Genomic DNA, 57,671 nt, shown 5'->3' with positions numbered 1-57,671 from the left:
GCACGCGAACCTCGCGTGCGTTCAGGCTCAACGCAACGGTGAGCTTGAGCTATCCGCCTGTGGACGTTGCCACCCTGACATCCGCTATTGACCAAGTGCGCGAAGCTCGCACTCAGGCAGAGGTCTTGAAAACCCAACTGGGTTACCTGCCCGATCTGTTCGACCGCTTCAAGCGAATCGTGATTGGCATGGGACAATGCGAAAGCCAATTGCAGGATTCGGCACAGTCGGGTGTGAATGATCTGCAAACCAGCCAGCGACGTCTCGCCCGCAACGAGAAGGACCGGTTGAACGAAACTGATCCTGAGGTCATTGAAGAGATCGATAATGAGCGCAAGGAAATTTTGCGTTCGATTTCCTCTGCCATGACCAGGCAGGCATCTCTGGTGGGTAACGCCTTAAGCAACATTGATGCACGGTTTGATGTGCGCCTGACGCAGGCTTACATCGCCGATTTCCAGCGCGACGCGCTTTTGGCCAATGCTGAAATTGCCCAACTGGAGGGCAAACTGGTAGAGCTTGCGGCTGAACGCGAGATCATCAATGACGGGGTCACTCTTCTGGAAAAAAGTGGCATCGAGAAACTCGGCAAGGATGTTGAACTGACCATCGCCAAGATTACCGAGTTGGGTCTGGCTCCGCCGGAAATCAAACTGGTGATGGCGGCCATCGACCAACTGAAGCGAACCCTCATTGGCATTGGTGAGTCTGTGCGCTTTCTGGACATGGTCCGCGAAAGCGCAAAGCTGAAGCTGAAAATCGATGGCGTGCAGGCTGACATTGACCGCGAGAGCGCGGGTGTCCGTGATTCGCACGGCAAGGTCAATTACCTGAAGGCCATTCATACCATGGAAAACTGTCGCGCCGAATATGCTGCCAGCTTCCGTCCCGTCGTGAATGCTTTTGAGCAGATACGCTATGCGCTTGATGTCGAGCGGTTGGACGATGATGCACTCAGTGCTGCGTTGAAACAGCACGCGCCGCTGTTCATCGCTTTCCTTGGTCCGCTGTCAGTACCGCGGCGCTGATTCTTCCCGCAGGAACGCTATGCGTTTGTGAGTGAAATCAAAGTCAGAAGCGTAATTGCCGGTGGACTCGGGTCCATCGGCAATCAACTTTTGATCAGACCAAGGAGAGGCTGATGCTTGAATATCTACTGGCAGATAAGAACTTCGCTGCATTGAAGCAGTACGTGAAGTTTCTGCAGGATCTACCCCCGGCTTTGCAGGAAATGACAGATTTTAGTAAAAGTTTTGAACGACAAGGGCACACCATGCTGTCCCCACCGAATATTCAAAGCCTGAGGCAGGCGGCACAAGCCAATGAAGCGTGTTGGCTGGCGATACAGGTAGCAACACCGTTGCTTGGCAGCAATTCCGTGCGGTTGTTACGTGACGTATTTGGCTTTCTCGAAGAGTTTCAGGTCATTGTTTCAAATGCCGACAATCGTCGAGAGGCGATTGTCTCTATCGATCCACGGCAATTTTCATTGGTACGGTCGCCTGGCTGGGGCAATGCACCTGCCGGAAGCATCATCGATGTGCTGCGAGAAATAGATCGACGACTGGAGCAATATCGGGGCACGGTGTTGAATTTCAAAAACCTGGTGACCGGCCTGGCTGAATCGATCCACAGTATCTTCGTGCGTTTCATCGAGTGTTTGACGATGCCGATATGTGCCTGCGATGAACCCGTTGCCAAGATCGAAGTCTATTACGGCCTGGGTAAAATAGGATTGCCCGGTACAACTTATGTGCCGGGCCGACCGTATTCGCAGGAGGAGCGAATCGCGCTGTCCAAAGAGCATGTCGACTTTCTGTTCAGTCTGCGCCGACGCGCCGCCAGTGCGGCGAACAACCTCAGCGATTTCTGCTTTCGGATGACCTGGATGCTGGATGAAGCGAAACAGATGCTTAGAAGCCATTACCCGACGATGACGATGGCGCGGGCGAGATCTACGCTGCCGATGCTCAAGGGGCCGTTGAACGATGTGCAAAGCATGTCGGACCAACTGGTCAAAATGACCCGGCTGTAAAGCATAAAAAAGCCCATGACATGTCATGGGCTTTTCACGTTACCGGGAAGGTGCTTACACGTAGAACGACTTCAACGGCGGAAACCCATTGAACTCAACCGCGCTGTAACTGGTGGTGTAAGCACCGGTCGACAACCAGTACAGACGATCACCAATCGCCAGGTTCAGCGGCAGGCCGTACTTGTAGTTCTCGTACATGATGTCTGCGCTGTCACAGGTCGGGCCGGCGATCACAACTTCTTCCATCTCGCCTTTCTTCTCGGTCCAGATCGGGAACTTGATGGCTTCGTCCATGGTTTCGATCAGGCCGGAGAACTTGCCCACATCGGTGTACACCCAGCGCTCGACCGCAGTGCGGGATTTGCGCGCAACCAGCACCACTTCGCTGACCAGAATGCCGGCGTTGGCGATCAACGAACGGCCTGGTTCCAGAATGATTTCCGGCAGGTCATCACCGAAGTCTTCTTTAAGGAAGCGGATGATTTCTTCAGCGTAGGTTTCCAGGCTGTTGGTGCGGGTGATGTAGTTGGCCGGGAAGCCGCCGCCCATGTTGATCAGCTTGAGGTGGATGCCGTCTTCTTCTTTCAGACGCTCGAAGATCACTTTGACCTTGGCGATCGCCGCGTCCCAGACGCTGATGTCGCGCTGTTGCGAACCGACGTGGAACGAGATGCCGTAAGGCACCAGGCCGAGGTCACGGGCGAGGATCAGCAGGTCCATGGCCATGTCGGTCTGGCAGCCGAATTTACGCGACAACGGCCAGTCAGCGGTGGTCGAGCCTTCGGTGAGAATGCGCACATAGACTTTCGAGCCCGGCGCGGCCTTGGCGATGTTGCGCAGGTCGGCTTCGGAGTCGGTGGAGAACAGGCGCACGCCCTTCTCGTAGAAATAGCGGATGTCCCTGGACTTTTTGATGGTGTTGCCGTAGCTGATACGGTCGGCGCTGACGCCGCGGTCCATCACCTTGTCCAGTTCGTAGATCGAAGCGATGTCGAAGCTCGAACCTTTGTCTTTGAGCAGGTCGATGATCTCGACCGCCGGGTTGGCCTTGACCGCGTAGTAGACCTTGGCGAATTCGAAACCGGCGCGCAGGTCATCGTAGGCCTGGGCGATCATCGCGGTGTCGATCACCACGAACGGGGTTTCCTGTTTGTCGGCGAACGCCTTCATTTTGTCAAAAGTGGCGCGCGCGAAATAATCTTCGACCTTGATCGACATGCTGGAGAGCTCCTATCGGCAAACTTCATTAAACAATGGGTGCATGAACGTCCTCCGTATCCCCACTTTGGTTCGCCTACTTCCCAAGGCATGTCGCCGAAAGCAAAAAGGCCCAGGGATGTGCAGCTATCCCTTGGCCTTGCTGTCTCGTCGTCAGTACTTGAGCCGGATGGATCGTTTCCAGCATGGACGTTCGGCGCGAACTTTAGGGCGTGAGGGGGTTGAGATCAACTAAAAATGTCGCGTTTTTGCACGCTTCTGACGTGCGACGCGTTCATCACTCCTTGTAGCCGACCGAGATGACGGAAAGATGTTCCCGGCGATTTTTCGAGTGTTAAACATACCTGCACGTTCGCGGATTATGTCGGCGAAGTCGTGGGTAAGTGTGATAGCGGCAACATCGGCGACGTTGGCGGCGAGAGGAGGGGGTGAGGTGGATTTTGGCTGTTTCGCAGGTCGTTTTAGACAGGCTGCGCGGTTATGCAGTGTTGAGATTAATTTCCGCATGACGAATGAAGAAAAAAATCACCCGGATCCTGTGGGAGCGAGCTTGCTCGCGAAGGCTTTTTCACAGTCGACATCGTTGTTGACTGATCTTGCGCTTTCGCGAGCAAGCTCGCTCCCACAGGGTTTTGTGTATTTACCGATTCATCAGGCGACTACGGTCTCAGCCGGCGAGACGATGTTGGTCTTCATCCCGCGCGAACGGCCCGAACTCAGGTACGCCGCAATCGACTCCTGCGTAACCTCGCCAAGGAATACCCGCTCGGCATCCATCACCGGCAGCCAGGCGCGGTTGAACTCGTACATGCGCGACAACAGGATGCGCAGGTGCTCGTCGTATGCCGCGGTGGCGTTGAACTCACGCAAAAATTGCGCGCAGGTGCCGGTCTGGCGATGCAGGTCGCGACGGCGTACATAGCCCAGCGCCTTGTTCTCGGCGCAAGTGACGACGACGTAGCGACGGTCGTGTTCGTCCATCAATTCCAGCGCGTCGGCCACTGGCGTTTCCGGGCTCACCGAGGGGGCGTTGTCCGCCGCGTCTTCGGCTTTCACCAACAACAGGCGCTTGAGCGTGCTGTCCTGTCCGACGAAGTTGCTGACGAAATCATCCGCCGGGTGCGCGAGCAGGGTGTCCGGGTGATCGATTTGCAGGAGCTTGCCGGCGCGGAAGATTGCGATCTTGTCGCCCAGTTTGATCGCTTCGTCGATGTCATGGCTGACCATGATCACGGTCTTGTTCAGCGCGCGCTGCATCTCGAAAAACTCGTTCTGGATCATCTCGCGGTTGATCGGGTCGACCGCACCGAATGGTTCGTCCATCAGCAACAGCGGGGCATCGGCGGCCAACGCGCGGATCACACCGATACGCTGCTGCTGACCACCGGACAATTCACGCGGATAGCGATGCAGATACTGCTTGGGCTCGAGCTTGATCATGCTCATCAGTTCGCGGGCACGGTCGTGGCATTTCTGTTTGTCCCAGCCGAGCAGCTTGGGTACCACAACAATGTTCTCTTCGATGGTCATATTGGGGAACAGACCGATCTGCTGGATCACGTAGCCGATGTTGCGGCGCAGGGTCACTTCGTCGAGGTCGGTGGTGTCTTCGCCGTTGATCAGGATTTTGCCCGAGGTCGGTTTGGTCAGGCGGTTGATCATCTTCAGCGTGGTGCTTTTGCCGCAACCCGATGGCCCGAGGAACACGCAGATCTCGCCTTCATTGACGGTCAGGCTCACCGAGTCCACGGCTTTGACGTCTTTGCCGTTGCTTTGGAAAGTTTTGCTGAGGTTTTGAAGTTCGATCATTTGAGGAGTCCTTTTGGAGTCAGCGAGCGTTGCAGCCACTGCAAAACGAGGTCGGCGAAAATCGCCAGAAGACTGACCAGCAGCGCGCCAACAATCAGCATCGACATGTCGCTGCGGCTGATGGAGGCGAGGATCAACACACCGAGGCCGCCGGCGCCGATGGTCGCGGCGATAGTCATCACGCCGATGTTCATCACCACGGCGGTGCGCACGCCGGCGAGGATCACTGGCACGGCAATCGGCAATTCGACCATGCGCAGGCGCTGGCCGAAGGTCATGCCGATGCCGCGCGCAGCTTCGCGAATACCCGGCTCGACGCCAGTAAGGGCGAGGTAGGTGTTGCGCATGATCGGCAGCAGTGAGTACAGGAACACTGCGGTGATCGCCGGCAGCGGGCCGAGGCCTTGGCCGAACTTGGAATAGAACGGCAGCAACAGGCCGAACAGGGCAATCGACGGCACGGTCAGCAGCACCGTGGCGCTGGCCTGCAGCGGGCCGGCGAGGGCCGGAAAGCGCGTCATCAAAATGCCCAGCGGCACGCCGATCACGATCGCCAGGGTCACGGCGATGCCGACCAGGGTGATGTGCTGCCAGGTCAGGTGCATCACCTGTTGCCAGTCGAGATGGGAAAAGGCGTTCAGAAATTCCATGACTTCTCCTCTCTTAATTCAGTGGGTGCAGGCGCAGGAAATCGGCGGCAACGGACGATGGGCTTTCATGGTCGACGTCGACCCGCGCGTTGAGTTGGCGCATGGTTTCGTCGTCGAACAGTTCGGCCAGCGGCTTGAGTTGTTCGGCCAGTTTCGGATTGGCATCCAGCGTGGCCTGACGCACTACGGGCGCGGCGGTGTAGTCCGGGAAGTAATGCTTGTCGTCTGCCAGCAACTTCAGGCCGAAGGCATTGAGGCGGCCGTCGGTGGTGTAGACCAGACCGGCAAATACCTGGCCGTTGCGCAGCGCGGTATAAACCAGGCCGGCGTCCATCTGGCGGATGTTCTTGCGGGTCAGGTTCATGTCGTAGAGCTTGACCATGCCATCGAGGCCGTCGGAACGGTTGGCGAACTCGGTGTCCAGCGCCACCAGATGATTGCTCTTTGCTTCGGCGCGCAGCGCGTCGTTGAGCTGGCTGATGTTGCCGATCTGCGGATATTGCTCAGCGATTTTTTTCGGCAGGGCGAGGGCGTAGGTATTGCTGAACTTCGACGGCGTCAGCCAGATCAGGCCTTTTTTCGCATCGAGTTCTTTGACCCGGGCGTAGGACTGCGCGCTGTCGAGTTTTTCGGTGACATGGTTGTAGGCCACCAGCGACACGCCGGTGTATTCCCAGAGCAGGTCCAGCTGCCCGCTTTCGTGGGCACTGCGGGCGAGGTTGCTGCCCAGACCGCCGGTGATCTGCGCGTCGTAGCCTTTGCTGCGCAGGTACTGCGCGGTGATTTCGGCGAGCAGGGTCTGCTCGGTGAAGACCCGGGCGCCGAGGCGAATCACCGGTTTTTCAGCGGCTTGTGCGATTCCTGCAAGCAGCAGGAAGCAGCCTAGGATCAAGCTGAGTCGTTTCATAAATATTCCTTGCAAAGCCTTAAGACGGGCGCAAACCGCGTTCCAGCCAGAGGCGGCTGGCAAGGGTGACCACGCCATCGAGCAGCAGCGCCAACAGCGCGGTGCACGCGGCGCCGAGCAGCAGTTGCGGCTGATTGTTCAGGGCGATGCCGGGGAAGATCAGGCTGCCGAGGCTGTTGGCGCCGATCAGGAAAGCCAGCGGCGCGGTGCCGACGTTGATTGCCAGTGCGACACGCACACCACCGACAATGATTGGCACGGCGTTGGGCAATTCGACTTTCCACAGCACCTGGCGCGGCGTCATGCCGATGCCGACGGCGGCTTCTTTCAGCGAGCCCTGGACATTTTTCAGGCCTTCGTAGGTGTTGCGCACGATCGGCAACAGGGAGGCGAGGAACAACGCGAAGATTGCCGGGCCGCTGCCGATGCCGAGGATGCCCAGCGCAATCGCGAGCACGGCCAGCGGCGGCACGGTGTTGCCGATATTGAAGATCTGCATGAAGCGTTCGGCGCGGCCGACCATGCTCGGGCGGCTGAGGAAGATACCGGCGGGGATGCCCACGACAAGGGCGGCCAGCATGGAAGCGAGGACGAGAATCAGATGAGCTTGCAGGTAAAACAACAAATCGTCGCGGTAGTGTTCGATCGTGTTGATGCCGATCCAGTGGACCAGCAGGGCCAGGAGCGCGATCACCACCGCACCTCCCATCAGCCCTTTGCCATAGCGGATAGCCACAGGCGGACTCCTTTTTTTGTAGTCGGCGAGCGCTGCTCCACGTGGCAAGCCATTCCTGGCTGCCGAAGTCAGCGTTCGCGAAAAGTAGCCGTTTTCCAGCACCGGTAAAACGGCGTGAAAGCGAGCCATGAGCGCAGCCTCGTCAGGCTAACTTGCTGATTTTTCAGCCCCTGACGAAGATTCGTAACAGGGGATGGACGTCTCCTTGCTTTAAAAGGTTCCCATCTGAGGCAGCATTTGGCCACCCTTAATGTGCTCAACGGTTCGGTTATTGTCCTGAGTTGGGCTATAATCGCGGCCCTTTTTTGAATCACCGCCAGGCGATTTCCCATGACCCAACAGGCCGCCGAAGTCGCGAAACGCCGCACTTTCGCCATTATTTCCCACCCCGATGCCGGTAAAACCACGATCACCGAAAAGCTCCTGTTGATGGGCAAGGCGATTGCGGTGGCCGGTACGGTGAAATCCCGTAAATCCGATCGCCATGCGACATCCGACTGGATGGAGATGGAGAAGCAGCGGGGTATTTCCATTACCACGTCGGTCATGCAGTTCCCGTATCGCGAACACATGATCAACCTGCTCGACACACCGGGCCACGAAGACTTCTCCGAAGACACCTACCGCACCCTGACCGCGGTGGATTCGGCCCTGATGGTTCTCGACGGCGGTAAAGGTGTCGAGCCACGGACCATTGCGCTGATGGACGTCTGCCGTCTGCGTGACACGCCGATCGTCAGCTTCATCAACAAACTCGACCGCGACATCCGCGACCCGATCGAATTGCTCGACGAGATCGAAGCTGTTCTGAAGATCAAGGCGGCGCCGATCACCTGGCCGATCGGCTGCTACCGCGACTTCAAGGGCGTGTACCACCTGGCCGATGACTACATCATTGTTTACACCCCAGGCCACGGTCACGAACGCACCGAAACCAAGATCATCCAGAAGCTCGACTCCGACGAGGCGCGCGCGCATTTGGGCGATGAGTACGAGCGTTTTATCGAGCAACTGGAGCTGGTGCAGGGCGCTTGCCACGAATTCAACCAGCAGGAGTTCCTCGACGGTCAACTGACCCCGGTATTCTTCGGTACCGCGCTGGGCAACTTCGGTGTTGATCACGTGCTTGATGCGGTTGTTGACTGGGCGCCGCGTCCGCTGGCCCGTGTCGCCAACGAGCGCACTGTCGAGCCGGTTGAAGAGAAGTTCTCGGGCTTCATCTTCAAGATCCAGGCAAACATGGACCCGAAACACCGCGACCGCATCGCCTTCATGCGTATCTGCTCCGGCAAATACGAAAAAGGCATGAAGATGCGCCATGTGCGCACCGGCAAGGACGTGCGCATCGGCGACGCACTGACGTTCTTCTCCTCTGAGCGTGAACAGCTGGAAGAAGCCTACGCTGGCGACATCATCGGTCTGCACAACCACGGCACGATCCAGATCGGCGATACCTTCAGCGAAGGCGAAGTTTTGGGTTTCACCGGTATTCCGCACTTCGCCCCGGAACTGTTCCGTCGTGTGCGTCTGCGTGATCCGCTGAAATCCAAGCAGCTGCGTCAGGGCCTGCAGCAGTTGGCGGAAGAGGGCGCGACGCAGGTGTTTTTCCCGGAGCGCAGCAACGACATCATTCTTGGCGCCGTCGGTGTGCTGCAGTTCGATGTGGTCGCGAGCCGGTTGAAGGAGGAATACAAGGTTGAGTGCTCTTACGAGCCGATCACGGTGTATTCGGCGCGCTGGATCGAGTGCAGCGACAAGAAGAAGCTTGAGGAGTTTTCCAACAAGGCGGTGGAGAACCTGGCACTGGATGGCGGTGGGCATCTGACCTATCTGGCGCCGACGCGGGTGAATCTGGCGTTGATGGAAGAGCGTTGGCCGGATGTGAAATTCCGCGCGACGCGAGAGCATCATTAAGGTTTGAGTTGTTGTTCGGAAGCCCCTGAGGTGTAGACCTTGGGGGCTTTTTTTGCTTTGGTATTGGCGGCCTCTGGGCCGACCATGTTCTGGTTGTTTTGGGGCATATCCGTTTTTTGGGGGGGTGCGGCTGGCGGTTTCGCCCTTACGGCGAGTCCCTTTTTCAGACGCCAAAAAGGAACCAAAAGGCTTTGCTCCTACGTACGGCCCTCGCAGGCTCGGGTCCCTTCGCTCCGGGATCGATCCGGGCGCAGCGGCTACGGTTTGCTGCGCTGCACCTACGTCCGCTGTGTCTGGCTGCGCCAGACGGTCGCTGCGCTCCCACGCCCGGATCAATCCCTCCACTCAGCCTTCCGATGTCGCTGGTTAGGCAAGATCAAGAGCACGCGAGCTAACGCTCATTGTTGAGTGGTTAGAAGCGCCGCACGGCTTGAGATTTTCGGTGGATTCGCCCCTCACCCCAGCCCTCTCCCGAGGGAGAGGGAGCCGATTTTGGTTGGATTTGGCATTTGAGATCGGCACGGCATTTCAGGTCGGCGTAGCTCTCGCATTCACCTCGGTCAGTCCCCTCTCCCTCCGGGAGAGGGCTAGGGTGAGGGTGCTTTTGATCTTCATCAAAACTCGAGTTCGACTCGGTATCGCATGTCGGCGTATCTCTCGCATTCACCTCGGTCAGTCCCCTCTCCCTTGGGAGAGGGCTAGGGTGAGGGTGCTTTTTGCTGCTGCTTGAAAATGAGGTACTGTCAGGCATGCCGAACTTTCTGTAAGCAATTTGCTTCAGCAGCGTAGCCCGACTCTGCTTTTACATCGTCAGCCCTTCGCCTCGCGACATTCCCCTTGATCCGGTTTAGTGTTCAAGGATCTTTCGCCTTCAGCGGACGTTTCATGTTCAAAGGACTGACCCATCTCCTGCGCCCCAACGGCTATTTCACTCCAATGGCCTGGGTCCTCGCAGCGCTGTTGTTCATCAATCGCCTCAGCGCCATGGTCAAGCTGTTCATGGCGTTGTACCTGCGTCAGGAGTTGGGTTTTGCGATTGAAACCGTTGGCTGGTTGCTCTCGGCCTATGGCGCGGGATTGCTGGTCGGTTCGATGCTTGGCGGTTGGCTCAGTGATCATGTGCGCACGGCGCGGCTGACGGCGGCGCTGTTTTTTGTTTCGGTGTGGGTGCTGATGCTGCTGGGGCTGGTGACGCAGGTGGTGTGGCTGGCCGGTTTGTTGTTACTCAGTGGTGTGATTGACGGAGCGATTCGTACGCTGCATCAGCGGCTGATCATGGAGTACTGCGAAGTTGCGCAGCGTTCGCGGGCGCAGGCGTTGAGTCGGGTGGCGCGCAATTTGGGCATGGCGGCTGCCGGGGTGGCGGGCGGGGTGTTGGCGCAGGCGGATTTTCGCTGGGTGTTTTTTGTCAGCGCGGCGATGACAATGCTGGCGTTGTTGTGGTTTGTGCGCACGACGTGGCGGCGGCCAATCGTTAAGCAGGACAGAGCGCTGGAGACCGCTTCAGGCTCGCCGTATCATGACAAACCGTTCCTCTGGCTGCTGGCGGCGACCGCCGTGCTCGGCATTGCCTTCGATACCGTTTACAGCACGCTGGGCAATTATCTGCGTGATCACTACCAATTCAGCACCGAGGCCATCGGCTGGCAGTTCGGCCTCAATGCGTTGCTGGTGATTGCGCTGCAGATTCCGCTGTCGCACTCGGTCGAACGCTGGGGTGCGCGCTGGCAGATGCTTGCGGGCAGTGTGCTGCTGGCTTGTGGGCTGGGGATGTTGCCGTTCGGTTCCGGGCTGTTTTATGTGTGCCTGTCGACGGTCATCTGGACGCTCGGCGAGGCGTTGTTCATGCCGCCGCTGAATGTACTGGCGATGCAGTTTGCCCAGAGCGGCAAAAGCGGTCAGTACTTCGGTCTGTTCTTCATGAGCTGGAGCGCTAGCGCATTAGTGTCGCCGGTGCTCAGCGGGCAGCTCTATGGTGAGTATGGAGGGCACAGTGTCTGGCTGATGAGTGCGCTGCTGGTGCTGATCTCGATTCCGCTGACCTGGCAGGCGACGCGCGCCGCTTAGCTGTTTCGGTTATTGCAGTTATTCGAAAGCAATCTGTCCGTCGATGGCATTTATGCCTGCGCGGCTGCGTCCTAAGTGGTGAGCCGGACGGTTCGCAACTAGATTTCATTCGGAGCCAGTCCGGCAAGCATGTCTTAGCGCAACAGGATGGAGTCGGCCATGAAAAGCAGATTGCTACGGGTTTTGATGTTGTTGAAAGTAATGGTGATGCTGTCCCTCGGCACCGCAACGGCGTGGGCCGAGTGCGAGGATCATGATTCGCAGGCCTTTAATGGGCAGGTCGGGCACAGCGGGCTGATGATTGCCAAGTCCGAGTCGGAGCCGGGGGATATGAATCAGGGCGGCAGCGCCGATGATGACGACTCGACCACCGATGAACCGGACAGCGATGATCCGGATGATGAGGGCGACAGCCAGACGTAAATCGCCGACCAAAGAAAACCCCTTCGGCCTCGACTGATGCGCAATCGAGGTGGAAGGGGTTTGGTTAACACGTCACTCTGTTTTAAATGCGGACCCACAGTGTTTTATATCGCTCTGCGGATTTGCTTACGCCGCGCCGTCGAGGAATTGCTCGGCGTAGTGGCAAGCCACCTGCCGGTTATCCAGTTCACGCAACGCCGGTTCTTCCGTGCTGCAACGTTCGGTCGCATACGGGCAGCGCTTGTGGAAAGCGCAGCCCGGTGGCGGGTTCAGCGGGTTGGGCAGTTCGCCGACGATCTTGATTTTCGGCTTGTTCGGGTCCGGGTGAATGGTCGGGGTCGCCGACAGCAGCGCCTGGGTGTAAGGGTGCAGCGGGCGCTCGTAGATGTCGTTTTTCGGGCCCAGTTCCACCGGGCGGCCGAGGTACATCACCATTACGTCATCGGCCACGTGCTGCACCACCGCGAGGTTGTGCGAGATGAACACGTAGGCAGTGTTGAACTCCTGCTGCAGGTCCATGAACAGGTTCAGCACCTGAGCCTGAATCGATACGTCCAGCGCCGAAGTCGGTTCGTCCGCCACCAGCACTTTTGGTTGCAGCATCATCGCCCGGGCGAGCGCGATACGCTGGCGCTGACCGCCGGAGAACATGTGCGGATAGCGCTGGTAGTGCTCGGGACGCAAACCGACCTGCTTCATCATCGCCTGGACTTTCTCGCGACGTTCAGCAGCGGAAAGATTGGTGTTGATCAGCAGCGGTTCGCCGAGCTGGTCACCGACTTTCTGCCGTGGGTTCAGCGACGCGTAAGGGCTTTGGAAAACCATTTGCACGTCTTTGCGCAGTTGTTTGCGTTGCGCCTTGTCGGCGCCTGCAACTTCCTGGCCGGCGATTTTCAACGAGCCGGACGATGGCTCCTCAATCAGCGTCAGCGCGCGGGCGAGGGTGGACTTGCCGCAGCCCGATTCGCCCACCACGGCGAGAGTCTTGCCGGCTTCCAGTTCGAACGATACGCCGTTGAGTGCGCGCACGGTCGCATGGCCCTTGAACAGGCCACGGGAGACTTCGTAGTGACGGGTCAGGTCGCGGGCGGTAAGTACGACGGCCATTACGCCACCTCCTGGTTCAACGGGTAGAAGCAGCGGGCGAGGCTGTTGCTTTTCGGGTCAAGGCCGGGACGCTGTGCGCGGCAGTTGTCCTGCACATACGGGCAGCGCGGCGACAGCAGGCAACCTTGCGGACGGTCGTAACGACCCGGGACGATGCCCGGCAGGGTCGACAGGCGTGAGGCACCGAGGCTGTGCTCGGGAATCGCCTTGAGCAGCGCTTCGCTGTACGGGTGCGCCGGAATGTCAAACAGTTGCGGCACCTGACCGACTTCCACGGCTTGGCCTGCGTACATCACGCACACCCGCTGAGCGGTTTCGGCGACGACGGCGAGGTCGTGAGTGATCAGCACCAGGCCCATGTTTTGTTCTTTCTGCAACGCCAGCAGCAGATCCATGATCTGCGCCTGAATCGTCACGTCGAGCGCCGTGGTCGGTTCGTCGGCGATCAGCAGTTTCGGCTCGCCGGCAATCGCCATGGCGATCGCGACGCGCTGGCTCATGCCACCGGACAGTTGATGCGGGTAGGCGTCCATACGGCTGGCGGCGCCCGGAATTTCAACTTTTTCCAGCAGTTCGATGGCACGTTTGCGCGCTTGCTTGCCGGACATTTTCAGGTGCAGGCGCAACACTTCTTCGATCTGGAAACCGACGGTGTAGCTCGGGTTCAGCGCGGTCATCGGGTCCTGGAAAACCATCGACAGGTCTTTGCCAACGATTTGCCGACGCTGACGGTTGCTCAGCTTGAGCATGTCCTTGCCGTCGAAGCTGAGCGAATCGGCGGTGACGATGCCGGGATGCTCGATCAGGCCCATCAGCGCCATCATGGTTACGGATTTACCCGAACCCGACTCGCCAACGATGGCCAGCACTTCGCCCTTGTCGACCTTGAGGTCGAGGCCGTCGACCACTGGGGTCGCGGTCTTGTCGCCGAAGCGGACGTTGAGATTCTTGATTTCTAGCAGTGACATTTGAATCTCCTCAGGCGGCGTTCTTGAGTTTCGGGTCCAGCGCATCGCGCAGGCCGTCGCCCATCAAGTTGATTGCCAGCACGCTGAGCAAAATGGTCAAACCAGGCAGACTTACCACCCACCAGGCGCGTTCGATGTAATCGCGGGCCGAGGCCAGCATGGTGCCCCACTCAGGGGTTGGCGGTTGCACGCCGAGGCCGAGGAAGCCCAGTGCGGCGGCATCGAGGATCGCCGAAGAAAAGCTCAGGGTCGCCTGCACGATCAGCGGCGCCATGCAGTTAGGCAGCACGGTGATGAACATCAGACGCGGCAGACCGGCACCGGCCAGACGCGCAGCGGTGACGTAGTCGCGGTTCAGTTCGCCCATTACCGCGGCACGGGTCAGACGCACGTAGGACGGCAGCGAAACCACAGCAATCGCGATCACGGTGTTGATCAGGCCAGGGCCGAGGATGGCGACGATCGCCACGGCCAGCAGCAGCGACGGCAGGGCGAGCATGATGTCCATCAGACGCATGATGGTCGGGCCGATCATCTTCGGGAAGAAACCGGCGAACAGCCCGAGCAGGATCCCCGGAATCAGCGACATCACCACTGACGACAAGCCGATCAGCAGCGACAGGCGCGAGCCCTGGATCAGGCGCGAGAGCAGGTCACGGCCGAGTTCATCGGTGCCGAGCAGGAACTGCAACTGCCCGCCTTCGAGCCACGCCGGTGGCGTCAGCAGGAAGTCGCGGTATTGCTCGCTCGGGTCATGCGGTGCGACCCACGGCGCGAAGATCGCGCAGAAAATGATCAGCAGCATGAACAGCAGGCCGGCAACTGCGCCCTTGTTTTTCGCGAAGGCTTGCCAGAATTCTTTGTACGGCGACGGGTACAGCAGGCTTTGATCCACGGCGGACGTGGCGGTGGCTACTGAGGATGTTGGAGTGCTCATGGTATTGACCTCAGCGCTGATGACGGATGCGTGGGTTGGCAAAGCCGTAGAGGATGTCCACTACGAAGTTGACCAGAATCACCAGGCAGGCGATTAACAGGATGCCGTTTTGCACCACCGGATAGTCCCGGGCGCCGATGGCTTCGATCAGCCATTTGCCAATGCCGGGCCAGGAGAAGATGGTTTCGGTCAGAACCGCACCGGCCAGCAGCGTGCCGACCTGCAGGCCGACCACGGTGAGTACCGGAATCAGCGCGTTGCGCAGACCGTGCACGAACACCACGCGCGACGGCGACAGGCCTTTGGCCTTGGCGGTGCGGATGTAGTCTTCACGCAGCACTTCGAGCATCGACGAACGGGTCATCCGCGCGATCACCGCCAGCGGAATGGTGCCAAGGACGATGGCCGGCAGAATCAGGTGATGCAGCGCATCGAAGAACGCGCCGACATCATCGGCCAGCAGCGTGTCGATCAGCATGAAGCCGGTTTTCGGTTCGATGTCATACAGCAGGTCGATCCGCCCGGAGACCGGCGTCCAGCCCAGGCTCACCGAGAAGAACATGATCAGGATCAGGCCCCACCAGAAGATCGGCATCGAATAGCCCGCGAGGGAGATGCCCATCACCCCGTGGTCGAACAGCGATCCTCGTTTGAGTGCCGCAATCACCCCGGCCAGAAGCCCGAGGATGCCGGCGAACAGCAGGGCGGCCATGGACAGTTCCAGGGTCGCCGGGAAGAGGGAGGTGAATTCGGTCCAGACGCTCTCACGCGTACGCAGGGATTCGCCGAGATCGCCTTGAGCCAGTTTGCCGATGTAGTCCAGGTATTGGGCGTACAGCGGTTTGTTCAGACCTAGGCGTTCCATTGCCTGAGCGTGCATTTCGGGGTCGACCCGACGTTCGCCCATCATAACTTCCACGGGGTCGCCCGGAATCATGCGAATCAACGCGAAAGTCAGCAAGGTGATGCCGAAAAACGTGGGGATCAACAACCCCAGTCGGCGGGCAATAAAACTAAACATCTTGTGTGGTACCTCATCAGCCGGTTAGGCGTGTCCGGCGTCCCTCAGGTCAGGGACGCCGGGCGTTTCTTATCTACTTCACCTGGGTGGTGGCAAAGTTATTAGTGGTGAGAGGGCTGATGTGGTAGCCCTCTACATTCTTGCGCATTGCAGTGAACATCCGAGTATGGGCCATGCTGATCCATGGCTGGTCCTGATTAAACAGCACTTGCGCCTGTTCGTAGAGCGCGGCGCGTTCGGCCGGGTCAACTTTAGCCCGTGCTTCATCCAGCAGTGCCTGGAATTTGTCGTTGCACCAGCGTGCGTAGTTTTCGCCGTTCTTGGCCGCCTCGCAACTGAGCATAGGCGTCAGGAAGTTATCCGGGTCGCCGTTGTCGCCCGCCCATCCGGCCGACACCATGTCGTGCTCGCCGGCCTTGGCGCGCTTGAGCATTTCGCCCCATTCCATCACGCGGATGTCGATCTTGATCCCGACTTTCGCAAGGTCAGCCTGCATCATCTGCGCGCCGAGCATCGGGTTGGGGTTGGTCGGGCCGCCGCCGTTACGGGTGAACAGGGTGAACGTGGTGCCTTCCGGTACGCCGGCTTCCTTGAGCAGCTTGCGCGCGGCGTCGAGGTCGCGTGGCGGGTTCTTCAGGTCGTGGTTGTAACCGAGCAGGGTTGGCGGGTACGGGTTGACCGCCACCGAGGCGTTGCCTTTACCGAACAGCGCATTGACGTAGGCTTCCTTGTCGAAAGCGATATCGATGGCTTTACGTACCCGCACGTCGCTCATGTATTTGTGCTGGGTGTTCATGGCGATGTACGAAACGGTCATCGCGTCCAGCTCGTCGACTTTCAGGTTGCTGTCTTTCTTGATGCTCGGAATGTCGTCCGGTTTCGGATACAGGGCGATCTGGCACTCGTTGGCCTTGAGCTTCTGCAGGCGCACGTTGTTGTCGGTGGCGATGGCCAGGATTAACGCATCGGCCGGTGGCTTGCCGCGGAAGTAGTCCGGGTTGGCCTTGAAGCGCACCTGCGCATCCTTGGCGTAACGCTGGAAGATGAACGGGCCGGTGCCGATTGGCTTGTTGTTCAGATCGCCGGTCTTGTTGGCCTTGAGCAACTGATCGGCGTATTCGGCCGGGTAGATCGACGAGAACGCCATCGCGATGTCGGCGAGGAACGGCGCTTCGCGGCGGGTCAGGGTGAACTTGACCGTGTTGTCGTCGACTTTTTCGACGCTTTTCAGCAGTTCCTTGAAGCCCATGCTTTCAAAGTACGGGAAGCCCACGCTCGACAGTTTGTGCCACGGGTGATTCGGGTCCAGCTGACGCTGGAAGCTCCAGACCACGTCGTCGGCGTTCATGTCGCGAGTCGGCTTGAAGTATTCGGTGGTGTGAAACTTGACGCCTTTGCGCAGGTGGAACGTGTAGGTCAGGCCGTCTTCGCTGATGTCCCATGAGTCGGCGAGTGCCGGGATCACTTCGGTGGTGCCGGGTTTGAAGTCGGCCAAGCGGTTGAAGATGGTTTCGGCCACAGCATCCGCCGTGACTGCAGTCGTGTACTGGACCATATCGAAGCCTTCCGGGCTGGCTTCGGTGCAGACCACCAAGGGTTTGGCCGAGACGCCGACAGCGACACTCAGCAACGCAGCCGCAATGGCCGCACGTAGGGGAAGCATTTTCATCGATAACCCTCTGCAATCGGTTGAAGACAAAAAACCGAACGGCCGACTCATCATGAGTCAGCCGTCGGTCGGCGTTTTTACAGAATGTTGAATGGAATCGTGGTCACGAGGCGGAACTCGTTGATGCTGCCGTCCGCCTGGTTTTCGCTGGCGCGGTGCGCGGTGTAAGTGCCGCGAATCGTCGTCGCTTTCAGCGGGCCGCTCTGTACCGCGTAGGTTGCACCGACGCCGTATTCATAGTGGTGCTCGCCGTCCATCGCCTGCACGCCGTCATAGCCGCCACCCTTGTAGTGGGTGCCGTCGATGCCCCAGCCACGCGCCTGGTAAATGTTGAATTTCAGACCCGGCACGCCGTATTCGGCCATGTTGATGCCGTAGGAAACCTGGAAGGACTTCTCGTTCGGGCCGTTGAAGTCCGAGAGCAGGGAGTTGGCCAGGTAGATACCGTTGGTTTCGTGCAGGTAGTCGAAGTACTCGTTACCGTTCACTTCCTGATACGAGAAGGTCAGGGTATGCGCCAAGTGGGTCAGGCCGAACGACAGCGAATAGGTGTCGTTGTCGATGTCGCCCAGCAGCTTTTTACCTTCGTCGACGGTCTTGTAGTAGTTCAGGCCGGTGGTCAGGCTGAGGATCGAGCTGTCACCCAATACGTGGGTGGCGCCGAAGTAGTACTGGTTCCACAGATCTTCGGCCTGGGTGCCCCAGAGGCTGGTGGTCAGGCTGGCGAACGGCTGATACGAGATACCAGCAGTGTTGACGTGGTCGGCTTCGGCGTTGATGTCGCCGTATTCGGAGCGGAACTTGCTCAGGCTTTCTTCGGTACGCGGCGAGACGCGGTCGAAGGTGGCCAGGTCGAACGCGAGGTTGTTCAGCTCTTCGCTGTGGATCGCGATACCTTCGAAGCTCGATGGCAGCGGACGGTTGCCGATCACATCGACCTGCGGGCTGCTGAAGTTCATGCGGCCGGCGGTCAGGGTGGTGTTGGAGATGCGTGCCTTGACGTTGGCCAGGCCCAGCTTGCTCCACTGGCCGACAGCGTCGCCGCCTTCGCGGGTCAGGGTACGGTTGTTGCCGGCGCCTGGACGGGTGCCCGGTGCGCCACCATTGTTGGCAGCGAGGTTTTCGCGGTCACGCTCCAGCGCGATGGCGTTGTATGCGGCCACTTCGGTGCTGAAACCGACCGTACCTTCGGTGAAGCCCGAGTTGTACTTGATGATCGTGCCTTGCACCCAGTTGATGCGACGGTCGGTTTCGTTGGATTGACCGTTCTTGCGGTAAGCGAACTTGCCGCCGCGCTTGAGTTGTTCGTTGGCGTACCAGTTACGGGTCGAACCGCTGATCGATTGCCCTTCGAGGAAACCGGTGGCTTCGGCCTGGGCGCTCTTTTCGTTGACGGTCACTGGCGTGAACGCCTGGCTTTGGGTTTTCGCATAAGCCGTGGCGGTGATGCTGCTGATGGCCAGGGCCAGTATCGCGGTGCTGCTCAGTTTCATGGGTGAAGCTCCTTTACTTTCTTTTTATCCCGGCTTTTTTTGGTAGACCGGTTATTGGTTTAGAACTCGTTCACACATCGCAAACGTTTGCAAAAGGCCAGATTGGCGAATTTCGGCAAAGCGCTTGCGTGAAGGGAGTACACGGCTCCCCTCAGCGTTGCGGCTAATCGGTGGGTTTAATCGATACTGACGCCCGAAAATACGTTGCGACCGAACGGGCTGACTTTGAAGCCCTCGACCTTGGCGCTTAACGGCTGGTTGACCGTCGAGTGGGCGACTGGCGTGATCGGCACTTGCTGTTTAAGCAATTGCTGGGCCTGTTTATAAAGCACGGTGCGCTGCTCACGGTCGGTAACGACCTTGGCTTGTTTAATCAGCTTGTCGTACGCAGGATCGCACCACATGGAGTAGTTGTTGCCGCCAATCGCGTCGCAGCTGTACAGGGTGCCGAGCCAGTTGTCCGGGTCCCCATTGTCGCCGGTCCAGCCGATCAGGCTGACGTCGTGTTCGCCATTCTTGGTGCGCTTGATGTACTCGCCCCATTCATAGCTGACGATCTTCACTTTCAGGCCGATCTTGGCCCAGTCGGCCTGAAGCATCTCGGCCATCAGTTTGGCGTTCGGGTTGTACGGGCGCTGCACCGGCATGGCCCACAGGGTGATCTCGGTGCCTTCTTTCACGCCGGCAGCCTTGAGCAGTTCCTTGGCTTTTTCCGGGTTGTAGGCGGCGTCCTTGACGGTGTCGTCGTAGGACCATTGGGTCGGTGGCATGGCGTTGACGGCCAGTTGACCGGCGCCTTGATAAACAGCGTTGAGAATCCCTTGTTTATTCACCGCCATGTCCAGCGCCTGGCGCACTTCGAGCTGGTCGAAAGGCTTGTGGCGGACGTTGTAGGCGATGTAGCCGAGGTTGAAGCCTGGCTTGGAGATCAGTTGCAGTTTCGGGTCGGCTTTCAGCGCTTCGACATCGGCGGGGCGCGGATGCAAAGTGATCTGGCATTCGCCGGCCTTGAGCTTCTGTACTCGCACCGAGGCGTCGGTATTGATCGCGAAGATCAGGTTGTCGAGCTTGACCCGGCTCGGGTCCCAATACTGTTTATTGCCCGTGTAACGGATGTTCGAATCTCTCTGATAACTCTTGAACACGAACGGCCCGGTGCCGATCGGTTTCTGGTTGATGTCGCTCGGCTTGCCTTCGGCCAGCAGCTTGTCGGCGTATTCGGCGGACAGGATTGCGGCGAAGCTCATGGCGATGTTCTGGATGAACGCGGCGTCAACGCTGTTCAGCGTGAACTCCACGGTCAGCGGCCCGGTCTTCTCGACCTTGGCGATGTTCTTGTTCAGGCTCATCCCGTTGAAATATGGAAACTCGGTCGGGTAAGCCTTACGGAACGGCTGCTGCGCATCGAGCATGCGATTGAACGTGAATAGCACGTCGTCGGCGTTGAAGTCGCGGGTTGGCTTGAAGTAAGGGGTCGTATGAAATTTCACGCCTTCACGCAGGTGAAAGGTGTACTTCAGACCATCCTCGGAAATATCCCACGTGGTTGCCAGGCCGGGTACGACATTGGTCGCGCCCTTTTCAAACTCGACCAGGCGGTTGTACAGCGGTTCGGCGGCGTCGTTATCGGTGGCCGTCGTGTATTGCGCGGTATCGAAACCCGCCGGGCTGCCCTCGGAGCAGAACACCAGACTTTTCGGTGCGGCGAAACTGGCGGACGACGCAGCCAACAGACCGGCGCCCAGCAATGCGGAAAATTTCAAGGTATGGCGCATGACGCTCCCTCTTTTTTAGTGGTGTTCAATGTGCCGTCGTCTCATCCACAGACGTTTTGGCGACATTGAGCTCAAACCCGTACGTACGGCAAACCGGTGGCCCACGCAGAAACTGGTCAGTACGCGACGGTAGGCACCGTGCTTCTGGCAGTAAATACGTAAGTGCCTTAATGCTCGTAGGAAAAGTCGACGCGCCTATACCGAAGCAATCATCTACTACGGATTTTGGTGTAGGCCTTTTCCTGTTTACCCGGTAGAAAAAGCAACGGCGACGTCAGAAACGCCGCCGTTGCAATGCCTTATTTGCTGACGCTGACGCCGTAGAAAGAATTCAAGCCGAATGGGCTGATCTTGAAATCCTGCACGTTGGCGCGCATGGGTTGGTACACCGTCGAGTGAGCGATAGGTGTCATCGGGACTGCATCTTTAAGGACGTGTTGCGCCTGTTTGTACAGTTCAGTGCGCTTGCCCTGATCGGTCGTGCGTTTGGCTTCTTTCACCAGACCGTCGAACTTCTTGTCGCACCACTTGGAGAAGTTGTTGCCGCTGAGCGAGTCGCAGCCGAACAGCACGTTCAGCCAGTTGTCCGGGTCACCATTGTCACCGCTCCAGCCAATGATCATGGCCTGGTTCTCGCCACCTTTGGAACGCTTGATGTACTCGCCCCATTCGTAGCTGGTGATCTTCACTTTCAAGCCGATCTTGGCCCAGTCGGACTGGAGCATTTCGGCCATCAGCTTGGCGTTCGGGTTGTAAGGACGTTGTACCGGCATCGCCCACAGCACGATCTCGGTACCTTCCTTGACGCCGGCTTCCTTGAGCAGCTGTTTGGCTTTCTCAGGGTCGTACTTGGTGTCTTTGATGGTGGTGTCGTAGGACCACTGGGTCGGCGGCATGGCGTTGACGGCCAATTGGCCCGCGCCCTGGTAAACCGAATCGATGATCTGCGGCTTGTTCACCGCCATGTCCAGCGCCTGACGCACGCGCAGGTCAGCCAGCGGGTTGGCCTCGTTGCTGCCCTTGACCTTGTCCATCACGTTGTAGGCGATGTAGCCGAGGTTGAAACCGGCCTGATCCGGCATCTTCAGCGCTTTGTCTTCTTTCAGCGCCTTGAGGTCGGCCGGACGCGGGAACAGGGTGACCTGGCACTCGTTCTTTTTCAGCTTCTGGATACGCACCGACGGGTCGGTGGTGATGGCGAAGATCAGGTTGTCGATCTTCACGTCTTCCGGCTTCCAGTAATCCTTGTTGCCGGTGTAACGGATGTTGGAGTCTTTCTGGTAGCTCTTGAACACGAACGGACCAGTGCCGATCGGCTTCTGATTGATGTCGGCGGCTTTGCCATCCTTGAGCAACTGGGCCGCGTATTCGGCGGACTGCACGGAAGCGAAGCTCATCGCCAGGTTCTGGATGAACGCGGCATCGACTTCTTTCAGAGTGAACTTGACGGTGTGGTCGTCGACTTTATCGATCTTGGTGATGTTGGTGTCCATCCCCATATCGGTGAAGTACGGGAATTCGGTCGGGTACGCCTTACGGAAAGGGTCGTCCTTGTTGATCATGCGGTTGAAAGTGAACAGCACGTCGTCGGCGTTGAATTCACGAGTCGGCTTGAAGTACGGCGTGGTGTGGAACTTGACGCCTTCGCGCAGGTGGAAGGTGTACGTCAGGCCGTCATCGGAAATGTCCCACTTGGTCGCCAGCCCAGGAATCACGGCGGTGCCGCCGCGCTCGAACTGGGTCAGACGGTTGAACATGGTTTCGGCTGAGGCGTCGAAGTCGGTTCCGGTGGTGTACTGGCCTGGGTCGAAACCGGCCGGGCTGCCTTCGGAGCAGAACACCAGGTTAGTCGCAGCGGATGCGAACGGTGCGGAGGCTAACAAGCCTGCGCCGACTAAAAACGGAATGACCGCGTGTTTAAGCATGTTGGCCTCATGATTTGTTGTCATTTTTTAGTAGTGAGGTACGACCTCGTGAGTCGTGCCTGCGGATACTTATGCAGGGGCCATACCCAATGCAAGATCCAGAGCGGTCGGCGGCGTCAAAGCGTGGCACGAACGTACCTTAATGTCGCATCCGTATAACTTCTGACGCATTTGACCGTTTGCGGGTGGTTTTTACGGTGCAAAACGAGCCCCAAAACAGTGCGCCGGTCACGTTGTGCGCGCTGCGTTGGGGCTCGGTGTTACCTATTTATACCCACCCCGTAGAAGGGCGTGAGACCGAACGGGCTGATGCGCAAATCAGTGACTTCCTTGCGCAGCGGCTGGAACACCGTGGAGTTGGCAATCGGCGTGATCGGCACTTGTTGTTTAAGGATCAGTTGCGCCTGTTGATACAGCTTTATCCGTTGCGCTTTATCGCTAGCAACTTTGGCTTGCTGAACGAGCTTGTCATAGGCCGGATCACACCATTTGGCGTAGTTGCTGCCCTTCACAGCGGCGCAGCTGTAGAGCACGCCGAGCCAGTTGTCCGGGTCGCCGTTGTCGCCGGTCCAGCCGTAGATCATCGCGTCGTGCTCGCCATTTTTCGCGCGTTTGATGTACTCGCCCCATTCATAGCTGACGATGTTGACCTTGATGCCGATTTTCGCCCAGTCCTGCTGGATCATTTGTGCCGACATACGTGCATTCGGGTTCGATGCGCGCTGCACTGTCATCGCCCAGAGGTTGATGGTTGTACCCGGCGCAACCCCTGCTTCTTTCAGTAGCACCCGGGCTTTTTCCGGGTCATATGGCGCGTCCTTGATGTTCGGGTCGTACGACCATTGCGCCGGCGGCAGGGCGTTTTGTGCCAACTGACCGGCACTTTGGTAAACGGCCTTGATGATGGCCGGTTTATCGATGGCCATGTCCAGCGCCTGACGCACCTTGAGCTGGTCCAACGGTGGATGAGTGGTGTTGTAGGCGAGGAAACCGAGGTTGAATCCGGCCTGTTTCAGCACGCGCAGGTTCGGGTCTTTTTCCATGACATCGATATCGGCCGGGCGCGGGTAGCCGCTGACGTGGCATTCACCGGCCTTGAGTTTTTGCAGGCGTACGGCAGCGTCCGGGGTGATCGAGAAGATCAGGTTATCGATCTTCACGTCTTCAGGTTTCCAGTAGGCCTTGTTGGCGACGTAGCGGATCTGCGAATCCTTCTGGTAGCGCTTGAACACGAACGGGCCGGTGCCGATGGGCTTCTGATTGAGGTCGGCGGCTTTGCCTTCCTTCAATAGCTGCGCGGCGTATTCGGCCGATTGCACCGAGGCGAAACTCATGGCGAGGTTCTGCACGAAGGCGGCGTCGACATTGTTGAGATTGAAGCGGACGCTGTGGTCGTCGAGTTTTTCCACCGATTTGATGGTGGTGTTCAGGCCCATGTCGGTGAAGTACGGTGACTCGGCGGGGTAGGCCTTGCGGAAGGCGTTGTCCGGGTCGAGCAGGCGCTGGAAGGTGAACAGGACGTCGTCGGCGTTGAAGTCGCGGGTCGGGGTGAAGTAGTCGGTGCTGTGGAATTTCACGCCTTGGCGCAGATGAAAGGTGTATTGCAGGCCGTCGCTGGAGATGTCCCATTTTGTCGCAAGGCCGGGTTCGATGTCGGTGCCGCCGCGCTGGAATTGGGTGAGACGGTTGAAGACGGTTTCGGCGGAGGCGTCAAAATCAGTGCCGCTGGTGTATTGGCTGGGGTCGAACCCGGCGGGGCTGGCTTCGGAGCAGTAGACCAGGGTCGTGGCGGCGTGTGTGATCGGGGCTATGGCCGTTAATGCGAGGGTGATCAGTAGTGGTTTGAGGGTGAATCTTGGCATGGAGTCCCCGGGGAATTTGCTGGTTATGGTTTCAGGGTAGCGGGGATTTGGGGGGCTTCGGAAATATCGTTTTTTGTGTTGGGGTGTCTGTCTCGGTATATAGCGGCTTGGTTTGCGGGTATGTCCTTTGCTTCGGGTGCTGCGGCTGGCGGTTTCGCCTGACGGCGACTTACTTTTTTACAAGCGCCTAAAAAAGTAAGCAAAAAACGCTTGCTCCTACGTACGGCCCTCGCAAGCTCGGGTTCCTTCGCTCCGGGATCGATCCGGGCGCAGCGGCTACGGTTTGCTGCGCTGCACCTCCTTGCGCTGTGTCTGGCTGCGCCAGACGGTCGCTGCGCTCCCACGCCCGGATCGGTCCCTCCACTCAGCCTTCCGATGTCGCCGGTTAGGCAAGATCAAGATCAAGGGCACTCGAGCTAACGCTCATTGTTGAGTGGTGAGAAGCGGTTGTTCGGCTTGGGGTTTGTGGTGGGTTCGCCCCTCACCCCAGCCCTCTCCCCCTGGAGAGGGAGCCGATTTTGGTTGGATTCGAAATTAGCGTTCGACTCGATATTTCACGTCAGCGTAGCTCTCACATTCACCCCGGTCAGTCCCCTCTCCCTCCGGGAGAGGGCTAGGGTGAGGGTTGGCTTTTGGCTGTTTAAATTTGTGTCAGATAACCAGAACCTTCCCGCAAGGTTTCCAGGTTGTCCGTCGGACTTCCGCTCTCTAGTCTCGGGTTGTCGCTGAATGTTCAGTGATCGGGTGTGAGAACCCGCTGAGCTTGAAACCGGCACCAGTAAGACCATCGTTGCGGCCGGCTCATCAGCTGTCGCAATGTCTTCTGGATCGGGTTGATCCTCACGCTTGAGCCCGCGTCATCGTTCTTCGCGAGCAGGCTCGCTCCCACAGGTGGAATGCATTTCAAATTGTGGGAGCGAGCTTGCTCGCGAAGACGGTGGTTTATCCACAGCAAATCCCAGGCACAAAAAAACCGCCGATCATTCACTGATCGGCGGTTTTTCATTCAACTCACGTCACTGCATCAACACTTCAATCGAGCCATCGGCGGTCATGCTGACCTGACTGGTGCCGGCTTCGACTTCTGGTGTTACCGGTGCTGAATCCATGGCGGCGGCTTTCATCATCATCGGGGCGCGCAGGTACGGTTGTGGATAACCGTTGCTGTTGAGGTTCAGGTTGACGATTTTGTAACCTTTGCCACCCAGGGCGTCGGTGGCCAGTTGGGCGCGGGCCTTAAAGGCGCTGACGGCTTCTTTGAGCAACTGGTCTTCGCTGGACTTGCGGGTCGGGTCGGCGATGGCGAAGTCCATGCCGCCCATTTTCAGGTCGGTGAGCAATTCGCCGGTGAGTTTCGACAGGGCGGCGAAGTCGGTGCTTTCCAGGCGCAGTTCGGCGCGTTCGCGCCAGCCGGTGATTTTCTGGCCCTTGGTGTCGTAGATCGGGTAGCTGTTGCGGCTGCCCGTGCGCAAGGTGATGTCCTTGACTTGCTTGGCCTGGGCCGTTGCCTTGTTCATCGTGGTGCTGATGGCGGCGGCGAGTTTGGCCGGGTCGGTGTTCTGGTCTTCGGTGTAGAGCGTCACGATCATCTGATCGCGGGCCACTTCCTGGCTGACTTCGGCGCGCAGGGAAATCTGGTTGTAATGCAGCTCATCGGCAGCGAGGGCCGGAAGGCTGGCGATGCTGCCGACGGTCAGGGCGAGAAGGGCGGCGCTGCGGCGAAATGTGTGCATGAAAGCTCCTTGAGGGGGCGCAGGTGTTGGTTCGAGCCTGCGTGAACCATCAGACTCTATAAAGCAGCTGCAAGTTGCAAGCTTCAAGCTGCAAGTAAAAGCAAGAGCAAGAACTGCGGCGCTTTTGATCTTGCTTGCCGCTTGAAGCTTGCAACTTGCAGCTGCCTTCCTGTGGTCGTTTGCCGCACTTTCGCCTCTCACGCCCGTGCCTTGGTTATACTCCGTGCGATCCGCCTGGAGCGCTCATCAGGAGAGCTCATGCTCGCCCCCGTACAACTGACTTCCGCCACGCGCCAGAATCTCTGGCGACTGACGTTCATTCGCACCCTGGTGCTCGCCGCGCAGGCCGGCTCCGTGGGCCTGGCCTACTGGCTGGAGCTATTGCCGTTGCCGTGGGTGCAACTGGCAATGACCCTCGGCTGTTCGATTCTGCTCTGCGTGTTCACCGCTGTGCGTCTGCGCACTTCGTGGCCGGTGACCGAGCTTGAATATGCGCTGCAACTGGCGTGCGATCTGGTGATCCACAGTGCGCTGCTGTATTTCTCCGGCGGTTCGACCAACCCGTTCGTTTCCTATTATCTGGTGCCGCTGACCATCGCCGCGGTGACACTACCGTGGCGCTATTCGGTAATCCTGTCGGGCATTGCGCTGGCGCTGTACACGGTGATGCTGACGCGTTTCTATCCGCTGGAAACCTTGCCGGTGGCCCGTGAGAATCTGCAGATCTACGGCATGTGGCTGAGCTTTGCGCTGGCGGCGGCGGTGATTACCTTTTTCGCGGCGCGCATGGCTGAAGAGTTGCGCCGTCAGGAAGAGCTGCGGGCGATTCGCCGTGAAGAAGGTTTGCGCGATCAACAATTGCTCGCCGTCGCCACTCAGGCCGCGGGCGCCGCCCATGAGCTCGGCACGCCGCTGGCGACCATGAGTGTTTTGCTCAAGGAAATGCAGCAGGACCATCCCGACCCGATGTTGCAGGACGATCTGAAGGTGCTGCAGGATCAGGTCAAGTTATGCAAGGAAACCTTGCAGCAACTGGTCCGTGCCGCCGAGGCCAACCGGCGTCTGGCGGTGGAGATGCAGGACGTTACCGACTGGCTCGACGAAGCGTTGAACCGCTGGCATTTGATGCGTCCGGAGGCCAGTTATCGCTTCCAGCGTCTGGGCCAGGGCAGCGTGCCGCGCATGGCGCCGCCGCCGGATCTGACCCAGGCCTTACTGAATCTGCTGAACAATGCAGCCGACGCCTGCCCGGAAAATCTTCAGGTTACGCTGGACTGGGATGCGGAAACCCTGACCATTAGCATTCGCGACCACGGCGCCGGTGTGCCGCTGGCCATCGCCGAGCAGATCGGCAAACCGTTTTTTACCACCAAGGGCAAAGGTTTCGGCCTGGGCCTGTTTTTGAGCAAGGCCAGCGTGACACGCGCCGGCGGCTCAGTGAAACTCTATAGTCATGAGGAAGGCGGCACGCTCACCGAGCTGCGCCTGCCGCACGGCGCCCGAGGAGACCTAACATGAGTGACGAAATCCAAGTCGAAGGCGAAGAACTGCCGCATTTGCTGCTGGTCGATGACGACGCGACCTTCACCCGCGTGATGGCGCGTGCCATGGCTCGCCGCGGCTTTCGCGTCAGCACCGCCGGTTCCGCCGAAGAAGGCCTGACCATCGCTCAGGCCGATCTTCCGGATTACGCCGCGCTCGACCTGAAAATGGACGGTGACTCCGGTCTGGTGCTGCTGCCCAAGCTGCTGGAACTGGACCCGGAAATGCGCGTGGTGATCCTCACCGGTTATTCGAGCATTGCCACTGCGGTCGAGGCGATCAAGCGCGGTGCCTGCAACTACCTGTGCAAACCGGCCGACGCCGACGACGTGCTGGCTGCGTTGCTGTCCGAGCACGCTGACCTCGACAGTCTGGTGCCGGAAAACCCGATGTCGGTCGACCGCCTGCAGTGGGAGCACATCCAGCGCGTGCTCACCGAACATGAAGGCAACATCTCCGCCACTGCCCGCGCCTTGGGCATGCATCGCCGCACCCTGCAGCGCAAACTGCAGAAGCGTCCGGTTCGTCGCTGAACCTGCGCTGAACGACTATCGCCAGCCCTCGCGATAAATCGCGCCGATCATCTATGATCGGCGCGTGTCTGTTCTTATCTTTATTGAGCCTTATCCATGAATCAGAACGCTGAATATTCCGCGGTCAACGATGCTGTGCGCGGGCAGTTTTTTCGCAAGGTGTGGGCAATGACCACGCCTTACTGGCGCAGCGAAGAGAAGGGCAAGGCCTGGACGTTGCTGATTGCCGTGATTGCGCTGACGTTGTTCAGCGTATGGATCGCGGTGTGGCTGAACAGTTGGTACAAGGATTTCTATAACGCCCTGCAGAAAAAGGATGAAGCAGCGTTCTGGCAGTTGATCCTGTACTTCTGCGGTATTGCCGCTGTGGCGATTCTCGCTGCGGTTTATCGTCAGTATCTGACGCAGATGCTGACCATTCGCTGGCGGGCGTGGCTGACCGAAAAGCACTTCGCCCGTTGGCTTGAACACAAGAATTACTACCAGCTGGAGCAGGGCGGTTACACCGATAACCCTGACCAGCGAATCTCCGAAGACCTTAATAAATTCACCGCGACCACGCTGGCCCTTGGCTTGGGATTGATCCGCACGGTCGTCAGTCTGGTGTCGTTCTCGATCATCCTGTGGGGCGTTTCCGGCAGCATTGAGGTGTTCGGTTTCACTGTTCCCGGCTACATGTTCTGGTGTGCATTGGTCTACGCGGCGGTCGGTAGTTGGCTGACGCATCTGATCGGCCGACGCCTGATCGGCTTGAACAACAACCAGCAGCGTTTCGAAGCCGACTTGCGTTTCTCGATGGTGCGGGTGCGCGAAAATGCTGAAAGCATCGCTTTGTACAACGGCGAGCCGAATGAAAACCGGCGCTTGAGCAATCGCTTCGGGCTGGTCTGGCATAATTTCTGGGACATCATGCGCGTGTCCAAGCGCCTGACGTTCTTTACTTCGGGCTATGGGCAGATCGCGATCATTTTCCCGTTCATTGTGGCGGCGCCACGGTATTTCAGCGGCAAGATCGAGTTGGGGGAGCTGATGCAAATCAACTCGGCGTTCGGCAATGTGCAGGAGAACTTCAGTTGGTTCATCAGCGCTTATCAGGATCTGGCCGAGTGGCGCGCCACCTGTGATCGTCTGCTGAGTTTCCGCAATGCGATGAGCAACAATGAGGAGCGGGTACCCGCCATCGACGTGCAGAACCAGGGGCGCGAATTGCAGGTGCATAACCTCGGCCTGGATCTGGCCGATGGTCGTCATCTGTTGACCAACGCCGACATGACCGTGGAACCAGGTGAGCGAGTGATGCTAAGCGGCCGTTCCGGCAGCGGCAAATCCACACTGCTGCGGGCGATGGGGCATTTGTGGCCGGCGGGGCACGGCAATATTCGGTTGCCGGCGGCGCGCTATCTGTTCCTGCCGCAGAAGCCTTATCTGCCCATTGGCACATTGCGTGAAGCGTTGAGTTATCCACAACCGGGCGACACCTACGCTCCGGAGCGTTATGCACAGGTATTGGAAACCTGCCGTCTGCCCCACCTGGTCGGGCGGCTGGATGAAGCCAATCACTGGCAGCGCATGCTGTCGCCGGGCGAACAGCAGCGCCTGGCCTTCGCCCGCGCGCTTCTTTATGCACCGCAATGGCTATACATGGACGAGGCTACTTCGGCGATGGACGAGGAAGACGAAGCGACGCTGTACCAGGCGCTGATCGATCAGATTCCGGGGTTGAGTATCGTCAGCGTCGGCCATCGCAGCAGCCTGAAGCGCTTCCACCCGCGGCATGTGCGGATCGATAGCGGCCATTTAGTGGAGCAACCCGTGACTGCCTGACTAGTGCAATACCTCTGTGGGAGCTGGCTTGCCAGCGATGGCGGCGCAACAGACGACATCTATGTTGCCTGATATGGCCTCATCGCTGGCAAGCCAGCTCCCACAGGATTTGTGTGGAACGGAAAGTGATCGTACAACCCGCTTGAGCTATGATGGCCGCAAGCCGAACTTTCGAGACAAGATGCAGACCATGGAAAAGCTGATGGACACCCCGCGCCTCCCGCGCAAGCGCCGCAGTCTGGCTCAGGAACTGGTGACGGTGCTGAGCGAGCAGATCCGCGATGGTCTGCTCAAACGTGGTGACAAGTTGCCCACCGAGTCGGCGATCATGGAAGCCCATGGCGTCAGCCGCACCGTGGTGCGCGAAGCGATTTCCCGTCTGCAGGCCGCAGGTCAGGTGGAAACCCGCCATGGCATCGGCACCTTCGTGCTCGACACGCCGAGCCCGAGTGGTTTCCGTATCGACCCGGCAACCGTCGTCACCCTGCGTGACGTCCTGGCGATTCTCGAATTACGCATCAGCCTCGAAGTCGAATCCGCCGGCCTCGCCGCGCAACGCCGCAGCCCCGAGCAACTGGCAACCATGCGCGCCGCCCTCGATGCGTTGAACGAAAGCGCCTCGCATGCAAGCGACGCGGTGTCGTCAGACTTCGCTTTCCACCTGGAAATCGCCTTGTCCACCGGCAACCGCTATTTCACCGACATCATGACTCACCTGGGCACCAGCATCATTCCGCGTACCCGGTTGAATTCGGCGCGCCTGGCCCATGATGATCAGCAGCACTACATGGGCCGACTGAGCCGCGAGCACGAAGAAATCTACGACGCGATTGCCCGTCAGGACTCCGATGCTGCACGTGCGGCGATGAGGTTGCACTTGACCAACAGCCGCGAAAGACTGCGCCAGGCTCATGAAGAGGCGCAGGCGCAGCGAGGCTGAGTATTACGCCTCTATTCGCAACGTCAACGCCTGCGAATACGGCTCCATACTCGACTCATCACGAAATTTGTAGCGCAACTCCACCTCACGGCCCAGGTACGGCTGCAGCGCTTCTTTCGGCAGCTGAACCTCGATGTCGAACAGTTTTTCCATTTCATCCTCGGCATCATCCCAGGCGCCGGTGTCCACTTCGTCTCCCTCCCATTCAGGTTCTTCACCATCGCTGCCGAGGATCGCGTAGACGGTCCAGTTCGCGGCGAAATCGCTGGAGTCCGGAACTTGCGCGGTGAGGGTGTCCGGCAATTGCGAGAGCTGAAGCGTGACGCAGTCGTCCTGCGCGGAAGCTGGGTGGGGGAGGGTGGGGGCGGCAAAATGCATCGACATAATGGCTTCCTTGAGTGGTCCGCCACGATCCTTCGTGGCAGTCGACCTACTTTACAAGCCGCCCGCCCTTCAATAATTAAACGAATCCAGACCAGATATTTCCGTGAGCGGAAGCCGCAAAGACGGGCCTCGCAGCGATTTTTTCCAAAGCCATAGCCGATCTTGTCCGACAAAAAATCGCTGCCAACGATGAAATGCAGTTGACGGTTATCTTTTAAGTTGTACGATGACCTACAACTTCGGCCAAGGCTGAACGGTCCACTCACAATAAAACGTTGCTACCAGGGTGTTCGAATAATGAATCCACAAGAACTGAAGTCCATCCTCTCTGCCGGCCTGCTGTCTTTCCCGGTGACCGATTTCAACGCGCAAGGCGATTTCAACCGCGCGGGCTACATCAAACGCCTGGAATGGCTGGCTCCGTATGGCGCTTCGGCTCTGTTCGCTGCCGGCGGCACCGGTGAGTTTTTCTCCCTGGCCGCCAGCGAATACTCGGAAATCATCAAGACTGCGGTCGACACTTGCGCCACCAGCGTGCCGATCCTCGCCGGCGTCGGTGGTTCGACCCGCCAAGCCATCGAATACGCTCAGGAAGCCGAGCGTCTGGGCGCCAAAGGTCTGTTGCTGCTGCCGCACTACCTGACCGAAGCGAGCCAGGACGGCGTTGCCGCTCACGTTGAAGCCGTGTGCAAATCGGTAAACATCGGCGTGGTCGTCTACAACCGCAACGTTTGCCGCCTGAACGCTTCGCTGCTGGAACGTCTGGCCGAGCGCTGCCCGAACCTGATCGGTTACAAAGATGGCCTGGGCGATATCGAGTTGATGGTGTCGATCCGTCGCCGCCTCGGTGATCGCTTCAGCTACCTGGGTGGTCTGCCGACCGCTGAAGTCTACGCCGCTGCCTACAAGGCGTTGGGCGTGCCGGTTTACTCCTCGGCGGTGTTCAACTTCATCCCGAAAACCGCGATGGACTTCTACCACGCGATCGCTCGCGAAGATCACGCCACCGTTGGCAAGATCATCGACGACTTCTTCCTGCCGTACCTGGACATCCGCAACCGCAAGGCCGGTTACGCCGTGAGCATCGTCAAGGCAGGTGCAAAAATCGCCGGCTATGACGCAGGTCCGGTGCGTGCGCCGCTGACCGACCTGACCGGCGAAGAGTACGAAATGCTCGCCGCGCTGATCGATAAGCAAGGCGCGCAATAAACGAGAAAAGCGAGGCCGCTGAGCAATCAGCGGCTTTTTGCGTAAAGGCTTTTAGAGTTGAGGGCTGCCCTGTGACAACTGCAAAACGCTACGACAACTACATCAATGGCGAATGGGTCGCCGGTGCCGATTACTCGGCCAACATCAACCCGTCTGAATTGAGCGACACCATCGGCGACTACGCCAAGGCTGACCTGAATCAGGTCAACGCCGCCATCGACGCCGCTCGCGCGGCATTCCCGGCGTATTCCACTTCGGGTATTCAGGCCCGTCACGATTCGCTGGACAAGGTCGGCACCGAAATCCTCGCCCGTCGCGAAGAGCTTGGCACGCTGCTGGCCCGTGAAGAAGGCAAGACCCTGCCTGAAGCGATCGGCGAAGTGACCCGCGCCGGTAACATTTTCAAGTTCTTTGCCGGTGAATGCCTGCGTCTATCCGGCGACTACGTGCCGTCGGTGCGTCCGGGCGTCAACGTTGAAGTCACTCGCGAAGCGCTGGGCGTGGTCGGTCTGATCACCCCGTGGAACTTCCCGATCGCCATTCCTGCCTGGAAAATCGCCCCGGCCCTGGCCTACGGCAACTGCGTGGTGCTCAAGCCTGCCGATCTGGTACCGGGCTGCGCATGGGCGCTGGCAGAAATCATCTCCCGCGCCGGCTTCCCGGCCGGCGTGTTCAACCTGGTGATGGGCAGCGGCCGCGTGGTTGGCGATGCCCTGGTGCAGAGCCCGAAGGTCGACGGCATCAGCTTCACCGGTTCGGTGGGCGTTGGTCGCCAGATCGCCGTCAACTGCGTTGCGCGCCAGGCCAAGGTGCAGCTGGAAATGGGCGGCAAGAACCCGCAGATCATTCTCGACGACGCCGACCTCAAGCAAGCGGTCGAGCTGTCGGTGCAGAGCGCGTTCTATTCCACCGGTCAACGTTGCACGGCGTCGAGCCGTCTGATCGTGACTGCCGGCATCCACGATAAATTCGTCGAGGCCATGGCCGAGCGCATGAAGTCGATCAAGGTCGGCCACGCGCTGAAAGCCGGCACCGACATCGGTCCGGTGGTCTCCCAGGCGCAGCTCGAACAGGACATGAAGTACATCGACATCGGCCAGTCCGAAGGTGCACGTCTGGTCAGCGGCGGTGGCGTAGTGACGTGCGACACCGAAGGCTACTTCCTCGCGCCAACCCTGTTTGCCGACAGCGAAGCGTCGATGCGCATCAGCCGCGAAGAAATTTTCGGCCCGGTGGCCAACATCGTTCGCGTGGCCGATTACGAAGCCGCGCTGGCGATGGCCAACGACACCGAATTCGGCTTGTCGGCCGGTATCGCGACCACGTCGCTGAAGTACGCCAACCACTTCAAGCGCCACTCCCAGGCCGGGATGGTGATGGTCAACCTGCCGACCGCTGGCGTGGATTACCACGTACCGTTCGGTGGCCGTAAAGGTTCGTCCTACGGCTCGCGCGAACAGGGTCGCTACGCGCAAGAGTTCTACACGGTCGTGAAGACCAGTTACATCGGCTCCTGACCCTGTAGGAGCTGGCCTGCAAGCGATAGCATCACCGCGGTGTGACTGAAACACCGCAGTGATGCCATCGCTGGCAGGCCAGCTCCCACAAAAGCACGACCAAAGAAGCTTCACCCCGCATAAAAATAATCAGTGGGAGTACATCTACATGCAATCGTCCAAGCCGACTCACGTCCGCTATTTGATCTTGCTCATGCTGTTTCTGGTGACCACGATCAACTACGCCGACCGTGCCACGATCGCCATTGCCGGCTCCAGCCTGCAAAAGGATCTGGGCATCGACGCAGTCACCCTCGGCTACATCTTCTCCGCATTCGGTTGGGCCTACGTGGCCGGGCAAATTCCCGGTGGCTGGCTGCTCGATCGCTTCGGCTCGAAAAAAGTCTATGCGCTGAGCATTTTCACCTGGTCGCTGTTCACCGTGCTGCAAGGCTTTGTCGGTGAGTTCGGCATGTCCACCGCCGTTGTTGCGCTGTTCATGCTGCGTTTCCTCGTGGGCCTGGCCGAAGCGCCATCGTTCCCTGGCAACGCGCGCATTGTTGCCGCGTGGTTCCCGACCGCTGAACGCGGCACCGCTTCGGCGATCTTCAACTCGGCGCAGTACTTCGCTACCGTGTTGTTCGCGCCGCTGATGGGCTGGATCGTCTACCGCTTCGGCTGGGAGCACGTGTTCATCGTCATGGGTATCCTCGGCATCATCTTCTCGCTGGTCTGGTTGAAGGTTATCCACAGCCCGCGTCAACATCCGATGGCCAATGACGCCGAAGTCAACTTCATCGCGGAAAACGGCGGCATGGTCGACATGGACCAGAACAAAGGCAAAAAAGCCGATGGGCCGAAGTGGGATTACATCCGTCAGTTGCTGACCAACCGCATGATGCTCGGCGTGTATCTGGGCCAGTACTGCATCAACGGCATCACTTATTTCTTCCTGACCTGGTTCCCGGTGTACCTGGTGCAAGAGCGTGGCATGACCATTCTCAAGGCCGGTTTCATTGCGTCGTTGCCGGCAATCTGCGGCTTCATCGGTGGCGTGCTCGGCGGGGTGATTTCCGATTACCTGCTGCGCAAGGGCCATTCGCTGACCTTCGCTCGCAAGACGCCGATCATCGCCGGTCTGCTGGTGTCGAGCAGCATCGTGGCGTGCAACTATGTTGACGTGGAATGGATGGTCGTCGGCTTCATGGCCTTGGCATTCTTCGGCAAAGGCGTGGGCGCACTGGGCTGGGCGGTGGTGTCCGACACTTCGCCCAAGCAGATCGCCGGTTTGAGTGGCGGCCTGTTCAACACCTTTGGCAATATCGCTTCGATCACCACACCGATCGTGATTGGTTACATCATCAGCTCTACCGGTTCGTTCAAATGGGCGCTGGTGTTTGTGGGTGCCAACGCACTGGTCGCGGTGTTCAGCTATCTGGTGATCGTCGGCCCGATCAAGCGTGTGGTTTTGAAAGAGCCGCCAACCAAGGGCGGTAATGAAGCCACCGGCAATTTGTCTCAAGCGCATTCCTGAGGAGCGGCGTCATGCAGTTGATTGAACATTCCGACTCGCCGCGCTACATCCGCCTGCACGAGCGGGACAACGTTGTAGTGGTGGTCAACGACCAGGGTGTACCGGCCGGTACCGAATTTGCCGATGGCCTGGTGACGGTGGATTTCGTCCCGCAGAGCCACAAGGTCACCCTGGAGGATATTCCCGAGGGCGGCCCGGTGATTCGTTACGGGCAGATCATCGGTTATGCCTTGCAGCCGATCCGTCGCGGCAGTTGGGTCAAGGAAGATCAACTGCGCATGCCGACCGCGCCGCCGCTGGACAGCTTGCCGCTGTCCACCGACGTGCCGGACGCGCAGGCGCCGCTGGAGGGCTTCACGTTTGAGGGTTATCGCAACGCCGACGGCACCGTCGGCACGCGCAACATTCTCGGCATCACTACGACCGTGCAGTGCGTCACCGGCGTGCTTGATCATGCGGTGAAAAAGATCAAGGAAGAGCTGCTGCCCAAGTACCCGAACGTCGATGACGTGGTAGCACTGACCCACAGCTACGGCTGCGGCGTGGCGATCACCGCCACCGACGCCTACATTCCGATCCGCACCGTGCGTAATCTGGCGCGCAACCCGAACCTGGGCGGCGAGGCGCTGGTGATCAGCCTGGGCTGCGAGAAATTACAAGCCGGACAGGTGATGCACGAGGACGATGCGTCGGTCGATCTCAGCGATCCGTGGTTGTATCGCTTGCAGGACTCCAGCCACGGCTTCACCGAAATGATCGAGCAGATCATGGAGCTGGCCGAAGTCCGTTTGAAGAAACTCGACCAGCGCCGCCGCGAAACCGTGCCGGCGTCCGAGCTGATTCTGGGCATGCAGTGCGGCGGCAGCGATGCTTTCTCCGGCATCACTGCCAACCCGGCGCTGGGTTTTGCCTCGGATCTGTTGCTGCGTGCCGGGGCGACGGTGATGTTTTCCGAAGTCACCGAAGTGCGCGATGCGATCTATCTGCTGACCTCTCGCGCGCAAACGCAAACCGTGGCTGAAGAGCTGGTGCGCGAAATGGACTGGTACGACCGTTACCTGGCCAAGGGCGAGGCCGATCGCAGTGCCAACACCACGCCGGGCAACAAGAAGGGCGGCTTGTCGAACATTGTCGAGAAGTCGTTGGGTTCGATCGTCAAGTCGGGCAGCAGCGCGATCAATGGCGTGCTTGGCCCGGGCGAGCGCTTCAAGCAGAAGGGTTTGATTTTCTGTGCGACGCCGGCCAGCGATTTTGTCTGCGGCACGTTGCAACTGGCGGCCGGGATGAACCTGCATGTGTTCACCACCGGGCGTGGCACGCCTTACGGGTTGGCGATGGCGCCAGTGGTCAAGGTCTCGACGCGAACCGAACTGGCGCAGCGTTGGCCGGATCTGATCGACATCGATGCCGGGCGGATTGCTACCGGGCGCGCGACCATCGAGGAATTGGGCTGGGAGCTGTTTCACTACTATCTGGATGTGGCGAGCGGCAAGCAACAGACCTGGGCGGAGAAGCACAAGCTGCATAACGACATCACCTTGTTCAACCCCGCGCCGATTACCTGACGGTTTGGGGGAGTGCGGTCAACAGCTACCCTCACCCCAGCCCTCTCCCGGGGGGAGAGGGGGCCGATCCGGGGATATTTCAGAAGTACATCGACCTGCAAGCGCTGTGTTGAATCCATAGTCGACTCGATTTTGCAGGTCGATGTAATGCAGCACGACACCTCGGTCAGTCCCCTCTCCCTCCGGGAGAGGGTTAGGGTGAGGGGCTTTTAAAGCTTTTGGCTTATCATTGCCCTCTAATCGACGCTCACCCAAGGCACTCCCGGCATGCTGGCAATCTTCCTCGAAACCCTGAACATCACCGCGCCGGTATTCGCCATGCTGTTTCTCGGTGTGCTGCTCAAGCGCATCGACTGGATCAACGACAACTTCATCCACACCGCCTCGTCGCTGGTGTTCAACGTGACCATGCCGGCGCTGCTGTTTCTCGGCATTCTGCATGCGGACCTGCATGCCGCCCTGCAACCGTCTCTGCTGATCTACTTCTCCCTCGCCACCCTGGTGAGCTTTGCCGTGGCCTGGGGCTGGGCGATTTTCCGTTGTCCGCGCGAAGATCGTGGCATCTACACCCAAGGCGCGTTTCGCGGCAATAACGGCGTGATCGGTCTGGCACTCGCGGCGAGCATGTACGGCGATTACGGGATTTCCCTCGGGGCGATTCTCGCGGCACTGGTGATTCTGTTCTACAACACCCTGTCGACCATCGTCCTGGCGGTCTACAGCCCGGTGATCAAGTCTGACCCGTGGAGCATCTGTAAAAGTGTGTTCAGCAACCCGCTGATCATCAGCGTGATCGCCGCGGCGCCGTTTGCCTATTTCAAGATTGGTTTGCCGGGCTGGCTGGAGACCTCGGGCCAGTATCTGGCACAGACCACATTGCCGCTGGCGCTGATCTGCATCGGTGGCACGCTGTCGCTGGCGGCGCTGCGCAAGAGCGGCAAGATGGCGCTCAGTTCCAGTCTGGTGAAAATGGTCGGCTTACCCGTGCTGGCGACGCTGGGCGCGTGGCTATGGGGCTTTCGCGAGGCGGAGCTGGGGATTCTGTTTCTGTACTTTGGCAGCCCGACGGCCGCGGCGAGTTTCGTCATGGCGCGGGCGGCGCAGGGCAATCATGAGTTGGCAGCGGCGATCATTGTGATGACCACGTTGATGGCAGCGATCACAACCAACGTCGGGATTTTTGTGTTGCAGTGGGGCGGGTGGATCTGACCAAAGACATGCAGTGTCTGGCAGGACCTCTTCGCGAGCAGGCGGTCACTCAGGTTTCTGGTAGGTATCAATCACTTCCTGCGCCGCGCGAAACGCATCGATCGCCGCTGGCACGCCGGCGTACACCGCACAATGCAGCAGCGCTTCACGAATCTCCTCCACCGTGCAGCCATTGTTCAACGCGCCGCGCACATGGCCCTTCAGCTCTTGCGGACACTTCAGTGCGGTTAGCGCGGCGAGGGTGATCAGGCTGCGGGTTTTCAGCGGCAGGCCTTCGCGATTCCACACCCCGCCCCAGGCGTGCTCATTAACGAAATCCTGCAAGGGTTGGGTGAACTCGGTGGCGTTGCCCAGCGCGCGATCGACGAACGCGTCGCCCATTACCTGACGGCGGATTTCAACTCCGGACTGCTTCGCTTCGGTCATGGCATATCCTTCTTGTGATGTTGGCGGCGCCAAGCGCGTATCGATGTGAACAACAAAAACATCAACAGCGGCGGCAAGACGTAAAACAGCATCAGTCGCTCGAGTCGGCCGGCCAACGGCATGCCGGTGGTGAACGACACCACATGCAGCCCGTAGACCAGGTACAAACCGAGCAACAGCAAACCTTCGGCGCGGGTCACGCGGTAGCCGGAATAGAACACCGGCAGGCACAGCGCCGCAACGCCAAGCATCACCGGCAGGTCGAAATCCAGCGCATTCGGCGAGACCGACAGTGGCGTCGGTGCGATCAGCGCGGTGAGGCCCAGCACGCCGAGCAGGTTGAACAGGTTGGCGCCGATTACATTGCCGACGGCGATATCGCGTTGCCCGCGCAGTGCGGCGATCAGCGAGGTGGCCAGTTCTGGCAATGAAGTACCGACCGCGACCACAGTCAGGCCGATCACTCGCTCAGAGAAACCCAGGTCGGTGGCGACCACAACCGCGGCGCCCAGCAACAGATGCGCGGCGAAAACCAGCATCGCCAGCCCGACGCTGATCATCAGCAAACTGCCGAACCACGACGCCTGGGCGACGGCAGGTTGCTCGGAATGCGGCCGTGTCGAGTGGCGCGACTGGCGCAACAGCAGGCCGAGGTACAGCGCCAGAGCAGCCAGCAACAACATGCCGTCGAAGCGGCCGATCTCTTTGTTCCAGGCCAGCAGAAACACCAGCACGCTGGCGCCGATCATCAGCGGGATATCGAGTCGCACCAGTTGACGCGAAACGCGCAGCGGAATGATCAGCGCCGACAGTCCGAGCGTGACGAGGATATTGAAGATGCTGCTGCCGACCACGCTGCCGACGGCGATATCCGGGTTGTGCGCCAGCGCTGCCTGCAGGCTGACGGCCATTTGCGGTGCGCTGCTGCCGAGGGCGACGATGGTCAGGCCGATGATCAGCGGGCGTACATGCAGGCGTGCCGCCAGGCGCACCGCCGCGCGCACCATCAGTTCGGCACCGAAGATCAGCAGGCACAGGCCGGCGACGAGTTCGATCAGGCTGATCAGGGGTAGGTCGGCTAATCCGAAAATGGTCGGCGCTCCATTAATCGAGGGCTTGTACGCGAACCCGCGCGGTGCCGCTGCGCAGCATGCCGATCTGCTCGGCGGCCTCGCGCGACAAGTCGATCAGCCGGCCACGGGTGTGCGGGCCGCGGTCGTTGATGCGAACCACCACCGATTCATCGTTTTTCAAATTGGTGACTTTCACTCGCGTGCCGAAGGGCAACTGGCGGTGAGCGGCAGTCAGGGAATGCTGGTTGAACGCTTCGCCGCTGGCGGTGCGTTTACCGTGGTGTCTGGCTCCATAATAGGAGGCGACGCCGCTCTGGTCGTAACCGTGCGGGTCGATGGTGTCGGTGCTGGCGCAACCGGCCAGCAGGGAGAGCAGGGCGCAACTGGCGAACAAACGCTTCATTCAAGGTTTCCCGAATACAAATGTGGGAGCGAGCCTGCTCGCGAAGGGGCCGTCAGTCTCAACATCGGTGTCGGATGTCAGGGCGCTTTCGCGAGCAGGCTCGCTCCCACAAGGGATGGAGCCAGGCTTTGGATCTGGCTCCATTTGTGGTCAGCCTTCGAGCTTGCTTTTCAGCAGTTCGTTCACTTGCTGCGGGTTGGCCTTGCCTTTGGAGGCTTTCATGGCCTGGCCGACAAAGAAGCCGAACATCTTGCCGCGTTTGGCTTCATCCGCCGCACGATACTGTTCGACCTGCTCGGCATTGGCCGCGAGCATTTCATCCAGCACGGCGGAAATCGCGCCGGTGTCGGTGACTTGCTTGAGGCCGCGCTTTTCGATGATCTCGTCAGCACTGCCTTCGCCGTTGGCCATCGCTTCGAACACCACTTTGGCGATCTTGCCGGAGATGGTGTTGTCCTTGATGCGCTGCAGCATGCCGCCCAACTGTTCGGCGGAAACCGGCGATTCGTCGATGTCCACGCCTTGCTTGTTGAGCAGGCTGCCCAACTCGACCATCACCCAGTTCGCCGCCAGTTTGGCGTCGCCGCCGATGGCCGCGACCTTCTCGAAGTAGTCCGCCTGCTCCCGGCTGGTGGCCAGTACGTTGGCGTCATAGGCCGACAGACCGAACTGGCTCTGGAAGCGTTCGCGCTTTTGCGGCGGCAGTTCCGGCAGGGTGGCGCGCACCTCGCCGAGGAACGACTCTTCGATGACCACGGGCAGCAGGTCCGGATCGGGGAAGTAACGGTAGTCGTTGGCTTCCTCTTTCGAGCGCATCGGACGGGTCTCGTCCTTGTTCGGATCGTACAGACGGGTCTGCTGGATCACTTTGCCGCCGTCTTCGATCAGTTCGATCTGACGCTGGATCTCGGAGTTGATCGCCTTCTCGATGAAGCGGAACGAGTTGACGTTCTTGATCTCGCAGCGGGTACCGAACTCAACCTGGCCTTTCGGACGGACCGAGACGTTGCAGTCGCAACGCAGCGAGCCTTCGGCCATGTTGCCGTCGCAGATGCCCAGATAACGCACCAGCGCGTGGATCGCCTTGACGTAAGCCACGGCTTCCCTGGCGCTGCGCATGTCCGGCTCGGAAACGATTTCCAGCAGCGGCGTACCGGCACGGTTCAGGTCGATGCCGGTGGCGCCGTTGAATTCTTCGTGCAGGCTCTTGCCGGCGTCTTCTTCCAGGTGCGCGCGGGTGATGCCGACGCGTTTGACCGTGCCGTCTTCCAGGGCAATGTCCAGGTGGCCTTTGCCGACGATCGGCAATTCCATCTGGCTGATCTGATAGCCCTTCGGCAGGTCCGGGTAGAAATAGTTCTTGCGCGCGAACACGTTGTGCTGACCGATCTCGGCGTCAATCGCCAGACCGAACATCACCGCCATGCGCACCGCTTCCTGGTTGAGCACCGGCAGCACGCCGGGCATGCCCAGGTCTACGAGGCTGGCCTGGGTGTTCGGCTCGGAGCCGAAGGTGGTGGAACTACCGGAAAAGATTTTCGACCGGGTGGTGAGCTGAGTGTGAATCTCCAGCCCGATCACGACTTCCCATTGCATGTGTGTCTCCTCAGAAGCCGGTTGGGGTGCGGGTGTGCCAGTCGGTGTTGAGCTGGTACTGGTGCGCCACATTGAGCAGGCGACCTTCCTGGAAATACGGCGCAAGTAATTGCACGCCCACCGGCAGACCGTCGACAAAACCGGCCGGCATCGACAGGCCCGGCAGGCCGGCGAGGTTGGCGGTGATGGTGTAGACGTCTTCCAGATAGGCAGCGACCGGGTCGCTGTTCTTCGCGCCGAGCTTCCAGGCCGGGTTGGGCGTGGTCGGGCCGAGGATGATGTCGACTTCATTGAACGCCGCCATGAAATCGTTCTTCACCAGGCGGCGGATCTTCTGCGCTTTCAGGTAGTAGGCGTCGTAGTAACCGGCGGACAGCGCGTAGGCACCGACCATGATCCGGCGCTGCACTTCAGGCCCGAAGCCTTCGCCACGGGAACGCTTGTACAGATCGATCAGGTTTTCCGGGTTCTCGCAGCGATGGCCGAAACGCACGCCGTCGAAACGCGACAGGTTCGAAGAGGCTTCTGCCGGGGCGATCACGTAGTACGCCGGAATGGCGTGCTGCATGTTCGGCAGGCTGATTTCCTTGATTACCGCGCCGAGCTTCTGCAACTGCTGGATGCTGTTCTGGATCAGATCGGCAATACGCGGGTCGAGACCGGCGCTGAAGTATTCCTTCGGCACGCCAATACGCAGGCCTTGCAGCGAATCGCCGAGGCTGGCGGAGTAATCCGGAACCGGCTCATCGATGCTGGTGGAGTCGTTCTGATCGAAACCGGCCATGCCTTGCAACAAGATTGCGCAGTCTTCGGCAGTGCGCGCTAACGGGCCACCCTGATCGAGGCTGGAGGCGTAAGCGATCATGCCCCAGCGCGAAACGCGACCGTAGGTCGGTTTCAGGCCGGTGAGGTTGGTGAATGCCGCCGGCTGACGAATCGAACCGCCAGTGTCGGTGGCCGTCGCCGCGGGCAACAGACGCGCGGCAACTGCCGCCGCCGAACCACCGGACGAACCGCCCGGTACGTGTTCCAGGTTCCACGGGTTTTTCACCGCGCCGTACCAGCTCGACTCGTTGGCCGAACCCATGGCGAATTCGTCCATGTTGGTCTTGCCCAGGGTCACGGCGCCGGCAGCCGCCAGTTTCGCCACCACGGTGGCGTCGTACGGCGCCTTGAAGTTGTCGAGCATCTTCGAGCCGCAGCTGGTGCGAATGCCCTGGGTGCAGAACAGGTCTTTGTGGGCGATCGGCGCGCCGAGCAGGGCGCCGCTTTCACCGTTGGCCCGGCGCGCGTCGGCGGCTTTCGCCTGCTCGAGGGCCAGCTCTTCGGTGAGGCTGATGAAGCTGTTGAGCTGCGGGTCGAGCTGGGTGATACGCGCCAGCAGGACCTTGGTCAGCTCTTCGGAGGAAAACTTTTTATCGGCGAGACCGCGGGCGATCTCGGCCAGAGTCATTTGATGCATTGCAGGCTCTTTCCCTTTAGTCGATGACTTTCGGAACCAGATACAGGCCGTTTTCGACCGCTGGTGCGATGGACTGGTAGGCCTCGCGGTTATTGGTCTCGGTCACAACGTCGGCGCGCAGGCGCTGACTGGCTTCCAGCGGGTGGGCCAGAGGCTCGATTCCGTCGGTATTAACAGCCTGCATTTCGTCGACCAGACCAAGAATGCTGTTGAGGGCGGAAGTAATGTGTGGAAGATCGGCATCATTGAGGCCAAGGCAGGCCAGATGAGCGATTTTTTCCACGTCGGAGCGTTCTAGCGCCATCGGGATTCTCCTGTGGAAAACAGAACGGACGGCGTCCGTGTGTTAGATTGTCGGAACACTACCGCACTTCTACGGTCATAAGGCCGCGATTGTGGGGCTTGGTGCACAGAAAAGCGGCCAATTTAACATATTGGCGCCTTGCCCAAAATCCCTGTCGTTGTTAGAGTTTGCCGCACTTTTTTACCCACGCGTTGCCTAGGGTCCCTTTCCCATGTTCAAGAAACTGCGTGGCATGTTTTCCAGCGATCTCTCCATTGACCTGGGCACTGCCAACACCCTTATTTACGTGCGCGAGCGCGGTATCGTCCTGAATGAGCCATCGGTTGTGGCCATTCGGACACACGGTAACCAGAAAAGTGTCGTCGCTGTCGGCACCGAAGCCAAGCGCATGCTCGGCCGTACGCCGGGCAACATTGCGGCCATTCGTCCGATGAAGGACGGCGTGATCGCCGACTTCAGCGTCTGCGAAAAGATGCTGCAATACTTTATCAACAAGGTTCACGAAAACAGTTTTCTGCAGCCCAGCCCTCGTGTGCTGATCTGCGTTCCATGCAAATCCACTCAGGTTGAGCGTCGCGCCATCCGTGAATCGGCCCTTGGTGCCGGTGCCCGTGAAGTATTCCTGATCGAAGAGCCAATGGCCGCTGCCATCGGTGCCGGCCTGCCGGTCGAAGAAGCGCGCGGTTCGATGGTGGTCGATATCGGTGGTGGTACCACTGAAATCGCACTGATCTCCCTGAACGGCGTGGTTTATGCCGAATCCGTACGTGTGGGCGGCGACCGTTTCGACGAAGCGATCATCACTTACGTACGTCGCAACTACGGCAGCCTGATCGGTGAATCCACCGCTGAGCGCATCAAACAGGAAATCGGTACGGCCTACCCGGGCGGCGAAGTTCGCGAAGTCGATGTTCGCGGTCGCAACCTGGCCGAAGGCGTTCCTCGCGCATTCACCCTGAACTCCAACGAAGTGCTGGAAGCTCTGCAAGAGTCGCTGGCAACCATCGTTCAGGCCGTGAAAAGCGCGCTGGAGCAGTCGCCGCCGGAACTGGCGTCCGACATCGCCGAGCGTGGCCTGGTGCTGACCGGTGGTGGCGCGTTGCTGCGTGACCTCGACAAGCTGCTGGCGCAAGAAACTGGTCTGCCGGTAATCGTTGCCGAAGATCCGCTGACTTGCGTAGCTCGCGGCGGTGGCCGTGCGTTGGAAATGATGGATAAGCACACCATGGATCTGCTCTCCAGCGAATAATCAAACGGCGTGAAAGCTACTCAGGGCTGGGAGCCTTCGGCTTTACGCGCGCAATACTGCGTTAAAAACAGGCTCGGAATGCTGATTTACAGCTCGTAAACTCTGCTTCCTCGCCTGTTTTTGCCTTGTCTTGCCGTCGCTCGCTACGCTTTCACACCATTTGATACGCTGGGTGCAATACGTGGGTGAACGCACAGGCAGCACTTTGCAGTGCTGCCTGTTGGCGTTTATCTTCTGTCAGTCTTCATCCAGGCCGGTTTGATGCCGTATGAATAAACAGAACATTTGCCTGGGAGGAGCGGCTTATTAAACCGCTTTTCGCCAAAGGCCCTTCGTTGGGCGTGCGCCTGTTGGTGCTGGCCGTGCTGTCGGTCGCGCTGATGGTGGTCGATGCGCGTTTCGACCTGCTCAAGCCCGCGCGCAAACAAGCGTCGCTGGTGCTGATGGACGCCTACTGGATCACCGATCTGCCCGGCAGATTGTGGGAAGGGGTCGCCAGTCAGTTCGGCAGCCGCACCGAGCTCGTCGCTGAAAACGAAAAACTCAAGACCGAAAACCTGCTGTTGCAGGGCCGCATGCAAAAGCTTGCCGCCCTGACCGAGCAGAACGTTCGGCTGCGCGAGTTGCTCAATTCCTCCGCGCTGGTCAATGAAAAGGTCGAAGTGGCCGAGTTGATCGGCATGGACCCCAATCCCTTCACCCATCGCATCATCATCAACAAAGGTGAGCGCGATGGCGTGGTCCTGGGCCAGCCGGTGCTCGATGCGCGCGGGCTGATGGGCCAGGTGGTCGAGTTGATGCCTTACACCTCGCGTGTATTGCTGCTGACCGACACCACCCACAGCATTCCCGTCCAGGTCAACCGTAACGGTCTGCGCGCGATTGCCAGCGGCACCGGCAACCCGGAACGTCTGGAATTGCGCCATGTCGCCGACACCGCGGATATCAAGGAAGGCGATCTGCTGGTCAGCTCTGGTCTCGGCCAGCGTTTCCCGGCCGGTTACCCGGTGGCCACGGTGAAGGAAGTCATCCACGATTCCGGCCAACCGTTCGCCATTGTCCGTGCCGTGCCGACCGCCGCGTTGAATCGCAGCCGCTATCTGCTGCTGGTATTCAGCGACAGCCGCACCGCTGAAGAGCGCGCCAACGAAGCCGCCCAGGCCCAGGAGCAGCTCGATGCCCACGGTGGCGGTCCGATGTTGCCGGTCAACATACCCAAGCCCTTGATCATGGCCACGCCGGCAACCCCGGCTGCTGCGCCTGCCAGCGAAACGACGGCACCTGCAGCCGCAGCCGCGCCTGTCGCGACACCTGCCAAGCCTGCGGCGAGCAAACCGCCAGCCGCGGCCAAACCACCGGCAGCGACAAAACCACCGGCGAAACCGCCAGCCACCACCGGGGGACGAGAATAATGGTCGGGGCCAAAGCTTCGGGGAATGGCTGGATGATCTGGCTGACTTTTGTCATCGGCATTCTGCTCAGCGTATCGCCGTTACCGATTTTCATGGAAATCCTGCGCCCGCTCTGGCTGGCCTTGCTGGTAACGTTCTGGGCGCTGTACATGCCGCACACGGTCGGCATGGTCACGGCGTTCTGTCTGGGCCTGGCCGAAGACGTGCTGCAAGGCGATCTGCTCGGGCAGAACGCGTTGATCCTCACACTCATTACTTTCCTGGTGCTGTCGTTGCAGCAGCGTCTGCGCATGTTTCCGATGTGGCAGCAGTGCCTGGTGATCCTGGTGATTTTCGGTCTCGCGCAATTGGCCCAACTGTGGCTCAGCGCCCTGACCGGCAACCGCCAGCCAACCCTCGCCCTGGTCCTGCCAGCGTTGGTCAGTGCCTTGCTCTGGCCGTGGGTCAGTTTCGCCCTACGCGGATTGTGCCGACGCTACAGAATCTATTGAGCCGGTGAAGCAGGGCACTGAACAGGGAGATGTTTTGATGAAGCCGCTTTACCTCGCCTCCGGATCGCCGCGCCGGCGTGAATTGCTCACGCAGATCGGCGTGGCGTTCACCGCCATCAGCGCGGACATCGACGAAACTCCTTTACTTGAAGAATTGCCCTCGGCCTATGTCGAACGCCTCGCGCGCGGCAAGGCTGAAGCCGGGCGCCGCAGCGTCGTGTCCGCTCAGCGCTTCTGCGTACTGGGCGCCGACACCGCGGTGGTGCTCGACGGCAAAATTCTTGGCAAACCGGTGGACGAAGCCGACGCATGCGCCATGCTGATGATGTTGTCCGGCAGGGAGCATGAAGTGCTGACCGCCATCGCCGTGCTCGAAGGCGAACGCTGCGAGTCGCGGGTGGTGCGCAGTCTGGTGCGCTTTCGCCCGATCAGTCGCGAGGAAACCGCCGCCTACTGGGCCAGCGGTGAACCGCAGGACAAGGCCGGTGGTTATGGCATTCAAGGCCTCGGCGGGGTGTTCGTTGCCGGCCTCAATGGCAGCTACTCGGCCGTGGTCGGCTTGCCCGTTTGCGAAACCTGCGAGGTGTTGGGCCATTTCGGCATACCCTGTTGGCAAAACCTGAACGCGCCATAAGCGTCGTACCCATCCAGATGCGGCCATTATCGTGAACATGCCTGAACGAGATCCTGCCATGAGTGAAGAGATTCTGATCAACATCACGCCGATGGAATCGCGCGTGGCGGTGGTCGAAAACGGTGTGCTGCAAGAAGTCCACGTTGAGCGCACGCAAAAACGCGGGATCGTCGGCAACATCTATAAAGGCAAGATCGTGCGCGTATTGCCGGGCATGCAGGCGGCATTCGTCGACATTGGTCTGGACCGTGCGGCGTTCATTCACGCCGCAGAAATTTCCCTGCGCGAAGGCCCGGCGGTCGAAAGCATCAGTTCGCTGGTGCACGAAGGCCAGAGCCTGGTGGTGCAAGTAACCAAGGATCCGATCGGTTCCAAGGGCGCGCGCCTGACCACGCAACTGTCGATCCCGTCGCGCTATCTGGTGTACATGCCACGCACGGCTCACGTCGGTATTTCGCTGAAAATCGAAGACGAAGCCGAGCGCGAACGCCTCAAGCAGGTGGTCAGCGATTGCGTGGCCAAAGAAGGCATCAAGGAAGCGGGTGGCTTCATTCTGCGTACCGCGGCCGAAGGCGCTGGTGCCGATGAAATCCTCATGGACATCCGTTACCTGCGGCGCTTGTGGGACCAGATCAACGAACAGATCAAAACCATCGCCGCGCCCAAGGTGATTTACGAAGACCTCGGCCTCGCGTTGCGCACCCTGCGCGATCTGGTCAACCCGAAAATCGAGAAGATTCGCATCGATTCTCGGGAAACCTTCCAGAAGACCACGCAATTTGTCGCCGAGCTGATGCCGGAAATCGCTGATCGTCTGGAGCATTATCCGGGCGAACGACCGATTTTCGATCTGTACGGCGTCGAAGACGAAATCCAGAAAGCCCTCGAGCGCAAGGTGCCGCTGAAATCCGGCGGCTATCTGGTGGTCGATCCGGCGGAAGCCATGACCACCATCGACGTCAACACCGGGGCGTTCGTTGGTCATCGCAATCTCGAAGAAACCATTTTCAAGACCAACCTCGAAGCGGCGACCGCGATTGCCCGGCAACTGCGTCTGCGTAATCTCGGCGGGATCATCATCATCGATTTCATCGACATGGAAGATGAAGAGCATCAGCGTCAGGTGCTGCGTACGCTGGACAAACAGCTGGAGCGTGATCACGCCAAGACCAACATCATCGGGATCACCGAGTTGGGCCTGGTGCAGATGACCCGCAAGCGAACTCGCGAAAGCCTTGAGCAAGTGCTCTGCGAGCCGTGCAGCAGTTGTCAGGGCCGGGGCAAGCTGAAAACCGCGGAAACCATCTGTTACGAGATCTTCCGCGAGATCCTGCGTGAAGCCCGCGCCTATCAGGCCGAGGGCTATCGGGTGCTGGCCAATCAGAAGGTGGTCGATCGCCTGCTAGATGAAGAATCCGGTAACGTCGCCGAGCTTGAAGGGTTCATCGGCCGCACCATACGCTTCCAGGTGGAAACCATGTATTCCCAGGAACAATATGACGTGGTGCTGCTCTGAACCCCTGCATCACGCTTAATCCACCGCGGCTGGCCTCAGCTTTTCGCAGTATTTTCGCCATGGGAGCCACCTGACATGGAGCGTCTGACACGCATTCTGGCCGCACTCACCCGTTGGGGGCTGGGCCTGTGCGCGTTGGTTCTGGTGATGATGGCGTTGTATGTCAGTCTCGGCCGCGAGCTGACGCCCCTCGTGGCCGAATACCGTACCGATATCGAAGACAAGGCCAGTGCCGCCCTCGGCATGCCGTTGCAGATCGGCGAGCTGGAGGGCAACTGGAGCGGTTTTGCGCCGATCCTGCTGGCGCATGACGTGATGGTCGGCAGCGGCGCCAACGCGCTGCGTCTGGACCGGGTACGCGCGGTGCCGGATCTGTGGGCCAGTCTGCTTGCCCGCGAAGTGCGCATCGCACATCTTGAATTCAATGGCCTGAAGATCAGCCTCAAGGAAGGCGAAGACGGCAAGTGGGCGCTGGAAGGTTTGCCAGTGCAGAACGATCAGCCGTTTGATGCCGCACAACTGTTCCAGCGTTCCCAGATGATTCAGCAACTGTCGATCCTCGACAGCCAGGTCACCCTGCAGCCGCTCGATCACCCGCCGATGACCCTGACCTATGTCGGGCTGAATCTGAAAACCGGCACCAGTCGCCAGCGTCTCGATGCGCGCCTGACCTTGCCGGACGGCCAGCCTGTGGCGCTGAACTTGCGCACGCGGCTGCGCCCGGAGCAATGGCAGAACAGCACGGTCGACGGTTACGCCAGCCTGCCGCAGAGCGACTGGTCGAAGTGGCTGCCCGAGCGCCTGACCCAGCAATGGAATTTTTCCGAGATCAAGGCCGGCGGCGAACTCTGGGTGAACTGGGCCGAGGGCACTCTGCAAAGCGCGGCGTTGCGCCTGAACTCTCCGCAAATCACCGGTGCCTACGCCGAGCGCAAGCCGATCCAGATCAACAATCTCGCGCTCAACGCCTACTACCGCAACAGCACCGAGGGCGCGAGCGTGATCCTCGATTCGCTGGCGATGAGCTTCGGCGAAACCCGTTGGGAGTCGCGCGTGCAGGTGCAACAGACTCGCGCGACCGACAAGGTCGAAGAACTCTGGCATTTGCAGGCCGATCGCCTCGACCTGACGCCGATCACCCCGTTGCTGAACGCGCTGGGGCCGTTGCCGCAGGGTTTCGCCACGGTAGTCGAGCGGCTCAAGGTGACTGGCGGCTTGCGCAATGTCCTGCTGGACTTCCGCCCGAACGCCACCGACGGCACTAAATTCGGTTTCGCCGCCAACCTCGATAATGTGGGTTTCGATGCCTATCACGGCGCACCGGCGGCGCGAAATGTCAGCGGCAGCCTGAGCGGCAATCTCGACGGCGGCGAGTTGCGTCTGGACAGCAAGGACTTTGTCCTGCACCTCGACCCGATCTTCGCCAAGCCCTGGCAATACCTGCAAGCCAACGCCCGGCTGACCTGGAAGCTCGACAAGGACGGCTTCACCCTGATCGCGCCGTACCTGAAGGTGCTGGGCGAGGAGGGCAAGATTGCCGGCGACTTCCTGATTCGCCTGCACTTCGATCACAGCCAGGAAGACTACATGGACCTGCGCGTCGGCCTGGTCGAGGGCGATGGTCGTTACACCGCTAAATATCTGCCGGCAGTGCTCAGCCCGGCGCTCGACGAATGGTTGCGCACGGCGATACTCAAAGGCGCGGTCGATCAGGGTTTTTTCCAGTATCAGGGCTCGCTGAGCAAGAATGCCGGGGAGGCCGATCGCAGCATCAGCCTGTTCTTCAAGGTGCACGACGCCGAACTGGCCTTTCAGCCGGGCTGGCCGCATGTGAGCAAGGTCAGTGGCGATGTGTTCATCGAGGACAGTGGCGTGCGGATCTGGGCCGACAAGGGCCAGTTGCTGGAGACCCAGGTCAGCGATGTCTTCGTCAATATTCCCCATGTGCCGGCGGGGCAAAACACCCACCTGTTGCTCGATGGCGCGTTTGCCGGTGGCTTGGGCGACGGGCTGAAAATCCTCCAGGAAGCGCCAATCGGCACCGCCGATACGTTTGCCGGTTGGGAAGGTGCGGGTAATCTCACCGGCAAGCTCAAACTCGACGTGCCGCTGGCCAAGGGCGAGCAACCGAAGATCCTTGTCGACTTCAAGACCGCCAACGCCCGCCTGAAACTGGCCGAGCCGAAACTGGAGCTGACGCAACTCAAAGGCGATTTCCGCTTCGACAGCGCCAAAGGCCTGAGCGGGCAGAACATCGCTGCGCGGGCGTTCGACAAACCCGTCACCGCGCAGATTTTCGCCGATGGCAGCCCGGGCAAGCTCAAGACCCGGGTCGCTGCGACGGGGCAGGTCGAAGTCAGGAAACTCACGGACTGGCTGGGCGTGACCCAGCCGTTGCCAGTGTCCGGTACGATTCCCTATCAGTTGCAGTTGAATCTGGACGGCGTCGACAGTCAGTTGATGGTCAGCTCGAATCTCAAAGGCGTGGCGGTGGATCTGCCGGCGCCGTTCGGCATGGCGGCGGATGTCGGTCGCGACACTGTATTTCGCATGACCTTGCAGGGGGAGGAACGGCGTTATTGGGTCAACTACGATCAACTGGCCAACTTCACCTTCGCCGCGCCGCCGAGCAATTTCGCCGAGGGCCGTGGCGAGTTGTTCCTCGGTGCCGGCGAAGCCGTGCTGCCGGGCGCCAAAGGCTTGCGCGTTCGTGGCGTGCTGTCGGAACTGGACGTCGCGCCCTGGCAGGATCTGGTCAACCGGTACGCCGGGCAGGATCCGGGCGGCAGCGCCAGGCAATTGCTTAACAGCGCGGACTTCAAGGTCGGCAAGCTCACCGCCATGGGCACAACTCTGGACCAGGCATCGGTTCAGCTCAATCGCAAGTCTGCGGCATGGAATCTGGCCCTCGACAGTCAGCAGGCCAAAGGCACGGCGAGCCTGCCGGACGCCAAAGGCGTGCCGATCGCGGTCAATCTGCAATACGTGAAACTGCCGGCGCCGGACCCGGCGGTACAGGCTGACGAGAATGCGCCTGATCCACTGGCTTCGGTCGATCCGACGAAAATTCCGGCGCTGGATATCACCCTCAACCAATTGTTCCTTGGGCCTGATCTGGTCGGTGGTTGGTCGCTGAAAATTCGCCCGACTGCCAAGGGCATCGCCCTGAACAATCTCGACATGGGCCTCAAGGGCATTCTGTTGCAAGGCAACGGTGGCTGGGAGGGCACGCCGGGTTCAACCAGCAGCTGGTACAAGGGGCGTATCGGCGGCAAGAATCTCGCCGACGTGCTCAAGGGCTGGGGTTTCGCACCGAGCGTGACCAGCGAAGAATTCCACATGGACGTCGACGGCCGCTGGCCGGGGTCGCCGGCCTGGCTGGCGACCAAGCGGTTCTCCGGCACACTGGATGCCTCGTTGAACAAGGGCCAGTTTGTCGAAGTTGAGGGCGGCGCACAGGCCTTGCGCGTGTTCGGTCTGCTCAACTTCAACTCGATCGGCCGCCGCTTGCGCCTGGACTTTTCCGACCTGTTCGGCAAAGGCTTGAGTTATGACCGGGTCAAAGGCCTGCTGGTGGCAAACAACGGCGTATATGTGACCCGTGAGCCGATTCGCCTGACCGGTCCGTCGAGCAACCTCGAACTGGACGGCACCCTCGATCTGGTGGACGACAAGGTCGATGCGAAATTGCTGGTGACCTTGCCGGTGACCAACAACCTGCCGATTGCAGCGTTGATCGTCGGCGCACCGGCGGTCGGTGGCGCCTTGTTCCTGATCGACAAGCTGATCGGTGACCGCGTGGCGCGCTTCGCCAGTGTCAAATACACGGTCAAAGGCCCATGGAAGGAGCCGAAAATCACTTTCGACAAGCCTTTTTGAGCGGCCCGGTCTTGAAGCGATGGAGTAGCATGGCCAAATACCTCATTGGGAGTTCGCCATGTCTTTAGCGGTGATTCAAATGGTCAGCCAGAGCGACGTGCTGGGCAATCTGGCTCAGGCCCGGCGTCTGCTCGAACAGGCCGCGGCCGGCGGCGCGAAGCTGGCGGTGCTGCCGGAGAACTTCGCTGCGATGGGCCGTCGCGATGTCGCTGATATCGGTCGCGCCGAAGCGCTGGGCGGTGGGCCGATCCTGCCATGGTTGAAACAGACCGCCCGCGACCTCACCTTATGGATAGTGGCCGGCACGTTGCCGTTGCCGCCGGTGGATCAGCCGACGTCCAGGGCGCATGCCTGCTCGCTGCTGATCAATGATCAGGGCGAAATCGTTGCCCGCTACGACAAGCTGCACCTGTTCGATGTCGATGTCGCCGACAATCGCGGGCGTTACCGCGAATCCGATGACTATGCTTATGGCAGCAATGTGGTAGTGGCTGACACGCCAGTGGGCCGGCTCGGTCTGACGGTATGTTACGACTTGCGGTTCCCCGAGCTGTACAGCGAATTGCGTGCGGCGGGTGCCGAGTTGATCAGCGCGCCGTCGGCGTTTACTGCGGTAACCGGCGCGGCGCATTGGGACGTATTGATCCGCGCGCGGGCCATCGAGACTCAGTGCTACGTGCTGGCCGCGGCGCAAGGTGGAACCCATCCGGGGCCGCGGGAAACCTTCGGCCATGCAGCGATCGTCGACCCGTGGGGACGCGTGCTGGCCAGTCAGGATCAAGGCGAAGCGGTGTTGTTGGCCGAACGCGACATGAATGAACAAGCGTCCATCCGGGCGCGCATGCCGGTGACGAATCATCGGCGGTTTTTCTCGCAGGGCGCTCAGCGGCCTGCTTCAGAACACGAATTTAAGGCGTAAACCCATGAGCGAGTTGTTGTCCTCAGTCAGTGATCACCTGTTGGCGCCCGGCGGCGTGACGATCGAGAGCCTGCAAGGCGTACTCGGCGATCTGGCCGGCCCCGGCATCGATGCCGCCGATCTGTATTTCCAGGGCCAGATTTCCGAATCCTGGGCGCTGGAAGACGGCATCGTCAAGGAAGGCAGCTTCAACCTCGACCAGGGCGTCGGCGTACGTGCGCAGTCCGGTGAGAAAACCGGTTTCGCCTACAGCAATGCGATCACCCTCGAAGCCCTTGGCGCCGCTGCCCGTGCGGCGCGTTCGATCTCGCGTGCCGGACAGAACGGCACGGTGCAGGCGTTCAGCACCCAGGATGTGGCGCAACTGTACGCGCCGGACAACCCGCTGGAAGTGCTCAGCCGCGCCGAGAAAGTCGAGCTGCTCAAGCGTATCGACGTCGCTACGCGAGCGCTCGATCCGCGTATCCAGCAGGTCAGCGTGAGCATGGCCGGGGTTTGGGAGCGGATTCTGGTGGCGTCCACTGACGGTGGCCTGGCCGCTGATGTACGGCCGCTGGTGCGCTTCAACGTCAGCGTCATCGTTGAGCAGAACGGCCGTCGCGAGCGCGGTGGGCATGGCGGTGGCGGGCGTACCGACTACCGCTATTTCCTCGCCGAAGACCGCGCCATGGGCTACGCCCGTGAGGCGCTGCGTCAGGCGCTGGTGAATCTGGAAGCGATTCCGGCGCCGGCCGGCACTCTGCCGGTGGTGCTCGGCTCGGGCTGGTCCGGCGTGCTGCTGCACGAGGCGGTCGGTCATGGTCTCGAAGGCGATTTCAACCGCAAGGGCAGTTCGGCCTACAGCGGGCGCATGGGCGAAATGGTTGCGTCGAAGCTGTGCACCATCGTCGACGACGGCACCTTGAGCGGCCGCCGCGGATCGCTGAGTGTCGACGACGAAGGCACACCGACCGAGTGCACCACGCTGATCGAGAACGGCGTGCTCAAGGGTTACATGCAGGACAAACTCAACGCGCGTCTGATGGGCGTGGCCCGTACCGGTAACGGCCGTCGCGAGTCCTACGCGCATCTGCCGATGCCGCGCATGACCAACACTTACATGCTCGGCGGTGAAAGCGATCCGGCGGAAATCATCGCCTCGGTGAAGAAAGGCATCTACTGCGCCAATCTCGGCGGCGGTCAGGTTGACATCACCAGCGGCAAGTTCGTGTTCTCCACCAGCGAGGCGTATCTGATCGAGGACGGCAAGATCACTGCACCGGTCAAAGGCGCGACGTTGATCGGCAACGGTCCCGAGGCGATGAGCCGGGTGTCGATGGTCGGTAACGATCTGGCGCTGGACAGCGGTGTCGGCACGTGCGGCAAGGATGGGCAATCGGTGCCGGTGGGTGTAGGCCAGCCGACGCTGAAAATCGATGCGATCACCGTGGGTGGCACGGGCGCGTAAGAAGTGATGGAGCTTCGGGTGGCGCGCAGGGCGGCCACCCGGTGGCGAAGATCAGCGCAGGCCGCGTTGAGTTTCGTCCAGCTCACGGATGTACTTGAAGATCTTGCGGCTGGAAGCAGGAGGTTTGTTTTGCGCAACCTCGTGCTGAGCCTGACGGATCAGGGAACGCAATTGCTGGCGATCGGCGTCCGGGTACTCGACGACAAATTTCTCCAGCACGGCGTCATCGCCGCCGATCAGGCGGTCGCGCCAGCGTTCGAGATTGTGGAAACGCTCGTTGTACTGACGGGTCGAGGCATCGAGTTGATCGAGCAAGGTCAGAATCGCGTCAGTGTCCTGATCGCGCATCAGTTTGCCGATGAACTGCAGGTGCCGTTTACGCGCGATGTTCGCGGTGTGCTTGGGCGCATCGGCCAGCGCCCGGCGCAGGGCGTCGGTCAATGGCAGTTTTGCGATCAAGTCAGGCTTGAGTGTGGTCAGGCGCTCGCCGAGGTCAACCAGAGCATGCAGCTCGCGTTTGACCTGAGATTTGCTTTTTTCTCCCGTATCGAGGGAGTCGTCGTAAGAATCAACCATGGTGGCAGTCCGCAAAGAAACGCCGCCATGATAACCAGTCGGGGGCCGCTTGTCCGGCCCGGTCGCTCGATGGCCCCAGCCGAAAGCAGAATTTGAGTGGAGATGAGCATGAGTGCAGTTCAAAGCGTCGGCCCGCAGGCATTGCCGGCACTGCAGGAACAGGTCGAGCAGATCATCGCCGAAGCCAAGCGTCAGGGCGCCAGTGCCTGCGAAGTCGCGGTGTCGCTGGAACAGGGTTTGTCGACGTCGGTGCGCCAGCGCGAAGTCGAAACGGTCGAGTTCAACCGTGATCAGGGCTTTGGCATCACCTTGTACGTCGGCCAGCGCAAGGGCTCGGCCAGCACCTCGGCGACCGGCCCGGACGCCATTCGCGAGACTGTCGCCGCCGCGCTGGCCATTGCCAGACACACCTCCGAAGACGAAGCCTCGGGCCTTGCCGATGCAGCGCTGATGGCCAAGGAGCAGCACGACTTCGATCTGTTCCACGAGTGGGATATCACCCCGGAGCAGGCGATCGAGAAGGCCTTGCTGTGTGAAGCAGCGGCATTCGATGCCGACCCGCGTATCAAGAACGCCGACGGCACCACCCTCAGCACCCATCAGGGCTGCCGCGTGTACGGCAACAGCCACGGCTTCATCGGCGGTTACGCGTCGACACGGCACAGCCTGAGTTGCGTGATGATCGCTGAAGCTGACGGCCAGATGCAGCGTGATTACTGGTATGACGTCAATCGCCAGGGCACGCTGTTGGCCGACCCGGTGAGCATCGGTCAAAAAGCCGCGCAACGGGCGGCGAGCCGTCTCGGTGCGCGTCCGGTGCCGACCTGCGAGGTGCCGGTGCTGTTTTCCGCTGAGCTGGCGGGTGGTCTGTTCGGCAGCTTTCTCTCGGCGGTATCCGGCGGCAGTCTGTATCGCAAATCGTCATTCCTCGAAGGCACGCTGGGCCAGAAACTGTTCCCGGAGTGGATGACCATCGACGAGCGTCCGCATCTGATGCGCGCCATGGGCAGCGCTTCGTATGACGGTGACGGTCTGGCGACCTACGCCAAACCGTTCGTCGAAAACGGCGAATTGGTTTCGTACATCCTCGGTACCTATTCCGGTCGTAAACTCGGAATGCCGAGCACCGCCAACGCGGGTGGCGTGCACAACCTGTTCGTCACCCATGGCGATGAAGACCAGGCGGCGCTGTTGAAACGCATGGGCCGCGGACTGCTGGTCACCGAGCTGATGGGCCATGGTCTGAACATGGTCACCGGTGACTACTCGCGTGGCGCGGCCGGTTTTTGGGTCGAGAACGGTGAGATTCAGTTCGCCGTGCAGGAAGTGACCATCGCCGGCAACATGCGCGACATGTTCAAGCAGATCGTTGCCGTCGGTAATGATCTGGAGCTGCGCAGCAACATTCGCACCGGTTCGGTGTTGATTGAGCGGATGACCGTCGCGGGTAGCTGACGCTCCGGAATCTGCCGAGCAAAAAGGCGCGTCATCCGCACTGGATGACGCGCCTTTTTTGTTGGTTTCGCCACAGATCGCTTGTGGGAGAGAGCCTGATCGCGAAAGCGGTGTGTCAGCCAAAAATTCTTTTTCTGATACACCGCTTTCGCGAGCAGGCTCGCTCCCACCCCTAAAATCTCCATAGCTGGCGTGCTTGTGTTGCGTCTTATTATCATTTAATAATTAATCCCATCTGGCCGTTGGAAGAGCTACTCAACCCCTAAAAGCTCACCGCCGGCGGCGTGTAAACCCCGTAACCGCTTTGGAGGCTCACCATGGAGCACTGGAAACGCACGATCGAA

The 57,671-nt window shown here is 59.9% G+C and carries 47 protein-coding genes (2 of these 47 running past the window's edge); 24 read left to right on the top strand and 23 right to left on the bottom strand.

Features of this window, described 5'->3' with window-relative positions; all coding sequences use genetic code 11:
* Together V6F91_RS21535 and V6F91_RS21530 are read left to right on the top strand one after the other, a co-directional pair.
* A protein-coding gene (locus V6F91_RS21535) for an alpha-xenorhabdolysin family binary toxin subunit A (protein WP_332767971.1) crosses the window boundary here: on the top strand, positions 1 to 1,028 show its 3' end. The gene continues 1,243 nt to the left of window position 1, outside the view; 1,028 of the gene's 2,271 nt are visible here — the last part of the coding sequence; its start codon lies off the left edge, out of view; the stop codon is at positions 1,026 to 1,028.
* 113 nt (positions 1,029 to 1,141) lie between these two features.
* A complete protein-coding gene (locus V6F91_RS21530; RefSeq protein WP_332767969.1) occupies positions 1,142 to 2,035 on the top strand; it encodes a hypothetical protein in 894 nt (297 codons plus the stop codon).
* A gap of 54 nt (positions 2,036 to 2,089) precedes the next feature.
* On the opposite strand, the gene V6F91_RS21525 is transcribed toward V6F91_RS21530, so the two are convergent.
* From V6F91_RS21525 to V6F91_RS21505, 5 genes are all read right to left on the bottom strand, one after another.
* Entirely contained in the window at positions 2,090 to 3,253 is a 1,164-nt protein-coding gene (locus V6F91_RS21525) for a type III PLP-dependent enzyme (RefSeq protein ID WP_332767967.1), read from the bottom strand.
* 651 nt (positions 3,254 to 3,904) lie between these two features.
* Positions 3,905 to 5,062, bottom strand: coding sequence for an ABC transporter ATP-binding protein (locus tag V6F91_RS21520; protein WP_332767965.1), 1,158 nt, complete (start codon positions 5,060 to 5,062; stop codon positions 3,905 to 3,907).
* A complete protein-coding gene (locus V6F91_RS21515) occupies positions 5,059 to 5,712 on the bottom strand; it encodes an ABC transporter permease (RefSeq protein ID WP_016771731.1) in 654 nt (217 codons plus the stop codon). The genes V6F91_RS21520 and V6F91_RS21515 overlap by 4 nt, the downstream gene beginning before the upstream one ends.
* Before the next feature lie 13 nt (positions 5,713 to 5,725).
* Positions 5,726 to 6,619: a glycine betaine ABC transporter substrate-binding protein gene (locus V6F91_RS21510; RefSeq protein ID WP_332767962.1), complete on the bottom strand. Its 894-nt coding sequence runs from the start codon at positions 6,617 to 6,619 to the stop codon at positions 5,726 to 5,728.
* 19 nt (positions 6,620 to 6,638) lie between these two features.
* The gene (locus V6F91_RS21505) at positions 6,639 to 7,328 is read right to left on the bottom strand and encodes an ABC transporter permease (protein ID WP_166554532.1); all 690 of its coding nucleotides are present in this window, start codon (positions 7,326 to 7,328) and stop codon (positions 6,639 to 6,641) included.
* Positions 7,329 to 7,685: 357 nt separating this feature from the next.
* Here V6F91_RS21505 and V6F91_RS21500 point away from each other — a divergent pair, with 357 nt between their 5' ends.
* From V6F91_RS21500 to V6F91_RS21490, 3 genes are all read left to right on the top strand, one after another.
* Positions 7,686 to 9,269 (top strand): peptide chain release factor 3, encoded by a 1,584-nt coding sequence (locus V6F91_RS21500; RefSeq protein WP_093104726.1) that lies wholly within the window; start codon positions 7,686 to 7,688, stop codon positions 9,267 to 9,269.
* A gap of 885 nt (positions 9,270 to 10,154) precedes the next feature.
* The gene (locus V6F91_RS21495) at positions 10,155 to 11,336 is read left to right on the top strand and encodes an MFS transporter (protein WP_332767960.1); all 1,182 of its coding nucleotides are present in this window, start codon (positions 10,155 to 10,157) and stop codon (positions 11,334 to 11,336) included.
* Between the two features lie 159 nt (positions 11,337 to 11,495).
* The gene (locus tag V6F91_RS21490) at positions 11,496 to 11,759 is read left to right on the top strand and encodes a hypothetical protein (RefSeq protein WP_332767958.1); all 264 of its coding nucleotides are present in this window, start codon (positions 11,496 to 11,498) and stop codon (positions 11,757 to 11,759) included.
* 126 nt (positions 11,760 to 11,885) lie between these two features.
* Here the strand turns inward: V6F91_RS21490 and V6F91_RS21485 are convergent, their stop codons facing one another.
* From V6F91_RS21485 to V6F91_RS21440, 10 genes are all read right to left on the bottom strand, one after another.
* Positions 11,886 to 12,866, bottom strand: a complete 981-nt coding sequence (locus tag V6F91_RS21485; RefSeq protein ID WP_332767956.1) for a peptide ABC transporter ATP-binding protein — start codon at positions 12,864 to 12,866, stop codon at positions 11,886 to 11,888.
* Positions 12,866 to 13,834, bottom strand: coding sequence for an ABC transporter ATP-binding protein (locus V6F91_RS21480; RefSeq protein WP_186533649.1), 969 nt, complete (start codon positions 13,832 to 13,834; stop codon positions 12,866 to 12,868). The genes V6F91_RS21485 and V6F91_RS21480 overlap by 1 nt, the downstream gene beginning before the upstream one ends.
* 10 nt (positions 13,835 to 13,844) lie before the next feature.
* Positions 13,845 to 14,771: an ABC transporter permease subunit gene (locus tag V6F91_RS21475; protein ID WP_208938760.1), complete on the bottom strand. Its 927-nt coding sequence runs from the start codon at positions 14,769 to 14,771 to the stop codon at positions 13,845 to 13,847.
* Positions 14,772 to 14,781: 10 nt separating this feature from the next.
* Positions 14,782 to 15,792 carry an ABC transporter permease subunit gene (locus V6F91_RS21470; protein WP_016771720.1) on the bottom strand — a complete coding sequence of 337 codons (1,011 nt, stop codon included), beginning with the start codon at positions 15,790 to 15,792 and terminating at the stop codon, positions 14,782 to 14,784.
* A gap of 73 nt (positions 15,793 to 15,865) precedes the next feature.
* A complete protein-coding gene (locus V6F91_RS21465) occupies positions 15,866 to 17,461 on the bottom strand; it encodes an ABC transporter substrate-binding protein (protein WP_332767951.1) in 1,596 nt (531 codons plus the stop codon).
* 77 nt (positions 17,462 to 17,538) lie between these two features.
* A complete protein-coding gene (locus V6F91_RS21460; protein ID WP_332767950.1) occupies positions 17,539 to 18,954 on the bottom strand; it encodes an OprD family porin in 1,416 nt (471 codons plus the stop codon).
* 176 nt (positions 18,955 to 19,130) lie between these two features.
* The gene (locus tag V6F91_RS21455; protein ID WP_332767949.1) at positions 19,131 to 20,729 is read right to left on the bottom strand and encodes an ABC transporter substrate-binding protein; all 1,599 of its coding nucleotides are present in this window, start codon (positions 20,727 to 20,729) and stop codon (positions 19,131 to 19,133) included.
* Between the two features lie 299 nt (positions 20,730 to 21,028).
* Positions 21,029 to 22,654, bottom strand: a complete 1,626-nt coding sequence (locus V6F91_RS21450; RefSeq protein ID WP_090281748.1) for an ABC transporter substrate-binding protein — start codon at positions 22,652 to 22,654, stop codon at positions 21,029 to 21,031.
* Between the two features lie 260 nt (positions 22,655 to 22,914).
* Positions 22,915 to 24,516, bottom strand: a complete 1,602-nt coding sequence (locus V6F91_RS21445; protein ID WP_332767946.1) for an ABC transporter substrate-binding protein — start codon at positions 24,514 to 24,516, stop codon at positions 22,915 to 22,917.
* A gap of 1,016 nt (positions 24,517 to 25,532) precedes the next feature.
* Positions 25,533 to 26,249, bottom strand: a complete 717-nt coding sequence (locus tag V6F91_RS21440) for an SIMPL domain-containing protein (protein ID WP_332767944.1) — start codon at positions 26,247 to 26,249, stop codon at positions 25,533 to 25,535.
* Positions 26,250 to 26,507: 258 nt separating this feature from the next.
* Here V6F91_RS21440 and V6F91_RS21435 point away from each other — a divergent pair, with 258 nt between their 5' ends.
* From V6F91_RS21435 to V6F91_RS21420, 4 genes are all read left to right on the top strand, one after another.
* Positions 26,508 to 27,767 carry an ATP-binding protein gene (locus V6F91_RS21435; RefSeq protein ID WP_332767943.1) on the top strand — a complete coding sequence of 420 codons (1,260 nt, stop codon included), beginning with the start codon at positions 26,508 to 26,510 and terminating at the stop codon, positions 27,765 to 27,767.
* Positions 27,764 to 28,324: a response regulator transcription factor gene (locus V6F91_RS21430; protein WP_003221630.1), complete on the top strand. Its 561-nt coding sequence runs from the start codon at positions 27,764 to 27,766 to the stop codon at positions 28,322 to 28,324. The genes V6F91_RS21435 and V6F91_RS21430 overlap by 4 nt, the downstream gene beginning before the upstream one ends.
* A 96-nt stretch (positions 28,325 to 28,420) precedes the next feature.
* Positions 28,421 to 30,148, top strand: a complete 1,728-nt coding sequence (locus V6F91_RS21425) for an ABC transporter ATP-binding protein/permease (RefSeq protein ID WP_332767940.1) — start codon at positions 28,421 to 28,423, stop codon at positions 30,146 to 30,148.
* 190 nt (positions 30,149 to 30,338) lie between these two features.
* Positions 30,339 to 31,088: a FadR/GntR family transcriptional regulator gene (locus V6F91_RS21420; protein WP_332767938.1), complete on the top strand. Its 750-nt coding sequence runs from the start codon at positions 30,339 to 30,341 to the stop codon at positions 31,086 to 31,088.
* Between the two features lie 3 nt (positions 31,089 to 31,091).
* Here V6F91_RS21420 and V6F91_RS21415 read toward each other — a convergent pair whose 3' ends face one another.
* Positions 31,092 to 31,472, bottom strand: coding sequence for a hypothetical protein (locus V6F91_RS21415; RefSeq protein ID WP_332767936.1), 381 nt, complete (start codon positions 31,470 to 31,472; stop codon positions 31,092 to 31,094).
* 297 nt (positions 31,473 to 31,769) lie between these two features.
* On the opposite strand from V6F91_RS21415, the gene kdgD reads away from it, so the two are divergent.
* The 5 genes from kdgD to V6F91_RS21390 all read left to right on the top strand — a co-directional run bounded on the left by kdgD (position 31,770) and on the right by V6F91_RS21390 (position 38,485).
* Positions 31,770 to 32,681: a 5-dehydro-4-deoxyglucarate dehydratase gene (gene kdgD / locus V6F91_RS21410; RefSeq protein WP_332767934.1), complete on the top strand. Its 912-nt coding sequence runs from the start codon at positions 31,770 to 31,772 to the stop codon at positions 32,679 to 32,681.
* A 71-nt stretch (positions 32,682 to 32,752) separates the two neighbouring features.
* Entirely contained in the window at positions 32,753 to 34,198 is a 1,446-nt protein-coding gene (locus V6F91_RS21405; RefSeq protein ID WP_332767932.1) for an aldehyde dehydrogenase family protein, read from the top strand.
* Positions 34,199 to 34,346: 148 nt separating this feature from the next.
* Complete coding sequence (locus V6F91_RS21400) at positions 34,347 to 35,711, top strand: MFS transporter (RefSeq protein WP_332767930.1); 1,365 nt, start codon at positions 34,347 to 34,349, stop codon at positions 35,709 to 35,711.
* Positions 35,712 to 35,722: 11 nt separating this feature from the next.
* Positions 35,723 to 37,276: a galactarate dehydratase gene (gene garD, locus V6F91_RS21395; protein ID WP_332767928.1), complete on the top strand. Its 1,554-nt coding sequence runs from the start codon at positions 35,723 to 35,725 to the stop codon at positions 37,274 to 37,276.
* Between the two features lie 267 nt (positions 37,277 to 37,543).
* Positions 37,544 to 38,485 carry an AEC family transporter gene (locus tag V6F91_RS21390; protein WP_332767926.1) on the top strand — a complete coding sequence of 314 codons (942 nt, stop codon included), beginning with the start codon at positions 37,544 to 37,546 and terminating at the stop codon, positions 38,483 to 38,485.
* A gap of 45 nt (positions 38,486 to 38,530) precedes the next feature.
* Here the strand turns inward: V6F91_RS21390 and V6F91_RS21385 are convergent, their stop codons facing one another.
* The 6 genes from V6F91_RS21385 to gatC all read right to left on the bottom strand — a co-directional run bounded on the left by V6F91_RS21385 (position 38,531) and on the right by gatC (position 43,749).
* Positions 38,531 to 38,911, bottom strand: a complete 381-nt coding sequence (locus V6F91_RS21385; RefSeq protein ID WP_332767924.1) for a carboxymuconolactone decarboxylase family protein — start codon at positions 38,909 to 38,911, stop codon at positions 38,531 to 38,533.
* Positions 38,908 to 39,969, bottom strand: a complete 1,062-nt coding sequence (locus tag V6F91_RS21380; RefSeq protein WP_332768111.1) for a calcium/sodium antiporter — start codon at positions 39,967 to 39,969, stop codon at positions 38,908 to 38,910. Before V6F91_RS21380 ends, V6F91_RS21385 begins: the two co-directional genes overlap by 4 nt.
* A gap of 46 nt (positions 39,970 to 40,015) precedes the next feature.
* Positions 40,016 to 40,387 carry a septal ring lytic transglycosylase RlpA family protein gene (locus tag V6F91_RS21375; protein WP_332767922.1) on the bottom strand — a complete coding sequence of 124 codons (372 nt, stop codon included), beginning with the start codon at positions 40,385 to 40,387 and terminating at the stop codon, positions 40,016 to 40,018.
* Positions 40,388 to 40,537: 150 nt separating this feature from the next.
* Positions 40,538 to 41,983: an Asp-tRNA(Asn)/Glu-tRNA(Gln) amidotransferase subunit GatB gene (gene gatB / locus V6F91_RS21370; RefSeq protein WP_332767920.1), complete on the bottom strand. Its 1,446-nt coding sequence runs from the start codon at positions 41,981 to 41,983 to the stop codon at positions 40,538 to 40,540.
* Between the two features lie 10 nt (positions 41,984 to 41,993).
* On the bottom strand, positions 41,994 to 43,445 hold the full coding sequence (gene gatA / locus V6F91_RS21365; protein ID WP_332767918.1) for an Asp-tRNA(Asn)/Glu-tRNA(Gln) amidotransferase subunit GatA: 1,452 nt from the start codon (positions 43,443 to 43,445) through the stop codon (positions 41,994 to 41,996).
* A 16-nt stretch (positions 43,446 to 43,461) separates the two neighbouring features.
* On the bottom strand, positions 43,462 to 43,749 hold the full coding sequence (gene gatC / locus V6F91_RS21360; protein WP_007976465.1) for an Asp-tRNA(Asn)/Glu-tRNA(Gln) amidotransferase subunit GatC: 288 nt from the start codon (positions 43,747 to 43,749) through the stop codon (positions 43,462 to 43,464).
* A gap of 211 nt (positions 43,750 to 43,960) precedes the next feature.
* Between gatC and mreB the strand changes: the two genes are divergently transcribed.
* The 8 genes from mreB to tldD all read left to right on the top strand — a co-directional run bounded on the left by mreB (position 43,961) and on the right by tldD (position 55,296).
* Positions 43,961 to 44,998 (top strand): rod shape-determining protein MreB, encoded by a 1,038-nt coding sequence (mreB, locus tag V6F91_RS21355; protein WP_002555108.1) that lies wholly within the window; start codon positions 43,961 to 43,963, stop codon positions 44,996 to 44,998.
* Positions 44,999 to 45,351: 353 nt separating this feature from the next.
* Positions 45,352 to 46,410 carry a rod shape-determining protein MreC gene (mreC, locus tag V6F91_RS21350; protein WP_423815348.1) on the top strand — a complete coding sequence of 353 codons (1,059 nt, stop codon included), beginning with the start codon at positions 45,352 to 45,354 and terminating at the stop codon, positions 46,408 to 46,410.
* The gene (gene mreD, locus V6F91_RS21345; RefSeq protein ID WP_090281766.1) at positions 46,410 to 46,901 is read left to right on the top strand and encodes a rod shape-determining protein MreD; all 492 of its coding nucleotides are present in this window, start codon (positions 46,410 to 46,412) and stop codon (positions 46,899 to 46,901) included. Before mreC ends, mreD begins: the two co-directional genes overlap by 1 nt.
* A 37-nt stretch (positions 46,902 to 46,938) precedes the next feature.
* Entirely contained in the window at positions 46,939 to 47,535 is a 597-nt protein-coding gene (locus V6F91_RS21340; protein WP_332767912.1) for a nucleoside triphosphate pyrophosphatase, read from the top strand.
* A 58-nt stretch (positions 47,536 to 47,593) separates the two neighbouring features.
* The gene (rng, locus tag V6F91_RS21335; protein WP_332767910.1) at positions 47,594 to 49,051 is read left to right on the top strand and encodes a ribonuclease G; all 1,458 of its coding nucleotides are present in this window, start codon (positions 47,594 to 47,596) and stop codon (positions 49,049 to 49,051) included.
* A 75-nt stretch (positions 49,052 to 49,126) separates the two neighbouring features.
* Positions 49,127 to 52,930 (top strand): YhdP family protein, encoded by a 3,804-nt coding sequence (locus tag V6F91_RS21330; RefSeq protein ID WP_332767908.1) that lies wholly within the window; start codon positions 49,127 to 49,129, stop codon positions 52,928 to 52,930.
* A 58-nt stretch (positions 52,931 to 52,988) separates the two neighbouring features.
* Positions 52,989 to 53,849, top strand: a complete 861-nt coding sequence (locus V6F91_RS21325) for a carbon-nitrogen hydrolase family protein (RefSeq protein ID WP_332767906.1) — start codon at positions 52,989 to 52,991, stop codon at positions 53,847 to 53,849.
* A gap of 4 nt (positions 53,850 to 53,853) precedes the next feature.
* Positions 53,854 to 55,296 carry a metalloprotease TldD gene (tldD, locus tag V6F91_RS21320; protein ID WP_093104683.1) on the top strand — a complete coding sequence of 481 codons (1,443 nt, stop codon included), beginning with the start codon at positions 53,854 to 53,856 and terminating at the stop codon, positions 55,294 to 55,296.
* Positions 55,297 to 55,347: 51 nt separating this feature from the next.
* On the opposite strand, the gene yjgA is transcribed toward tldD, so the two are convergent.
* Complete coding sequence (gene yjgA, locus V6F91_RS21315; protein ID WP_090281772.1) at positions 55,348 to 55,872, bottom strand: ribosome biogenesis factor YjgA; 525 nt, start codon at positions 55,870 to 55,872, stop codon at positions 55,348 to 55,350.
* A gap of 108 nt (positions 55,873 to 55,980) precedes the next feature.
* Here yjgA and pmbA point away from each other — a divergent pair, with 108 nt between their 5' ends.
* Positions 55,981 to 57,327, top strand: coding sequence for a metalloprotease PmbA (pmbA, locus tag V6F91_RS21310; protein ID WP_423815346.1), 1,347 nt, complete (start codon positions 55,981 to 55,983; stop codon positions 57,325 to 57,327).
* A gap of 317 nt (positions 57,328 to 57,644) precedes the next feature.
* Positions 57,645 to 57,671, top strand: partial view of a hypothetical protein gene (locus V6F91_RS21305; protein ID WP_332767902.1) — the 5' end (the start) only. Its footprint extends 414 nt past the window's final position; 27 of the gene's 441 nt are visible here — the first part of the coding sequence; it begins with the start codon at positions 57,645 to 57,647; its stop codon lies beyond the right edge, outside the window.

Origin of the sequence: Pseudomonas koreensis (assembly GCF_036668835.1) — a bacterium.
Taxonomy (GTDB): Bacteria; Pseudomonadota; Gammaproteobacteria; order Pseudomonadales; family Pseudomonadaceae; genus Aquipseudomonas; species Aquipseudomonas koreensis_I.
This window is presented reverse-complemented; position numbering and strand designations above follow the sequence as displayed.

Coding starts and splice junctions, on each gene's coding strand:
- gatA (WP_332767918.1), bottom strand. CDS start 43,445: ATGCATCAAATGACTCTGGCCGAGATCGCCCGCGGTCTCGCCGATAAA.
- tldD (WP_093104683.1), top strand. CDS start 53,854: ATGAGCGAGTTGTTGTCCTCAGTCAGTGATCACCTGTTGGCGCCCGGC.
- V6F91_RS21325 (WP_332767906.1), top strand. CDS start 52,989: ATGTCTTTAGCGGTGATTCAAATGGTCAGCCAGAGCGACGTGCTGGGC.
- V6F91_RS21450 (WP_090281748.1), bottom strand. CDS start 22,654: ATGCTTAAACACGCGGTCATTCCGTTTTTAGTCGGCGCAGGCTTGTTA.
- V6F91_RS21515 (WP_016771731.1), bottom strand. CDS start 5,712: ATGGAATTTCTGAACGCCTTTTCCCATCTCGACTGGCAACAGGTGATG.
- V6F91_RS21530 (WP_332767969.1), top strand. CDS start 1,142: ATGCTTGAATATCTACTGGCAGATAAGAACTTCGCTGCATTGAAGCAG.
- V6F91_RS21430 (WP_003221630.1), top strand. CDS start 27,764: ATGAGTGACGAAATCCAAGTCGAAGGCGAAGAACTGCCGCATTTGCTG.
- mreD (WP_090281766.1), top strand. CDS start 46,410: ATGGTCGGGGCCAAAGCTTCGGGGAATGGCTGGATGATCTGGCTGACT.
- V6F91_RS21445 (WP_332767946.1), bottom strand. CDS start 24,516: ATGCCAAGATTCACCCTCAAACCACTACTGATCACCCTCGCATTAACG.
- V6F91_RS21415 (WP_332767936.1), bottom strand. CDS start 31,472: ATGTCGATGCATTTTGCCGCCCCCACCCTCCCCCACCCAGCTTCCGCG.
- V6F91_RS21460 (WP_332767950.1), bottom strand. CDS start 18,954: ATGAAACTGAGCAGCACCGCGATACTGGCCCTGGCCATCAGCAGCATC.
- kdgD (WP_332767934.1), top strand. CDS start 31,770: ATGAATCCACAAGAACTGAAGTCCATCCTCTCTGCCGGCCTGCTGTCT.
- V6F91_RS21440 (WP_332767944.1), bottom strand. CDS start 26,249: ATGCACACATTTCGCCGCAGCGCCGCCCTTCTCGCCCTGACCGTCGGC.
- gatC (WP_007976465.1), bottom strand. CDS start 43,749: ATGGCGCTAGAACGCTCCGACGTGGAAAAAATCGCTCATCTGGCCTGC.
- V6F91_RS21480 (WP_186533649.1), bottom strand. CDS start 13,834: ATGTCACTGCTAGAAATCAAGAATCTCAACGTCCGCTTCGGCGACAAG.
- rng (WP_332767910.1), top strand. CDS start 47,594: ATGAGTGAAGAGATTCTGATCAACATCACGCCGATGGAATCGCGCGTG.
- V6F91_RS21465 (WP_332767951.1), bottom strand. CDS start 17,461: ATGAAAATGCTTCCCCTACGTGCGGCCATTGCGGCTGCGTTGCTGAGT.
- V6F91_RS21420 (WP_332767938.1), top strand. CDS start 30,339: ATGGAAAAGCTGATGGACACCCCGCGCCTCCCGCGCAAGCGCCGCAGT.
- mreB (WP_002555108.1), top strand. CDS start 43,961: ATGTTCAAGAAACTGCGTGGCATGTTTTCCAGCGATCTCTCCATTGAC.
- V6F91_RS21475 (WP_208938760.1), bottom strand. CDS start 14,771: ATGAGCACTCCAACATCCTCAGTAGCCACCGCCACGTCCGCCGTGGAT.
- gatB (WP_332767920.1), bottom strand. CDS start 41,983: ATGCAATGGGAAGTCGTGATCGGGCTGGAGATTCACACTCAGCTCACC.
- V6F91_RS21400 (WP_332767930.1), top strand. CDS start 34,347: ATGCAATCGTCCAAGCCGACTCACGTCCGCTATTTGATCTTGCTCATG.
- V6F91_RS21520 (WP_332767965.1), bottom strand. CDS start 5,062: ATGATCGAACTTCAAAACCTCAGCAAAACTTTCCAAAGCAACGGCAAA.
- V6F91_RS21330 (WP_332767908.1), top strand. CDS start 49,127: ATGGAGCGTCTGACACGCATTCTGGCCGCACTCACCCGTTGGGGGCTG.
- garD (WP_332767928.1), top strand. CDS start 35,723: ATGCAGTTGATTGAACATTCCGACTCGCCGCGCTACATCCGCCTGCAC.
- yjgA (WP_090281772.1), bottom strand. CDS start 55,872: ATGGTTGATTCTTACGACGACTCCCTCGATACGGGAGAAAAAAGCAAA.
- V6F91_RS21495 (WP_332767960.1), top strand. CDS start 10,155: ATGTTCAAAGGACTGACCCATCTCCTGCGCCCCAACGGCTATTTCACT.
- V6F91_RS21470 (WP_016771720.1), bottom strand. CDS start 15,792: ATGTTTAGTTTTATTGCCCGCCGACTGGGGTTGTTGATCCCCACGTTT.
- pmbA (WP_423815346.1), top strand. CDS start 55,981: ATGAGTGCAGTTCAAAGCGTCGGCCCGCAGGCATTGCCGGCACTGCAG.
- V6F91_RS21505 (WP_166554532.1), bottom strand. CDS start 7,328: ATGGGAGGTGCGGTGGTGATCGCGCTCCTGGCCCTGCTGGTCCACTGG.
- V6F91_RS21390 (WP_332767926.1), top strand. CDS start 37,544: ATGCTGGCAATCTTCCTCGAAACCCTGAACATCACCGCGCCGGTATTC.
- V6F91_RS21375 (WP_332767922.1), bottom strand. CDS start 40,387: ATGAAGCGTTTGTTCGCCAGTTGCGCCCTGCTCTCCCTGCTGGCCGGT.
- V6F91_RS21500 (WP_093104726.1), top strand. CDS start 7,686: ATGACCCAACAGGCCGCCGAAGTCGCGAAACGCCGCACTTTCGCCATT.
- V6F91_RS21510 (WP_332767962.1), bottom strand. CDS start 6,619: ATGAAACGACTCAGCTTGATCCTAGGCTGCTTCCTGCTGCTTGCAGGA.
- V6F91_RS21340 (WP_332767912.1), top strand. CDS start 46,939: ATGAAGCCGCTTTACCTCGCCTCCGGATCGCCGCGCCGGCGTGAATTG.
- V6F91_RS21385 (WP_332767924.1), bottom strand. CDS start 38,911: ATGACCGAAGCGAAGCAGTCCGGAGTTGAAATCCGCCGTCAGGTAATG.
- V6F91_RS21485 (WP_332767956.1), bottom strand. CDS start 12,866: ATGGCCGTCGTACTTACCGCCCGCGACCTGACCCGTCACTACGAAGTC.
- V6F91_RS21425 (WP_332767940.1), top strand. CDS start 28,421: ATGAATCAGAACGCTGAATATTCCGCGGTCAACGATGCTGTGCGCGGG.
- V6F91_RS21525 (WP_332767967.1), bottom strand. CDS start 3,253: ATGTCGATCAAGGTCGAAGATTATTTCGCGCGCGCCACTTTTGACAAA.
- V6F91_RS21490 (WP_332767958.1), top strand. CDS start 11,496: ATGAAAAGCAGATTGCTACGGGTTTTGATGTTGTTGAAAGTAATGGTG.
- V6F91_RS21455 (WP_332767949.1), bottom strand. CDS start 20,729: ATGCGCCATACCTTGAAATTTTCCGCATTGCTGGGCGCCGGTCTGTTG.
- V6F91_RS21435 (WP_332767943.1), top strand. CDS start 26,508: ATGCTCGCCCCCGTACAACTGACTTCCGCCACGCGCCAGAATCTCTGG.